The following is a 43,918-nucleotide window of genomic DNA, read 5'->3' as shown; positions in this document are numbered from 1 at the left end:
AGCCCGCGAGCAAGGCTCGCGGGCTCTCTTTCGTGTCTCAGGTTTGCTTACGCCGGTTTGACGGCCAGCTGCTCACCGAAGATGTAGAGCGTCGGGTGGATCTCGAAGCCCTGCACGCGTTTGTCATAGGCGGCGTAGACCGAGCGCCAGAGCGGCTGGGTGATCGGCCCATCCTCCAGCATGATCGTTTCGAGCTCGCCCAGGATCTCGCGGCGCTTGTCGACGTCGAGCGTGCCCTCGGCCTTGTTCAACAGCTCGTCGAACTGCTTGTTCGAATAGCGCGACTCGTTCCACGGCACGCCGGTGCGATAGGCGAGCGCCAGCACCATGAAGCCGAGCGGGCGGTGCGTCCATTCGGTGAAGCCGAAGGGCACCTCCGTCCACACTTCCCAGAACTTCGCCGACGGCAGGACATTGATCTTGGCGCGGATACCGCCGGCCTTCCACTGCTCCGCCATCGCCTCGACGGCCGCCTGTTCCCAGGACGGATCGGGCTTGCAGAAGATCTCGATGTCGATGCCGTCCGGATGGCCGGCTTCGGCGAGGAGCTTCTTCGCCTCATCGGGCTTGTAGCCGAGCGGCTCGATCTTCTTGTAGTCGGGATGCACCGAGCAGACGTGATGATGTTCCGCCGGCTCGCCGACACCCTTATGCGCGATCTGCAGGCACTTCGCCGGATCGGTGGCGAGCCGGATCGCCTTGCGCACTTTCGGGTCGTCGAAGGGCTTCTGCGTCATCTGCATGCGGGCGACCGCGGTCTGCGCCGTCACCACCTGGTGGATGTCGACATGCGGCATGCCCTTATAGAGGTCGAACTGCTCGATATTGCCCTGATAGATACCGTCGACCTGCTTGGAGGCGAGCGCGCCCGCCACCGCCGTCGGATTGTCGCCGAGGTCGATGAAGTGCAACTCGTCGAGATAGCCCGGCGCATCGGGGCGGCGCTTGAATACCGCCTTGCGCGAGATTTCCAGCTCCACCAGCTCGAAGGATTCGGTGCCGTTGGAGCCGACGGCGAAGGCGCCGTTCTCGGCCGGGTCGAGCATCAGGAAGGGATAGTGGAAAAGATGCTCCGGAACCGCGACCTGAGCCTGCGCGAGATTGAGGACGAGAGTCTTCGGGTCCTTGATCTCGATCGCATTGGCATCCCACAATTCGGTGGTCATCACCGCATTGCCCTTGTCGTCCTTCGTGCCGGTGTCGACGTCCTTCAGCATATAGCCTTTCATCAGGCCGACGACGGAAGAGCCGACTTTCGGATCGAGGCAGTGCTTGATGTTCCACGCCGCGTGTTCGGCGGTGAAGTCCTCGCCCTTATGCCACTTGGCATCCTTCTTGATGTGAAGTGTCCAGGTCTTGAGGTCCTCCGAGGCTTCCCACTTCTCGCACAGATGCGGGCGGGTCACGTTGTCGACGCCGGTGCGGGTGAGATAGCCGCAGACCTGGCGCACCACATTCGAGTCGTAGACCCAGGAGAATGTATGCGGGTTGTCGACCTTAGGGATACGCTGGGCGATCTTGAGGACGCCGCCTTTCGGCATGTCCTGCGCCATCGCCGGCGGCGCCAGCGGCTGGCCGGTGATCTTGCCGGCCCACATATAGGCCGCACCCGACGACATGCCGAGCAGGCTCGCATAGCGAACGAATTCGCGGCGGTCGATTTTCTTGTCGGAGAGCTGCTGCTTGAGCTTCGGAATCCAAATATGTTCTTTGTCTGACATTTGTCCTCTTCCTCCCTCCCATTGCGGGGGTTCTTTGCAAAAGATGAACTTGGCGTCCCGTTGGATCGGACGTCGATTATTTGAGCCGTTTGCGCCCGGGAGAAGCCTATCACTGCTATCCAAATTCGCAAATGGTGAATGGAATTTACGCCTTAGGCGGCAAGGCGGTTGCACATTTCCGTCTACTGAGCACCTGGCGGCGGCACGAAAGCGCAATATTCCTGTTCCAGGAGTTCGGCAAAGCGCAGCGCGGTCAAGTCGCCATATTGCCGGGTGATGATCTGGATGCCGGCCGGCAGGCCTTGCGGCGTCAGCCCCATCGGGGCGACGGTCGAGGGCAGGTAGAAGCCGCCCGAATATCCGGCCCAGAACAACTGGTCGGTCGTTGCGACCCGCCGCCCATTCACCCTAATCGTCCGCTCATGGCGTTCGCCCTGCTGGTCATGCGGGAAGGCGGCCGAGGCCGCCGCCGGACAGATGAGCACGTCCCAGTCGGTGAAGAACCGGTCCCAGAGCAGGCGCATCTGATGGCGCCGCTCATTGGCCATGAGCCAGGAGCGGTGCGGCAGCACATAGGCGCGGGTCATCTGGGCGAAATAGCTGGTGTCGGCGGTGGCGAAGCTATCGGCGAGCGCCCGGTTGGCGGCGAAATCCCGATCACTTTGCCGGCGGCTCGTCGCCGAGCGCAGGAGCTGGATATAGACGTCCATCGCCTCGCGGGTTGAAAAGTCGGGCCGCGCTGACATCGACAGGCGCTTCGCCCTTTTGGACAGGAATTGGGCCAGTTTTCCGACCAGATCCTGCACCGGCTGATCGACCTCACTCACCGGATCGCTCAGCATCACCGCCACGCGGAAGTCCCTGAAGGACTTTTGCGGTGCGCCCGGTAGTCTGAGCTGGAGGGCCTGCGCCTCGATACCATCGGGACCCGCCAGGAGCTTGAGCATGGCGGTGAGGTCGCGGGCGCTGCGCGCCATGGGGCCTGCCACGGAAATGTCGCTCGGCGTCACGATGCCGGGCAGGAACTGGCCGCGCATCGGCACGATGCCGTAGGTCGGCTTGTGGCCGTAGACGCCGCAATAATGCGCCGGGTTGCGGATCGAGGCGCCGATATCGGAGCCGATCTCGAGCGCGCTCATCCCGGTGGCGAGCGCCACCGCCGAACCGCCGGAGGACCCGCCCGGCGAGCGCGTCACGTCCCAGGGATTGTTCGTCGTGCCGTAAATGGCGTTGAAGCTCTGCCAGTCGGCGAGCATCAGGGGGACATTGGTCTTGCCGAAGATGACGGCGCCCTGATCGGTGAGGCGGGTGAGGGCGACCGCATCGGACTTGGCGATATTGCCGGCGAAGCGCGGATCGCCCCAGGTCGTCGGCGTGCCGGTCCAGTCGAAGCTCTCCTTGATCGTCATCGGCACCCCGTCGAAGGTGCCTTTGGGCGCGCCCGCCTTGAGGCGCCGGTCGGCGGCGGCCGCGGCCTTGCGCGCCCGCGTTATGTCGCTGACGATAACCGCATTGAGCGACTTATTGTGCTTCTCGACCTGGCTCCAGGCGAGATCGAGCAGTTCGCGGGCGCTGATCTTGCGGGCGCGCAGGAGGCGCGCCTGATCGAGAGCGGATCTGAGATGCAGGGGAAGGGGCATGTTTAGTGGGCGATATTACTTTCTTCGCTTTCGTGGCGGCCGACCTTGATCACCGGTTCCATGGCGCGCAGCACGTCGTCGGGCAGGTGACACATGATCATATGGCCGTTGCCCATGTCCTTGTTGGGCGGCATCTCCGTCTCGCAGATGGCGCCGATCTTGCGCGGGCAGCGGGTCTGGAACGGACAACCTGGTGGCGGGTTCATCGGCGAGGGCAGCTCACCCTTGAGCACGATGTGCCTCTTGGTGACCGATGTGTCGGCGATCGGTACGGCGGAAAGCAGCGCCTCGGTATAGGGGTGATAAGGCGGTGAGAACACCTCATCCGTGGTACCCTGTTCCATGATACGACCGAGATACATCACGACGATGCGGTCGGCGAGATAACGCACCACCGACAGATCGTGGCTGATGAAGACGAGGGTCGTGCGTTTCTTGCGCTGGATGTCGGTGAGGAGCCCGGTCACCGCCGCCTGCACGGAAACGTCAAGCGCGGAGACGGGCTCGTCGGCGATGACGACCGCCGCCTCGCCGCCGAAGGCGCGGGCGATGCCGATGCGCTGCTTCTGGCCGCCCGACAGCTGGCGCGGTTTACGATCGGCGAATTCGCGCGGCAGCTTGACGAGATCGAGCAGTTCATAGGTCTTGCGCTCGGCTTCGTCGCGGTTCTTGGCGACGCCGAATTTACGCAATACGCGCGCGATCTGGGATCCCACCGAATGGCTCGGATTGAGTGTCTCGAAGGGATTCTGGAAGACGATCTGCAGGCTCGATATCAGGCCCGCCGGGCGCTTGCGCACCGGCAGGTGGCCGACTTCCTGTCCATTCACCAGCACCTCGCCGCCGCTCGACTCCTCGAGACCCATCAGCACCTTGGCGAAGGTGCTCTTGCCGCAGCCGGATTCGCCGACAATGGCGACGGTCTCGCCCTCGCGTGCCTCGAAGTCGATCTTCTCATTGGCCTTGACGAAGCGCGATTTGGTGCCGGAGATCATCGCGGCGATCGAATTGTCGCGGATCTCGTAGTATTTCTTCATATTCCTGATCTGCAGCACCGGCGGCCCCGGTATGATCGGTTCGGCTTCGAGGCCCTTGGGCCGATAGCGCTTCCAGTCGATCTCGTTGTAGCGCACGCAGCGCGCCTGATGGCCGGGATCGTTTGCGATGTCGAGCATCGCAATCGGCTTGTCGCAACGCGCGGCCTCGAAAAAATCGCAGCGCGGCCCGAAAGTGCAGCCCTTCGGCCGGTCGCGAGGGAGCGGCAATTGTCCGCGGATGGGAACCAGCGGCCGCGAGAAGCGGTCGGCGCCCGGCAGCGGGATCGAGGAGAACAGCCCGCGCGTATAGGGATGGCGCATATGGTCGAAGACCTGCTTCACTTCGCCGACCTCGACCGCTTGGCCCGAATACATGACACAGATACGGTTGCAGGTTTCGAGGATGAGGCCGAGATTGTGCGAGATGTAGATCATCGACGTCCCGAAGCGCTTCGAGATGTCCTTGATGAGCTCGACCACGCCCGCTTCCACCGTCACGTCGAGCGCCGTGGTCGGCTCATCGAGCAACAGCAGCTTCGGATTGGAGAGCAGCGCCATGGCGATGACGACACGCTGCTGCTGGCCGCCTGAAAGCTGATGCGGATAGGAATTCATGATGCGGTTCGGATCCGGCAGGCGTACCGCGTCGAGCACCTCGACGGCGCGTTTATAGGCGGCGTCCTCGCTGATGCCCTCATGGACTATCAGCACCTCGGTGAGCTGGGTGCGGATCAGCAGCGACGGATTGAGCGACGCCATCGGCTCCTGATAGACCATCGAGATCTGCGAGCCGCGGATCTTGCGTAATTCCTCTTGCGACATGGTGCGCATGTCGCGGCCCATGAACTTGATCTCGCCGCCGGTGATGGCGCCGTTGCGGCCCATATACTGCATGATAGCGAGCGCCACCGTCGATTTGCCGCAGCCCGACTCGCCGACGATTCCAACCGCTTCTCCCGGCATCACGGTGAGGTTGAAGTCATAGACCGCAGGGATGGCGCCGGCGCGTGTGAAATAGGAGATCGAGACGTTCTTGCATTCAAGGACGGGTGTCTGCGCTGCATTCATCGCCATCTTCCCTCAGTCACGCAGTGAGATTTCGCGCAAGGCGTCGGCCAGGAGATTGAGGCCGAGCACCAGGGATGAGATGGCCATGGCCGGCCAGATCATCGCATTGCTCGCCATGGCGCCGAAACCGCGCACCTCGGCGATCATCTTGCCCCAGTCGGGCTCGGGCGGCGGCAGGCCGAGGCTCAGGAAGCCGAGCACCGCGATGGCGATGATGACATAACCGAGCCGCAGGCAGGCATCGACGATCAGGGGCCCGCGCGCATTGGGAAGGAGTTCGACCAGCATGATATAAAGAGGGCTTTCGCCGCGCACTTCGGCGGCGGCGATATAGTCGCGTGTCTTCAGGTCGAGCACCAGGCCGCGCACGATGCGGGCCACTTGCGGGGCGGTGCCGAAGGTGATGGCGACGATAATGATGACGCCCGATACCACGGTGCTGCCGACGCCCAGGCTGCCGATATATTGCCCCATGCTGGAGGTCGGTCCGAAATTGGTGAGAATGACGAGGAACAGCACCATCGGCGGGAAAGACAGGAACACATTGCCGATGAAGGAAATGACCTCGTCCCACCAGCCGCCGCGATAGCCCGCCATCACACCCAGCAGCATGCCGACCGCATAAGCGACGACGGTCGCGAGGACCGACCAGAACAGCACGAGCCGCGAGCCAAAGATGAGGCGCGAGAGGATATCGCGCCCCTTGTCGTCCGTGCCGAGCCAATAGGTAGTGCCGTCGGGCGCCAACGACAAAGCCGGCTTCAGGAGATCGGGCGCCGATTGCGCCAGAGGATCGCGCAGCGGAAAGAGGTCGGCACCGACTGCCATGACGAGCCAGAACAGCACCAGGACGGCGCCGAACATGCCGACATAGGATTCGCGCAGCAGCGTGATCGATTTCAGGATGCGCAGAAGGAGTGGCCGACGCTTGGGCATCTCGGTCGCTGGCACGGACGTCACGGTCATGGGCATCTGTCCTTATGCGAAACGAATGCGCGGATTGAGATAGGTGTAGCCCACATCCGAGATGAACTGCGACAGGACTGCCACGAACACCGCGACCATGGCGCAAGCAGAGACGACATATGTGTCGCCGAAGAGGGCGGCGTCGTACATCGCCTTGGCGAACCCGTCATAGGCGAAGAACACCTCGGTCACGACAATGCCGGACAGGAGATAGTTGAGCTGCAGGATCATGACCGTGAAGGGCGCGATCAGCGCATTGCGCAACGCATGCTTGACGACGACGCTCCGGGGCGGAAGACCCTTGAGGATTGCGGTCCGCACATATTGCGAGGTCATGACCTCGGCCATCGAGGCCCGCGTCATGCGGGTATAGTAACCGAAATTGAAGATCACCAGGACGGTGACCGGCAGCACGAGCTCTTTCACGCTGAAGCCGTTGGTGAAGGACGAGGAGCCCGGCAGCCAATCTAGCCAGAACACGAAGATGGCAACGAGGAAGGTGCCCGAGGCGAATTCCGGAAAGGACGTCGTGATGACCGAGATGACCGAGATGACGCGGTCGCGCAGTCCGCCTTCATTGACGCCGGCAAGCACGCCGAGGATCAGCGAGATGACCGCCGTGATGATGAAGACGCAGAGACCGAGGATCGCCGTATTGGCGAGGCGCGGGGCCAGGAACTCCAGCACCGGCCGATTATATTGCGCGGAGATTTTCCAGTCGCCGGTGAAGAAGCCATAGAGCCAGCTGATGTAGCGCACCACGAGCGGCCGGTTGTAGCCGTTCTCTTCGATCCAGTGGAGTTTGCCTTCCATTGTCGTGTACTGGCCGAGCACCCGTCCGGCGAGGGCCAGCTTGTCCCCTTCGAAGGCAAGGAACAGCAGTATCGAAATCACGATCATGATCAGGAGCATCGACGCGAGGCGTCGGCCAGCCAGTAACAGCATCCCTCACCTTGCCAATTTTTGTTTTTTGTTGGCGAGGATCATAAGAGCAATCAAACAAGCTAAGCAAGCATAAGCGACGCTCGACAGCCTAAAAACGAAAACGGCCCCGCGTGAACGGGGCCGTTTCGAAATCAGACTGCCGGAAGCTTAGATGGCTTCCTTCAGCTCCTTGGCAGCGCGGAAGGCAACCTTCTTCGAAGCCTTGATCTTGATGGCTTCGCCAGTGGCGGGGTTGCGGCCCATGCGCGCCGGACGCTTACGAACCTGCAGGATGCCGAGGCCGGTCACGCGGACCTTGTTACCCTTCTTGAGGTGCTTGACGACGAGGTCGACGAAAGCGCCGAGGAACTCCGTGGAGGCCTTCTTCGACATCTCGTGCTTCTCGGCAAGTTCCGCTGCCACTTTCGACAGAGGAATCGTCACCACTTTCACTTTATCATCAGCCATGTATCTGCTCCTTGCTTGCTGAATTCAGTGAATCGAGCCCTAGCGCATGCGTTGATTCGTGAAAACCCTTATTTTCATGGGTTTTTGCGCTGCACACGCTAAAAAACGCCCATTTGGCGGGTTGAATTCGCCCCCTCCTCCTGTGGAGACCGGTCAGGGACCGGTCCCGCGTTGTGGACCCCGGAGCGCAAAAAGCAGGGAAATCAGGCAAAAAAACAGCAAGATAGGGGATAGATCACGGTCACTTCAGGCCTAAATGGCCTGAAGTGACGAACGTGATCGACATTTTAGATGTGGCGCGTGACCGGGGCGGAAAACCGGTAGCCACTTTTCCGGGTCACGCGCTCCCTATCCTGCTGTAACAGTTTACTGCGATTTAATCCGGGGCTTACACCCAGGGACAATTGGAATTGCGGTCGCCGAAGGTCTTGCCCTGGGCGAAACGGGTGAAAGCGAAGGGCGACAGCTCAGGCACCGGGGTGCCCGATACCAGGTGGCGGGCGACGAGCTTGCCGACGCCGATCATCTTATAGCCGTGGTTCGAGTCGGCGATCATGTAGCCGTTCTCGGCGACCCAGTCGAAGATCGGCACCGAGTCCGGCGTGAAGGCGCCGATGCCGCCATTGCGGCGCTGTTTGAACTGGCTGCCATAGTTCTTGAACTGGTCGAACAGATAGGCGAGCGTCGCCATGTAGTAGTCCTTGAACCACGCATCGGCCTGATAGAGGTCGTTGGCGTGGCCATAGGGCTCGAGCACCGCCTTGGGGCCCATCTTGATCGGGATGGTGCCGCCCTGGACGCCGGGCGCGCCGGCGCGCTCAGCCGCATAACGCACATACATATAGAAGTGCTGATCCGGGAATTTGTGGCCGTTCTCGGTGATGACCGGCGTGTTCATCAGCTCGACATGGAGAACCGGGGGATCCTTGTCGTCGCCGGTGCGGTACTTGTGGCCGTCTTTGAGCAGCACTTCGCCTTCGAGCAGGCGCCAGTAGGTCCACATGTCGGCGTCCTTGACGACGCCGCCGTCGGGATAGCGCATGTCGAGCTTGTTGGGCAGCCCCAACCAATCCCAGTGCTTGGTGATCCAGGCGCCGGCGCAGATCACCACCGCATCGGCCTTGATCGTGCCTTCCGAGGTGAGGACGCCGGTGATGCGGCCGTTCTGCATGTCATAGCCTTCGACCGAGATGCCGGTGAAGGAGCGCACGCCCCACTGGTCGCATTTCTCCTTGAGGGCGCGCACCGCCGTGTGGGTGCCGGCATAACCCGACGGGATCTCGTGCAGCACGACATCGGCCTTGTCGACATTGAAGTCCGGCCAGATCTTCTTGAGGAAGCTCTTCGCCTCCTTGCCGACATACATGTCGGACTTGTAGCCGGCGGCGTTCTGGCTCTTATGCATCTTCTCGTAATCGGCCTGCTGGTTGCCTTCGCCGACCGAGACATAGCCCACTTGCTGGAAGCCGAAATTGACCGGGTCCGATTCCCACACATCGACCGAATGGCGCAGGATATTGTGGATCGGCGAAGTCATGTAGAGATTGCGTACGCAGCCGCAGGCGATGCCGGTGGCGCCGGCCCCGGGACCGGCCTTGTCGATGAGAATGACGTCCGAGCCTTTGCCCTTGCCGGAGCGCTCGAGCTCCATGGCGAGATGCCAGGCCGTCGACATGCCATGCATGCCCATGCCGACGACGACATAGGCGGCTGATTTCGGTAGATGCGCGGTGGTCATGGGCTGTTTTCTCCGTAGACTGATTGATTGTTCATTTGATGAGTGGGTGGGCGACCGGTTCCTTAGGTCTTAGGAAGTAGCGCCGGAAGATCTCGCCATAGCCGTTCATGCGATAGCCGTTGTTTTTGGCGACGAGCGCGTCGCGCTCGGCGCGGTAATAAGCGGGAAGCTCGTACCAGGGCAGCCGCGGCCGCGTGTGATGGGCGACATGCAGGTTGTTGTTGAGGAACAAAAGCGACCAGAAGGGCGAGGCCTCGACGATGATGGTGCGTTCGCCCTCGTTTTCCGCCGCCTGATGCTCGCAGAAGGAACGCACCAGCATGAGCGCGATGCCTGGATAGACGAAGAGCAGGACATATTGCCAGAAGGGAATGCCGCACACCCAGAGCGCATAGACGAGGGTGACGGCCGCCGCCGGGATATGGAGCAGCCAGGCATTGAGGATTTCTCGGTCCCCCTTGAGAAGGGCGACGAGTTCCGAGGACCAGAAACGGACCGCAGCGATGATCGGCCCCAGGATCATGCGGCCGGCGAGTGTGTTGTTGATCGTGTAGAGCTGCTTCATCGGCGCCGGCAGCCGCACCCAGTGATCGGGCAGCAGATAATAGGATTCGGGATCGAGCTGCGGGTCGGTCAGATGCTCATCATTGTGATGGGTGAGATGCAGCTTGCGGTAGCGCCGATAGGGGAACCAGAGGCTCGGGCTGATCGCCACCAGGAGCTCATTGACCAGGCGGTTGCGGGTCGGGTGGCCATGCAGCGCCTCATGCTGGAGCGAGCCGTGCAGCGCCACCAGATAGGCCGCGGCCGGCACCACCACCCACCAGGGTAGTGCATGGAAGAACCACATCAGGAGGGCGAGCAGGCCATACATGAGGGCGATCAGGGTGACCGTCGGCCACTCTATATTGAGCGGCTTGGCGGTCTCGATTTCGCGGGGCGGCAACATGTTTCAATTTTATAGGCGCATCGGCCTTTACCCACCATGCTATTATGCGCATAATCTGTTTATTCTGATACGCATCCACGTCAATTGGTGACGATTGTAAACAATGCTGAAGCGGGACACGTCGGACATCTTCCGCCAGCGGCTTTTGGCGCTGATCGAGCGATCAGGCCTGTCGCGGGCGCAATTCGCGGCGCGCGCCGGGCTCGACCGTTCGACGCTGTCGCAACTTCTTTCTGACGTCAACGTAAGATTGCCGCGAACCGAGACGATCGCCCGCATCGCGGCCCGCCACACCGTGTCGATCGACTGGCTTCTGGGTCTTTCCCAGCAGGATCAGGTGGCGGCCGACATTGTCTCGCAGATGGCGATCGAGCCTGATGCCGGCAGCCCCGCCGACGAGCGTCTGTTGGCCTGGCATGAGGAAGCCCGCGGCTTCAAGGTCCGCTACGTGCCGGCGACCTTGCCCGACCAGGTAAAGACCGAGGCGGTGATCGCCCATGAGACCGGGCGGCTCGAAGCGACTGCCGCCAAAGCCTGGGCCGGCATCGCCAGGGCCCGCATCATGCATGCCAAGCGCACCGAGCATGAGATCGAAGTCTGCTCGCCGCTGCAAGGGCTCGAAGGCTTTGCGCGTGGCGAGGGCATCTGGCGCGGCCTCGAGGCCGCCGAACGTCTGGCCCAGCTCGAGCAGGCAGCCGGCCTCGTCGAGGAGCTTTATCCCGCCTATCGCTGGTTCCTGTTCGACAATCGCGAACGCTTTTCGGTTCCCTATACGGTGTTCGGTCCGATGCGCGCCGCGCTTTATGTCGGCGACATGTATTTCGTCTTCACCTCGACCGAGCATATCCGCGAGCTGTCGCGGCACTTCGACAATCTCATCCGCCATGCCCGCATCCAGCCCAATGAAACCGGCAACTACATTCGCTCTTTGATGAAGGACGTCCAATGACGATATCGCTGCCCATGTATGACTGGCCCGAGGTCCGTGAGGCCACCGATGAATGGGGTGGCGGTATCCTCAGGCATATGGGCAAGGACGGCGCGCGGCTCGACCATGATCCCGATTATTTCGCCGGCTGGCGCAGAGGCGATCTGTTTTTCAGCCAGACCTGCGGCTACCCCTTTACCCATGAATTCCGCGGCCGTTTTGCTTATCTGGCGACTCCGCATTACAGCGCCGATGGCTGCGAGGGTGCCGATTATTGCAGCTTCGTCTTCGCGCGCGAGAACCGCCCGCTGGCCGAATTCAGAGGCAGCCGCGCGGCGGTGAACAATCCTGATTCCATGTCGGGCATGCTGGCATTGAAGCTCGTCTTCACGCCCTTTGCGAAAGACGGCGACTTTTTTTCCTCGGTTCTCGAAAGTGGCGGCCATGTCAAATCGATGATCGCGGTACGCGATGGCAAGGCCGACCTCTGCTCGATCGATTCCGTCTGTGTGGCGCTGGCGCGGCGCTATCGCCCCGATTATCTCGATGGCCTGATCGAGATCGCGCGTTCGCCGAAGGTACCGGGCCTTCCTTTTGTAACCGCGCCCGGCCGCGATCCTGCGCCCTTGCGCCTGGCGCTGGACAAGGCCTTCGCCGATCCGGTGCTTGCCCCCGCGCGCGAGGCTTTGTTGCTCACGGGCCATTCGGTGCTTGCCGATGGCGCCTATGACCGTATCCTGACCCTCGAGGACCAGATGGAACAAGCGGGAGGATTGCGGCTGCTATGATCGATCTCTACACCTGGAGCACGCCCAATGGGCGCAAGATCTCGATCGCATTGGAGGAGATGGGCCTCGCTTACACGACCCATCCGATCAATATCGGCAAGGACGAGCAGTTCGCGCCTGCCTTTCTCAAGATTTCGCCCAACAACAAGATCCCGGCCATCATCGACCGCGACAGCGGCCAGAGCGTTTTCGAATCCGGCGCCATTCTCATGTATCTCGGTGAGAAGACCGGCAAGCTCTATCCGGCGGAAGCCAAGGCACGGATCCGCATCCATGAATGGCTGATGTGGCAAATGTCGGCGGTCGGCCCCTTTCTCGGCCGCGCCCATTATTTCCTCCATTACAACGAAGGCAAAGCGCCCTTCGCCGATGCCTGGTTCGCCGCCGAAGCGAAGCGCCTCTATGGTGTCCTCGACCGGCTGCTCGACGGCCAGGACTTCATGTGCGGCGATTATTCGATCGTCGATATCGCGACCTTCCCGTGGATCGCCCGCTTCGCCTGGCAGAAGATCGACCTCAATGATTTTCCCAATGTGCGGCGCTGGTATCAGGCCATGGCCGCGCGTCCGGCGGTGATCAAAGGCTACAGGGTGCCGGATGCGTCGGCGGAGATTCCGGCTGGCTGATCAAGGTTTCGCCGGCATCAGCTCATCGGGCGCCGGTTTTGCCTTGATGAAGGCATCGAGCGCCTCGCAGCGTTCCGCCAGTTTCTCGAGATGCGGATAACGTCCGGCCGGAAAGGCTTCCGGCAGCCGCAGCTTCAGATAGCCGATGAGGCATGCCAGTGTGACATCGGCCTGCGTGAACTTGCGGCCGAAATACCAGGGCCCGTTCGCATGCGCGTCGAGATGGACGAGGGCGCCCGAAAGCTGCGCCATGCAGCGCACCGTCCATTCATGGGCGATGCCGGCGGCCAGGTGGAAATGCCGCTCATAAACGACGGCAAGCGTCTTATCGATGGCGCCGGTGGCGAGGGCGATGACCTGCAGCACTTTGCGGCGTTCCTCGCCGCTGCGCGGGGTCAGCGCCTTCTGCGGGCCGACCATCTCGTCGAGATAGTCGATGATGGCGCCGCTGTCATGCAGCGTCTCGTCGCCGTCGATGACGAGCGAGGGAATGCGCATCAAGGGGTTGATGTCGACCATGCCCGGATGGAAGACCGACAGGCGGTTGCGCTCGAAGCGCAAATGATAATGATGCAGCGTCACCGCCACGCGGCGCACATAGGGAGAGTCATACTGACCGACGAGGATCATGGGCATACCCCAATCTCAAACATCGCATGTTTTAAGGCTTTTCCGTCGGCGATCAATGCGGATCCGATTACGTTCCCAATCGCCGGGAAGTCCGATCCCGCCCGATGAGCGGCAGCAGCAGAGCCAGCTCCGGGCCGTGATCGAGCCCGGTCAGCGCCAGCCGCAACGGCATGAACAAGGCCTTGCCCTTGCGGCCGGTCTCGGCCTTGACGGCTTCGGTCCAGACTTTCCAGGTCTCACTTGTCCACGGGGCGGGCGGCAGCAGTCTGGCCGCCACATCGATGAAGGAGCGTTCTTCCGGTGCGATCTTGGGCGTGATGTCGCCGGCGACGATGGTCCACCAGTCTTTGATATCGGCAAAGACGGTGAGGTTGCCGCGCACCGCAAGCCAGAAGGCTTCATCACCGTGCTCGAGCCGTTCCTTCACCGCCGCATAGGGCGTCATATGGAGCAGCCTCGCATTGAGGCCGCGCAATTCATTGTCATCGAAGCGGGCCGGCGCCCGCGACAGCTTGGCGAGATCGAAACCTTCGATGAGTTCACGATAGTCGAGACAGGGATGGATCGAGTCCGAGGTGCCGAGGAGCGCCGCATGGCTCACCACCGCCATGGCCTCGAGGCCTCCCTCGCGCAAGGAGGCGATCGACAGCGAGCCTAAGCGTTTCGACAGGCCCTGGCCGTCGGCGCCCGTGAGCAGGCTGTGATGGGCGAAATGCGGGACCTTGCCGGCGAGCGCTTCGAAGATCTCGATCTGCACCGCGGTGTTGACGACATGGTCCTCGCCGCGGATCACATGGGTGATGCCGAAATCGATATCATCGACCACCGAAGGCAATGTGTAGAGATAGCTGCCGTCTTCGCGCACCAGCACCGGATCGGACAGATTGGTCGTGTCGATATGCTGGGGCCCGCGGATGAGATCGACCCATTCGACATTGCGGCCGTCGAGCTTGAAGCGCCAATGCGGCTTGCGCCCTTCGGCCTCGAGCGCCTGGCGCTCCTCAGGCGTGAGCTTCAGGGCGGCGCGGTCATAGACCGGCGGCTGATGCCGGGCGAGCTGGCGCTTGCGCCGCCTGTCGAGCTCGTCCGCTGTTTCATAGCAGGGATAGAGCCGGCCTGCGGCCCGGAGCTCGTCGGCCACGGCACGATAGCGGTCGAAGCGCTTCGACTGATATTCGACCCGGTCGGGCACGATGCCGAGCCAGCCGAGATCATGCGCGATGCCGGCGGCGAAGGCCGCCGTCGAGCGCTCGACATCGGTGTCGTCATAACGCAGCACGAACTGGCCGTCGGATTTACGCACGAACAGCCAGTTGAGGATGGCCGTGCGCGCATTGCCGATATGGATGCGGCCGGTGGGTGAGGGGGCAAAGCGTAAGATGGGAGCCATGTCAGCTTCTGTCCCTGAAACCGTTGACGATCGGATAACGCCGGTCACGACCAAAATTGCGCCGGGTGATCTTGACGCCGGGGGCTGCCTGGCGCCGTTTATATTCCGCTACATAAAGCATATGCTGGACGCGCCTTACCAGGGCTTCCGTATGGCCGCGCTTGACGATGTCGGCGACCGGCAGCTCCTCCTCGACGAGGCCTGAAAGAATGTCGTCGAGCGCGTCATAGGGCGGCAGCGTGTCCTGGTCGGTCTGGTTCTCGCGCAGTTCCGCGGTCGGCGCCTTGGTGATGATGCGCTCGGGGATGATCGTGCCGGCGGGACCCGCGAGTCCGGCAGGGCGGTTCGCGTTGCGCCAGCGCGCCAGCCGGTAGACTTGCGTCTTGTAGACATCCTTGATCGGGTTGAAGCCGCCATTCATGTCGCCATAAAGCGTCGCATAGCCGACCGACATTTCCGACTTGTTGCCGGTGGTCAGCACCATCGAGCCGAACTTGTTCGAGATCGCCATCAGGATCACTCCGCGGCTGCGCGACTGGATGTTCTCTTCCGTCGTGTCGATGTTCCGGCCGTCGAACAACGGCTTGAGTGCCGAAAGGAAGCCTTCCACCGGCTCCTTGATCGGCACCACATCGTAGCGCACGCCGAGCGCCTCGGCGCAGGCTTCCGCATCGACGAGGCTGTCGCGGCTCGTATAGGCATAGGGCAGCATCACGCAATGGACGCGATCGGCCCCCAACGCATCGACCGCCATGGCGGCGACGACGGCGGAATCGATGCCGCCCGACAGGCCCAGGACCACGCCGGGAAACCGATTCTTCTCGACGTAATCCTTGAGGCCGAGCACGCAGGCGAGCCAGGTCTCTTCTTCCTTTTCAGGCAGGCGGGCGATCTCGCCTTTGTTCATCCGCCAGCCTTGCGCGCCGCGGATCCATTCGGTGACGGCGAGCGCTTCTTCGAACATCGGCATCTGCAGAGCGAGCGTGCGATCGGCATTGAGGACGAAGGAGGCGCCGTCGAAAACGAGTTCGTCCTGGCCGCCGATCTGGTTGAGATAGGCGAGCGGCAGGCCCGTTTCGGTGACCCGCGCCACCACCAGATTGAGGCGGGTGTCGTCCTTGTTCTGCTCGAAGGGCGAGCCATTTGGGACGAGCAGGATCTCGGCGCCGGTCTCGGCCAGGGTCTCGCAGGATTCCTCCGTCCAGATATCCTCGCAGATCGGCACGCCAAGGCGCACGCCCTTGAAGCTGATCGGTCCGGGGGCGGGGCCGGCATCGAAGACCCGCTTCTCGTCGAAGACGCCGTAATTGGGCAGGTCATGCTTGAAGCGTAGCGTCTCGATCTTGCCCTGGTTGAGCAGCGCCACCGCATTGTGGAGCTTCTTGCCATCGCGCCAAGGCAGACCGATCAGGATGGCGGGTCCCTGGGCCGTGTCGCGGGCCAGGTCCTCGACCGCTTCACGGCAGGCGGTGACGAAGGAAGCGCGCAGGACCAGATCCTCGGGCGGATAGCCGGCGATATAGAGTTCCGGGTAAAGGACGAGATCGGCGCCGGCCTCACGGGCGGCGGCATGGGCTTGCCGCGCTTTGGCGAGATTGGCCGCGACCGCGCCGACGGTCGGGTTGAGCTGGGCGAGAGCGATGACAAGACGGTCGGTCATGTCCGCCTCTTAGCTTAAGGCTGCCTTTCCTTCAAATGATCTGGCTGCCCATCCGACTTATGCATAAACTACGGATATGACGAGAATTTGCGTGTTCGGCGCCGGCGCGATCGGCGGTCTCATCGGGGCCAGGCTCGCCAGGGCGGATGTGGCCGACGTCGCGCTGGTGGCGCGCGGCGCCCATCTGGAGGCGATGCAGGCCAAAGGCTTGAGCGTCACCCAGGCGGGCGAGACCTTTACGGTTCATCCGAAGGTTTCTGCCGATCCACGCGAACTGGGGCGCCAGGATTACGTGATCCTGACCCTCAAGGCCTATGCCCTGCCAGGGATCGTCGATGCGCTGGCGCCTCTGATCGGGCCGGATACCGTGTTGCTGTTCGGCCAGAATGGTCTGCCCTGGTGGTATTTCTACAAGCATGGCGGACGGTTCGACGGTCACATTCTTGAAAGCGTCGATCCGGGCGGGCTCTTGTGGAAGACGCTCGGACCGGAGCGGGCGTTGGGGGCGGTCATCTGGCAGGCGGCCGAGCTCGGCGCCCCCGGCCACATCGTCCACGGCTTTGGCGACCGTTTGACCATCGGTGAACCGTCGGGCGAGATCAGCGACCGCGCCCGGAAGTTGAGCGCGCTCCTGGAGCGGGCGGGCGTCAAGAGTCCGGTCCGGGCCGACCTGCGCAATGAGATCTGGCTCAAACTATGGGGCAATCTCAGCTTCAATCCCGTAAGCGTCCTGACCGGCGGCACGCTCGAGGCGCTTGCCCGTGATCCCGGCACACGGGCGGTGCTGGCGGCCATGATGGAAGAAGCCCGCGCCATTGGCGAGGCACTGGGCGTCGTCTTTTCCGTGAGCGTCGAGGAGCGCCTCGACATGGCGGCCAAGGTGGGCGCACACCGCAGCTCCATGTTGCAGGATGTCGATGCCGGCCGGCCCACCGAGCTCGACGCCTTGCTGGGGGCTGTCATCGAATTGGCGCAAATGACAGGCATCGCGACTCCGGCGCTGAAACTGGTATATGATCTTGCCCGGTTCCGCGTCTTAGCGGCGTAGCCCCGGGACCATCGGACAGGAGGCAAGGACGACATGAGACTCGACAATGAACGGCCCAGCGACAACATCGAGGATCGCCGCGGCCAGGGCGGCGGCTTCGGCTTTCCGCGCGGCGGTAAGGGCGGTGGATTCCAGGTGCCGATGGGCGGCGGCGGCCGAGGCTTCAGTCTGCAAACCATCATTCTGCTGGTTGCCGTCTATCTGATCGCCAAGTTCGTTTTCGGCATCGACCTCCTGCAGATGATCACCGGCGACGGCCAGCTGCAGCCGCCGGGCCAGCAGCAGAGTGAAACGCAAGCGCCGTCCGGTGGGCAGACCACCACCCAGACCCAGACCCAGCAGCAGCCTTCCGGCCAGGCCCAGGTCGATGTGACCGGCGATGCCGGCAAGGACTTCGTCGCCCGCGTGCTGGGCTCGACCGAGCGTGTCTGGACCCAGAAATTCCAGGAGATGGGCCGGCAATATCAAAAGCCGACTCTCGTTCTGTTCAACGGCTTCGTGCAATCGGCCTGCGGCATGGCGCAGTCGGCCATGGGGCCGTTCTATTGTCCGGGTGACAACAAGGTCTATATCGACCTCTCCTTCTATCAGGATATGAAGAACAAGCTCGGCGCGCCCGGCGATTTCGCCCAGGCCTATGTCATCGCGCATGAGGTCGGTCATCACATCCAGAACCTGCTCGGCATCGCCGCCAAGGTCACGCAGGCACGTCAGCAGGCTTCGGAAGCCGATGCCAATTCACTTTCCGTGCGCATGGAGCTGCAGGCCGATTGCTTCGCCGGCGTGTGGGCGAAGTCGGCCAATGACACCAACAATATTCTCGAGCAGGGCGATATCGAGGAAGGCCTCAATGCCGCGGCCGCCATCGGCGATGACCGCTTGCAGCGCCGCTCGCAGGGTTATGTGGTCCCGGAATCCTTCACCCACGGCTCGTCGGAGCAGCGCGTGCGCTGGTTCAAGCGCGGTCTCGAGACCGGCGATATGAAGTCCTGCGACACATTCGGCACGGATCAGCTCTAGAGCATCGGCCCGAAAAGCGAGCGCGGTTTTCGGGCAAGCCGATGCGCAAAACAAAAAGTTAGAGCGTCGGGGCGATGCCAACGGAAAGCCCGGCGCTCTAAGCCGATCTTGATCTGTTTTTAAATTGAAACGGGCGCCGGTGGGCGCCCGTTTCGCATTCTGGTGGGATCTATGCCGAGCCTTTGCTCATCGCATTCTTGATGAGGCCGGCGATGATGGTCAGGATGGCGCCGCCACCGGCGCCGCCGATCACGCTTTGGATGATGGTGCTCGACGTGGCCGTGGCGGCGGCCGCATCCATGCCCATGTATCTCTGAAGTATTTGACCGAGGACGAGGCCACCGACCGCGCCGACAACGGAATTGCCGACAGTGCCGAGACTGGCATTCTTGACGGCGGCGCCCGCCCCGTTGCCGCCCAATGCGCCAAGGATCAACTGAATGATGAAATCCATGACTTAACCCCTCTGATGGTTGCCCAGAGCTGCATTTTCGCAGCTGTTGGGAGTCTATACCTCTGCCGGATAGGGTAAAGAGCGATTTAGGCCCTGTGCATAGCGGTGGTTCGGGCTCAGTAGGCGTTCTGGGTCTGGAGCAGGGCCACCGGGGTGCGGGCGAGGATATAGAGATCGAAGCCGAGCGACCATTGATCGATGTAATCGAGGTCGTAAAGAACGCGTTGCTCGATCTTTTCCTTGGTGTCGGTCTCGCCGCGCCAACCATTGATCTGCGCCCAGCCGGTGATGCCGGGCCTCACCCGGTGGCGGGCGAAATAGCCGTCGACGACCTGTTCATAGAGGGCCTCCTGCGCCTTGGCCTGGGTGGCGTGCGGGCGTGGCCCGACAAGCGAGAGGTCGCCCTTCAATACATTGAAAAGCTGAGGTAATTCGTCGAGCGACGTCTTGCGGATGAAGCGCCCGACAGGCGTCACGCGGGGGTCGCCCTTGCTCACCAGCCGGGCAGCGTCGGCATCGCTGCGCTCGACATACATGGAGCGGAATTTAAAGACCTCGATGAGCTCGTTGTTGAAGCCGTAGCGGCGCTGCTTGAAGAGGATCGGGCCCTTGCTGTCGAGACGCACGGCGAGCGCCGTCAGAGCCAGGACGGGCGAAAAGACGATGATGAAGAGGAGCGCCAGACAGCGGTCCATCGCCGATTTGAGGAAGGACGACCAGCCGGTCAGCGGCCGGTCGAAAACCGCGAGCAGGGGCAGATTTCCGAGATGCGTATAAGCACGCGGGCTCAGTTTGAGCTTCGAGGCCTGTCCACTGATTCGGATGTCGACGGGCAATTCCCACAGCCGTTTCAGAATCTGCAGGAGCCGCGCTTCGGCAGACAGCGGTATCGCGACGATGATAAGATCGACCCGGTGCTCGCGCGCGAAGGAGGCGAGCTCGCTGATCTTGCCGAGCTTCTTGTGGGCGCGGATCGCTTCCGGGCTACGGTCGTCGAAACGGTCGTCGAACAGGCCGACAATGTCGATGTCGAGGCCGGGCGACCCCTCGAGCGTCGCAATGGCTTCCTCGGCCGCGGCGCCACCGCCGACAATGGCGATGCGTTTGCGGAAGCGGCCGGCGCGATCGAGAGGCCGTGCCCATAGAGCGACGAGGCCACGTGTCAGGATAAGATAGGCTGCCATGAGCACGAGCCAGACGACGAGCCATTCGGGAGGCAGGTCGATGAGGCCGAGCCAGGCCAGCAGATAGTTGACGAGGACGCTCAGAAGGCAGGCGGCGAAAGAGAAAACGATGGATCTGAGGCCGCGGCGCAATGAAGTGATCTCATAGAGACCCAGGATGCGCATCGCGAACATCGAGAGCAGAGCCAGTTCCAGTGTGAAGAAGCCGATGAGTGAGTCATTGTCCGGCACCGACGGCAAGCGCGCCATGCCCAGCGTGATGACCAGTCCCGCAAAGCAGAGGACGAGGAAATCCAGTCCCTTGAGCAGGCGCTGCAGCACCTCGACATCGATATAGGATTTGCGCCCCTCGGCCATGCCAGGATCTCCCGCTCCAGAGACCCGCTCCTTCAAATTCAATTCAAAATCCGAAGGAGTAGGTCTTCCCACTCCGCCTCGCGAGCCCATACCATGGGGGAGAATAAGCAGAGGTAAAGGCGCTACGCGTCGGCGGCCTGCCGATGCGGCTGAAGCCCGATAAAAGAAACCCCGCAGCGATGCGGGGTTAAAAGGGATCGGGGTGCTGTCAAGAGACGGGGAGAATATAAGGGGCGGAAGAAGCCGTCCCATCTCGACCGAAACAGTATCATTTCATGTCGTCTCATTCACGTTAATCAGCGGTTAGCCTTGATGAGTTGTTAAGGCATTACATGCGATTTTAGCTAAGAGAGTCATGCCCTTCCGGGCAATTGAAGCCTGAGCGGAATGGCTCTAGAGCATGATTGGGGAAGCGGATGCCGCTTTTCCGGAAAGATCATGCGCAAACAAAAAGATAAGCGCGGCGGCGAGATTTCGCCGGCACGCTGGTACAGGTGCCGCAGTCTTGCCATCTGTGCATGCAGTGAATGAAGAGAAGGGCTGAGGAGGAAGAACCGTGTCCGGATCTGTTTTGTCGCGTCGGAACTTCATCGCGGGCGCCTTGGTGGCCGGCTCGGCATTGCCAACGGGCCTCATGGCGACGGCGGCCTGGGCCGATCAGGATCTCGACGATCCGTACCCGCTGCCGCCTTTTGACGAGAAGAAGCTGCCGAAGGACTTCCGCCGCGCCATCGTTCCCTACCCGACGCGGCATTGGCCGGGCACCATCATCATCAATACCGGCTCGCGCCAGCTCTTCCTGATTATGGAGGGCCAACAGGCCCTGCGCTTCGGCTGCGCAGTGGGCCGCGACGGCTTCCGCTGGGCCGGGCTCGCCGATGTCGGACGCAAGGTGATGTGGCCACGCTGGACGCCGCCCAAGGACATGATCGAGCGCAGCCCCGAAAAGGCGAAATGGAAGGACGGCATGCCGGGTGGCCCGGAAAATCCGCTTGGCGCCCGAGCACTTTATCTGTTCCAGAACGGCGGTGACACGCTGTACCGCATTCATGGCACCAACGAGCCGATGTCGATCGGCAAGAACGCATCCTCAGGCTGTATCCGCATGCTCAACCAGAATGTCATCGAGCTCTATCGCCGCGCCCCCGTCGGGGCGCGAGTCGTCGTCATGGCGGAGGGAATATGATGCGCTTGTCCCGTCCGTCGGCCTGGGTCGGCATTGCCCTGGCCGCCCTTTTGCTTGGCGCCTGCAGCTCGAGCTCGACGCGCATCGACGATTCGACCGGCCCGGATGTCACGGCGCCACCGCCCACCGTGCCCACCGGGCCGATGAAGGCGGGCGAGATCATGCGTGTGCTGTCGGGCAACAGCTTCCGCTATACGCGCACCGGCAGTCGCACCGGCACCACGACCTTCAATAGCGACGGCACCTTCAGCTATCAGGAAAGTGGCAAAGGCGAGGGCACCGGCATCTGGCAGGCGAGCGATGGCTCGCTCTGTGAAGCCTTCAATCCGACGAGCTTCCTGCCGCGCGGTACGCGCACCGAATGCTCGCCCTTCTCCCAGACGGCGCAAGGCGGCTACAAGGCGGGCGGCACGGTCTTCGAGCCGATGTAGGGCTTGCCATATTCGGGCACCGCCCTGTCAGTTTTTCCATGCTTGACGATAGACAAAGCGCGAGGACGCTCGACGCTGCATTTCAGCGATTCTGAGCAGGGAGCGCTTCCGCTGGATTCGACTTAAGGCGCTGAGAACCCAGCGCCGGCTTCGCGCCTCGACACAGGCGGACAGCTGAATCACGCATAGGCATCAATGAAAAAAGGCCCCCATCGCGATATGCAATGGGAGCCCTTTTGCAGGGGATCGACTGGCGTCTGAAGCGGGAGCGACGGACGCCAGATCAACCCTCAATTCGTTAGGGGAAACGCAGCCAGGTGCCGAAGAAGATTTCGAGGCTGTCCGCGTCATCCTGATCGACGAACTGAATTTCGTTGTCAATGCCGACCGGATCCGGATCGGTGTCAACAACCGCGAGCTTCGAGATATCGTTGCGATCGATGTACGTGGCGCCGATGCCCAGGGTGACCTGGCTGACCGGATCCCAGTACACGCCGCCGCCGAAGCCGAGGGCGTTACCCGCATTGTCATAGTCTTCGTAGCCGACGCCCAGTTCCAACCGGGTGTCTTCCGAGAGGTTGGCCAGCAAGCCGACCGACGCGCCCCAGAAATCTTCATCAGCCGTAGCCGGGCCGATGTTGTTGGCGTACTGGCTGGTGCCCTGACCAACGACCGCGCCGGCCGTCAGCTGGAACATTTCGCCGAGACCAACGGTGGCGCCGCCACCGATCGCCCAGTCGTCATCATCGCCGAAGTCATCGGTCTGGTAGAGGCCGACGATCTGAGCGGTGAAGGCATCAGACGAATACATCAGGTAGGCTTCGACAGCCGGGATATCGGCGGTGTCGGCGCTGCCGGAAATCGCAGCGACATCACCCTTGTCGAACTTGCCGTTGCCATTGACGTCGAGGCCGAGCGAACCACCGAAGGAGTCCGGATCCTCAACCGCGATCGCGAAGGACAGCGGGCCGGACGAATAGGTCAGGCGCATCTGCTCGTTGTTGATGTTCGACGGGCCGAAGGACGACACCGGGCCAGAAGCCGCGAGCCAGTCCCAACCGACCTGCAGAGCAGCGGTGTTGTCGTTGTAGCCGGCCATCAGCTCCCATTCCGGAGCGAACTTCCACCAGCCATAAGCTTTGTTCATCTTGGTGGCTTCGGAATAATCCGAGAAGTTGCCGCCGCCATCAGCCTGGAGACGGAAATAACCACCGACTTCACCGACAGCCGTGTCGGCTTTGCCCTTGATGAAGATACGGCCACGGACCTTGACGTCGAGATTGTCGTCGAAGTCGTCAGTGTTGACATCCGTATAGACCAGAGCGGTACGGATTTCGCCGGACACCGACACTTCAGCAGCCGGAGCCGCGTCAGCCGTCGGAACGACCGAGAGCGTGAAGCCCGATTCTTCACGAACGCGATCGGCAGTACGCTCAGGGAGCACACCTTCATAGGTGCCCTGACCGTCACGGATCGAAAGGAGGCTGTAGCCCGACGGCATCGAAGCCTGCGGCTGAGCCTCAAGCTGCGATACGCGCGACTGCAGCTGCTCGATCTGCGCCTTCAAGGCCGACAGATCGTCAGCGCGAGCAGCGGTGGCTGTAACGGCAACCGCCGCACCGCCCAGAAGCGCCCACTTCATCATTTTCATTTATGTCTCTCCCACTTCTTGGAGTGTTTAAAGCGGCCCCCCGATCCCCTACAAAACCGGTGCTGGAAGGCTGCACGAATGAATCGTGCATGGGCGTACCTTCTTCCCAGCGGGTTCCAGCGTCAAGTAACCTGGGCAGCACCGTGTCAGAATCCTGGCGAGTGTTGCCGGTTTGCCACATTAACTGAGGGCCAATTCTCAAGGAAAAAGCACGATACGCTACTTTAGGATGTGAATATGCAATTTAAACGTGTTGAATGGGCGGTATAAGGAATCGCTAACCCTGACTTGCCCGGCGGATAGGGCTCTCGGCAGAAGCCTGGCAAGCCCACTTGGCGATCAGATCCATATCTCGTCCACGCGACCGTCAGATCCATATATTAAAGCCGGCGGCACTCGCCGCCCATCACCAAAATTGTGTTCATCTCATTGTTTTCACTTGATAAAGTTAGGTGGAACAAACAGTCGCCAGCTCGTCGGGGCGGAGAGCTTCATTCCGCCTCGAGTCGCGTACGCTCGATCAGCGTCGTAGCGGCGACGTCCCAGGCGCCAAATTGCGCAATCATCTTTTCCTTCGTTATTGGGCCGCTCCGGAAAGGGGCAAAGTAGTTCGACGAGATATGCCAGGTATTGCTGGTGCAATTGAGCTCCAGAACATAGAGCTGGCCCGTCCGGTGGTCGCGAATGATGTCGATGCCCTTGAGGGGCACATCCGGAAAGGCTTCATGGCACCGCTTGGCGAGTGCCAGGACATCTTCGTCGGCGACGAGTTCAAAGCCGCGCTTGGCTGGGTCATGGGAATTGGTGGCGAGCGCCCCCGAGGTCAGTGAGTCGCCGACCGCGGCCAGATCCGGCAGGGAATCGGTCGAGAGGTTCAGAAGGCAATACAGCGCCCGACCGAACAGCGTGTTGACCCGGTAATGACGGGCGCTGGGGCCGGTTACGATGAATTGCTGGACCATCAGCGGCGCGAGCCGGCCCGGATGTCCCTCCGGGTAGTCTTCCGGTCCCCTGAGTCCGACCTTGCCGGCCGGGACGATCGTGAAGCCGACACCGCCGGACGAGCGTGAGCTCGTCGGCTTTATAATTACATGAGATCCCCAGACCGCCGGGTCCAGGGCCAGGCCGGGACTGAGTATAGCGGTGCGCGGAACGGGTATGCCGAGCGCCGCCAACCGCGCCAGCTGCTCATCCTTGCTGATGGCGCGTCCCTGGTAGAGGCGGCCGCGGCGCGGGGCGAAGGCTCCCAAGGCGGTCGGCGAAACGATTAGGGTCGGCCGCCGGCTGGCGAATTCCTCGAGCCGCGGGTCGCGCTGTGCCGTATTGGCGATCATGACCGTGATATTCGGTGCCGTCGCGGATATCCGGTCGCGAATCGCCATGAAGTCTTCCGGCGCCTGCCAGCCCGGTTTGTGCACCAGGACAAGATTGCGGGGCATCTGGATGGTTTTGGCGGCGAGCGGCAGAAAAGCGACCTGTAGAAAAATGACGCAGCGACGCCTCAGGTTAGGGCTTCGGACGCGAGGCGGCAACCTTCTCGCTCACGCGCGATACGGCTCAATAATTCTCAATAGTTGAGGATTCGGGGGAAGCCTGCTGTCTCTTACTATGATGAGTGCAGGATGGTGGGCGATACTGGACTCGAACCAGTGACCCCTGCGATGTGAACACAGTGCTCTACCAACTGAGCTAATCGCCCGTACCAAGGTGCCGCGATATAGGGTCGCCGCTTCGGGAAAGTCAAGAATTGAACGGTCCGGTCTATCCGATTCAGCCCTCCAGCAGTGCCATGATGGGCTCATAAGCCTCGTCGAAGTGGTCGATCAGGCTGTTGGGACTGAATTCCGCGATCGGGCGGGGCGTGTAGCCGAAGGTGACGCCAACGATCGGGACGCCGGCGGCGCGCGCCGTCAGCACATCCGTCTCGCTGTCGCCGATGAGGAGCGAGGGCGCCCCCTGGCGGTCCATCCGCCGCAAGGCCTCGCGATAGGGGGCCGGGTCCGGCTTGGCGATGCCGATCGTGTCAGCCCCGATGATGGCGTCGAAATAGGCGGTCATGCCCAGCGTCTCGATGAGCTTCACCGACAGGCCTTCCTGCTTGTTGGTGCACACGCCGAGGCTGATTCCCTCAGCCTTCAGGCGGTCGAGCAGCGCCAGGCAGCCCGGGAAGGGCACACTGCCGACGGCAATATTATCGCGGTAATAGGCAACGAATTTCTCATAGAGAGGCTCGATCGCGGGGGCGTCATATTCCTCGCCGGTCGCCTTGAGGCCGCGCTGGATGAGTTTCCGCGCCCCGTGGCCGACAAAGGCCCTGACTTCATCCAGCGTCACCACGCGGCGCCCGCATTCGGACATGACATGATTGGTGGCGCGCCACAGATCGGGAGCGGTGTCGACGAGGGTCCCGTCGAGATCGAAAATTACGGCTTTGCGGGTCATGGCGGGCCTTATCGGCAATGGAACTCAGATTGGCAAGCGGCAGCGGCCGCGCGGCTGCCATGAGGGGTAGGTTTTGCGGTTTGATGTGCCTCTGTGCTAAGACGCCGCCGCGAAGGCGCCAAGGCCTTAGGCTCGCGCCCCCTATATTCACCTATAGAGCCCTCATCCCCAAGGGATCGACGGTTCCAACGGACAAGGAGACGGGATCATGGATATCCGCAAGACCCAGGCGCTCAGGGACATCCTGAAGGACAAATCGCTGCTCAAGGAAAAATGCTACATCGACGGCAAGTGGGTGTCGGGCACGGAAACGATCGACGTCACCAACCCGGTCAATGAAGACGTCATCGCGGCGGTGCCGAATCTCGGCCAGGCCGAAGCCAAGGCCGCCATCGAGGCCGCCGGCAAGGCCCAGAAGGCCTGGGGCGCCAAGCCCGCCAAGGAGCGCGCGGCGATTCTGCGCAAGTGGTTCAACCTGATGATGGAGAATCAGGAAGATCTCGCCCAGATCATGACGGCCGAGCAGGGCAAGCCGCTCGCCGAATCGCGCGGCGAGATCGCTTATGGCGCCTCCTTCGTCGAGTTCTTCGCCGAGGAAGCCAAGCGCATCTATGGCGAGACCATTCCCTCGCCCTGGCCACATGCCCGCATCGTCACCATCCGCCAGCCGATCGGCGTCGTTGCCGCCATCACGCCGTGGAACTTCCCCAATGCGATGATCACCCGCAAAGCGGGCCCGGCTCTGGCGGCCGGCTGCACCTTCGTCTGCAAGCCGGCGAGCGAAACGCCGCTCTCGGCTCTGGCGCTGTGTGAGCTCGCCGAGCGCGCCGGCATTCCGGCCGGCGTCTTCAATATTCTCACCGGCAAGGCCCGCCCGATCGGCGCCGAGCTCACCTCCAACCCGCTGGTCCGCATCCTGACCTTCACCGGCTCGACCGAAATCGGCAAGCTGCTGATGCAGCAGTGCGCCACGACGGTGAAGAAGGTCGGCCTCGAGCTCGGCGGCAACGCGCCCTTCATCGTCTTCGACGATGCCGATCTCGATGCCGCGGTGCAGGGCGCCATGGCGTCCAAATATCGCAATGCCGGCCAGACCTGCGTCTGCGCCAACCGCATCCTGGTGCAGGACAAGGTCTATGACGCCTTCGCCGCGAAATTCGCCGAAGCCGTGAACAAGCTCAAGGTCGGCAATGGCGTCGAGCAGGGCATCACCACCGGTCCGCTGATCAACGAGGCGGCGGTGAAGAAGGTGCGCGAGCATATCGATGACGCGGTCAGCAAGGGCGCCAAGATCGTGGTCGGCGGCAAGGAGCTCGGCGGCAATTTCTTCGAGCCGACGATCCTGCGCGACGTCACCACCAAGATGGCGGTGGCGCGTGAAGAAACCTTCGGCCCGGTGGCGCCGCTGTTCCGCTTCTCGACCGAGGAAGAGGCGATCCGCATGGCCAACGACACCGAATTCGGCCTCGCCTGCTATTTCTATTCGCGCGATATCGGCCGCATCTGGCGTGTCGCCGAAGGCCTCGAATATGGCATGGTCGGCATCAATGAAGGCATCATCTCGACCGAGGTGGCGCCTTTCGGCGGTGTCAAGGAATCGGGCATCGGCCGCGAAGGCTCGCGCCACGGCGTCGAGGAATTCACCGAGATCAAGTACATGCTGATGGGTGGTCTCGGCTCGTAAACGGAACAGGCCCTCTCCTCCATCGGAGGAGAGGGCAAACAAACGCCCCCCCAAAAACGCCGAGGCTTCATGACATCTGATGATCGCAAGAAGGCCGCGGCGCTGGCCGCCGTTGCTTATATCTCTTCGGGCATGAAGCTCGGCCTGGGCACCGGCTCGACCGCCAAGCATTTCGTCGATGCGGTGGGCGAGAAGGTCAAGCAAGGCTGGGATCTCGTCTGCGTGCCGACCTCGGAAGCGACACGCAAGCAGGCCGAAAGCCTCGGCATCAGGCTTACGACGCTCGACGAGACGCCGGTGCTCGACGTCACCGTCGATGGCGCCGACGAACTCGACAGCGAGTTGCGTCTCATCAAAGGCGGTGGCGGGGCCTTGTTGCGCGAAAAGATCGTCGCATCGTCGTCGCGCCAGATGATCGTCATCGCCGATGACAGCAAGAAGGTGGCTACACTGGGCAAGTATCCCTTGCCGGTCGAGGTCGTGCCTTTCGGCCTCAAGGCGACCGGCATCAAGATCGACCAGGCGCTCGCCTGGTCGGGCAATAAGGGCCCGCTCATTGTGCGCATGCGCGATGGCAAGCCTTTCGTCACCGACAATGGCAATGTCATCCTCGATTGCGCTTTGGGCCACATCCATAATCCGGAGAAGCTCGCCGCGGCGCTGTCCTCCATTCCGGGCGTCGTCGAACATGGCCTCTTTATCGGCATGGCGAGCATCGCCATCATCGCCACCGAAAACGGCGTCGAGACCCTGAAGAAATGACCCAATACGATTACGATCTCTTCGTCATCGGCGCCGGCTCGGGCGGTGTCCGCGCCGCGCGCATCGCCGCCCAGCACGGCGCCAAAGTCGCTGTCGCCGAGGAATATCGCGTCGGCGGCACCTGCGTGATCCGCGGCTGCGTGCCGAAGAAGCTCTTCGTCTATGCGAGCCAGTACGCGGAAGCCTTCGAAGATGCGACCGGCTTCGGCTGGACCACCGAGAAAGTCTCCTTCGACTGGCAGACGCTTGTCGCCAACAAGGACAAGGAGATCGACCGGCTCAACAAGGCCTATATTCGCAATCTCGAAAACGCCGGCGCCGAGCTGATCATGGGGCGCGCCGTCCTTGAAGACCGCCACACGGTGGCGCTCTCCGACGGCCGCAAGGTCACCGCCAAATATATCCTCATCGCCACCGGCGCCACGCCTTTCGTGCCGTCGCATCTGCCGGGCCGCGAGCTCGCCATCACCTCGAACGAGGCCTTCCATCTCGAGCAGCTGCCGCGCCGCATCTGTATCGTCGGCGGCGGCTATATCGCGGTCGAATTCGCCGGCATCTTCAATAATCTCGGCGTCGAGACGGTGCTCATCTATCGCGGTGAGAAGATCCTGCGTGGCTTCGACGAGGATCTGCGCGATCATCTCGCCGCCGAGATGAAGAAGAAGGGCATCGAGTTCCGCCTGCGCTGTGACGTCGAGAAGATCGAGAAATCGGGCGACGGCGTGCGTATCACCTGTAGTGACGGCGCCGTCTTCGGCGCCGGCCAGATCATGTACGCGACGGGACGTATTCCCAATGTCTTAGGGCTCGATCTCGAGAAGGCCGGTGTCGAGCTGACGCCGCATTACGCCGTGAAGGTCGACGAATATTCGCGCAGCACGGTCGACAATATCTATGCGGTTGGCGATGTCACCAACCGGCTCAATCTGACGCCGGTCGCTATCCGCGAGGGTCATGCCTTCGCCGACACCGTGTTCGGCGGCCGCAACATCGCCGTCGATCACAGCAATGTGCCGACCGCCGTCTTCTCGCAGCCCGAGATCGGTACTGTCGGCTTGACTGAGACGCAGGCGCGCGAACTCCATCCCGAGATCGACATCTACAAGACGACATTCCGCCCGATGCGCCACACCATGACGGGGCGCGACGAGCGCATGCTGATGAAGCTCGTCGTCGACGCCGCCAGCGACAAGGTGCTGGGCTGTCACATTATCGGCCCCGATGCCGGCGAGATGGCGCAGCTTCTCGCCATCGCCGTGAGGAAGGGGGCCACCAAGGCCGATTTCGACGCCACCATGGCGCTCCATCCGACCGCCGCTGAAGAGCTGGTGACCATGCGCCAGAAATGGACCGGGTAGGGACACGTCAAAGCCCCGGAGCACGGATGCTCCGGGGCTCTTGTGCGGTTTGATTTTTACTGCGCGGCTTTTTCGATGATCTGGGCCACGGCTTCCGGCTTCGAGACATAGATGGCGTGGCTACCGGCGGTTTCGACGACGGTGGCGCCGGCGCGCTCGGCCATCATGCGCTGGGCCGGCGGCGGGATCATGTGGTCGTCGCTGGCGACGAGATAGTAGCTGGGCTTGCTCTTCCAGGCGGGAACGGTGACGGCGCCGGTCAGCGCGGCAACGCCCCACGGAACCTGCGAGTCGGCCATGAAAGCGGCGGTGCCGGCATCGACATCGGCGGCAAAGGTGGCGGCGAACTTCGCCTTGTCGAGCATCAGGAAGCCGTCGACAGGCGGCAGGATCGGCGGCACCGGGGCGCCGGCGGGCGGATTGGCGATCAGGCTCGAGACCGACTCGCCCTTGTCGGGCGCAAAGGCGGCGATATAGACGACCGCCTTCACCTTCTCATTCGTCCCGGCCTCGCTGACGACCACGCCGCCATAGGAATGGCCGACGAGGATGACCGGGCCGTCCTGCTGGTCGATGGCGCGCTTGGTCACGGCCACATCGTCGGCGAGTGAGGTCGTGGGGTTCTGGACGATGGTGACGTTGTAGCCGTCCTTCTTCAGAATGTTGTAGACGCCCTGCCAGCCGGAGCCGTCGACGAAGCCGCCATGCACGAGGATGACATTCTTGGCGGCGGGGGCGGCCTGAACCGGGCTCAAAGTGGTGGCGGCAAGAGCAAGGCTGGCGGCGGCGATCAGGGACTTGGTCATTTGAGTTTCCTTTCGTTATTTTTGCGATAATCATTATCGCGATAATTATTTGATAGGCTAGCTTGAGTGCCTTGTAAAGAGGAATCTTTATCGCGATATATATTTTTGTGGTAATGATCTGGCCAGACACCTGGAGATCAAGGAAATGACCGCCCCATCGCCTTTGCCGCTGGACAGCCAGCTCTGTTTTTCCATCTATTCGACGGCCATCGCCGTGAACCGCCTCTATAAACCGATGCTCGACGCGCTGGGCGTGACCTACACCCAATATCTCGTCCTGAGCGCGCTCTGGGAGCAGGGTGGGCTGACGATCACCGCGATCGCCGACCGGCTGGCGCTCGAGCCCAGCACCATCACGCCGGCGGTCAAGCGGCTCGAGGCGGCGGGTTTCGTCCAACGCCAGCGCAGCACCACCGATGAGCGGCAAGTCGAAGTACATCTGACGTCAAAGGGCAACGAGCTTCGTGAAAAGACCGGCTGCCTGACCGATGCGCTGCTGCGGCATTCCGGCTTCACGGTGCCGGAGTTGATCGCGCTGAACGAAAAGATGCAGGAGCTGCGCCAGGGCCTGCGCAACGCCGTCGAGCAAATGCCCGCTGATTAAGCAGATCAATCTGCGACCCGGCGACACATGCCGTGGCGCGATCATCCGACTATGCTCCGCCGCTTCCGCTTTTTGCGGAGTGGAGGACAGTAATGACTCTCGAGCCGCATCCCTTGCGCGGCGCCGTTCTGAGCGAGGTGCATGCGCGGCCTTTCGCGGCCATCGCGCCGCCTTTGCGCATCCTGCATTTCGCGTTCATGACCGACGCCGATCTCGCCGCCCGTGATCGCCTGGCCTTCGGTGAGTTTGTCGCCGCGCGGGGCCACCGCGGTCCCGACGCCGCCTCGAAACATTACCGCATCACCTTTCCGGATTCGGCCCTGCGCTGGGAGCAGCATGCCGAATTCACCACCTACACTTGGGAATTCGCCAATCACGACCGTTCGCCCTTCGGCCGTCCGACCAGCGAATTGCAGAAGCTGATGCAGCAGTTGCCGCAGCCAGGTCCCTTGCTGGTGGCCGCCGATCTTCATCTCCTCTCTGAAGCGGACGGCGGCGACTGGCAGAAAGTGTTCGACCCGACGAGCCTCGTCGCCTTCGAGACCGAAGCCGGTGACGCGCGCGCCGCCACCGATTTTCTCGCCGCGAGCGACGGCTTCGTGCGGCTTCTGGTCCTCGACCGCGGCATGTCGACCTTGCGCGCCGGCATCTTCGTGCAGCAGCTCCTCGAGCTCGAGACCTATCGCACCTTCTGCCTGCTCGGTCTTCCGGAAGCGCAACGGCTCCAGCCGGTGGTGCGCCGCATCGAGCAGACGCTCGGCGAGATCACCGCCGAGATGACGAAGAGCGAAGGTCTCGCCGCCAACAAGGCCTTGCTGCAGCGCCTGATGGCGGTGGCGGGCGAGCTCGAGGCGGGCGCCAGCCAGTCGCGCTTCCGCTTCGGCGCCACTAGGGCCTATGCCGAGATCGTGCGCGCCCGGCTCGCTTCCTTGCGCGAGACGCCGATCGGCGATCATCAGACCATCAGCGGCTTCATGGACCGCCGCCTGATGCCGGCCTTGCGCACCTGCTTCAGCATGCAGGACCGCCAGACCGATCTCTCCGCCAAGCTCATGCATGCCGCCAATCTGCTGCGCACCCGCGTCGATATCGATGTCGAGGAGCAGAATGGCGATCTGCTCAAGGCGATGAGCGAGCGCACCCGTCTCCAACTGCGCCTGCAGCAGACGGTCGAGGGGCTCTCGATTGCCGCCATCAGTTATTATGTGGCGAGCCTCCTGGGTTATGTGCTCGAGGTCCTGCCCGAGGATGCGGTGCCCTTCGGTGCCAAATATCTCAAGGCTGGTGTGATCGTGGCGACGGTCGCCGTCATCACCTTGATCGTACTGAGCATCCGGCGCCGTCACTCGGAACATGCGCCCGCTGGCGCCATGGAATAAACTGCCGCCGGGCGCTGTAACTGGGATTAAAGGTCGGAGATGAATTTCCGCACGGATCTCACAGCCGAATTGCCTTACCTGCGCCGTTTTGCCCGGGCTCTGACCGGCGATCCGGCGCTGGCGGACGATCTTGTCCAGGATTGCGTCGAGCGGGCGCTGGTGAAGAGCCATCTCTATGACCCGACAAGGCCGCTGAGGGCCTGGCTTTACACCGTGCTGCGCAACATCCATGTCAGTGGTCTGAGGCGTGAGCGGCGGGCCGGGATCGTTAAGACGGTGGACGACCTCTCCGATCCCGAGGTGATGCTGAAGCCCACCCAGGAGGGCGAGACATTACTTCTGCAGGTGGCGAGCGCGCTCGACCGCCTGCCCGATCAGCAGCGCGAGGTGATGATCCTCGTGGCGCTGGAGGATATGAGCTATCGCGATGTCGCCGAGATCACCGGCGTGCCGGTGGGAACCGTGATGTCGCGTCTGTCGCGGGCGCGCGGCGCCTTGCGTGAATTGATAGGCGAGGGGGCGAAACCCTCCTTGAGACGAGTGAAATGACGGAGCCCAACCACAACGAAGACTGGTCCTTGCACGCCTACGCCGATGGCGAGATCGCAGGGTCAGAGGGACGTGCGCTTGACGAGCGCCTCGCCGAGGACCCCGAGGCGCGCGCCAAGGTAGAAGCCTGGCGGCGCCAGAAGGCGTGGCTGAAGGAGGCCTTCGATCCGGTGCTCGACGAGCCCGTGCCGGCCCAGATCAAGGCGGCGCTCCGCCATCGCCGGGGCTTCACGCTGTCGCCCTGGGCCATTGCCGCGGCCCTCGCTCTCCTGATCATCGGCGCCGGCGCCGGCTGGTTCGCCAATCTGCAGATGAGCGCGCCGCAAGCCAAGCAGTTCGCCGATCTGGCCATCGAGGCGCATGAGATCTACACGCATGAAAACCGCCATGCCGTCGAGGTCGCCGCCAGCGACGGCGACCATCTGACCACCTGGCTGTCGAAGCGCATCGGCCAGAAGCTCGTCGTCCCCGATCTCACCGCCCGCGGCTACACCTTCATGGGCGGTCGCCTTCTGGCGGCCGGCGCCCAACCGGCGGCCCAGCTCATGTATGAGGACCAGGCCAAGCGCCGCATCACCATCTTTGTCGCCGCCAACCAGACCAACAAGGAGACCGCCTTCCTGGTCACCCAGAAGGACAATGTGACGGCCTGCTACTGGCTCGATGGCCCCTTGGGCTTCGTCATCGCCGGTGAGACGGGTCGCGAGGATATCGTCTCGCTCGCCCATCTGGTCTATCAGTCGTTTGAGATGTGACGCGCTCAGATATCCTCATGCTGAGGTGGCCGCGAAGCGGCCCTCGAAGCATCCTTCAGATAGAGCGCGCCTGCTGCACGATACCCTTCGAGGCTCGCTGCGCTCGCACCTCAGGGTGAGGGGATCCGTGCGATCGAAAAATCCGGCACCGTGTCGGGCTTGAGCATCACGGCATTCTGGCGGTTTTGAGTGAGCTTCTTCACCTGCGTCGAGAGCCACAGATTGAGCTCGGCGGTCGAGATGCTGCCGTCTTTCTCGTAGTCCGCTCCGCCCATGACTCCGGCAAGCAGCGCTTCGGTGAAGGCGCCATTGCTCCAGTCGGAACGCTCGAGCGACAATTCATTGCCGCCTGATGAGGCGAACATGATGACACCGGAGTCGGCGCGCGCCATACGGTTGATCACCGCCGTCACATCGGCCGCCGCGACATCGCCCTTGAGGCTGTCGGCGGAATGGCACGCATCGATGAAGAAGAGCGCCTTGCCGGCGAGCGCCGATATGGTTTCACGGATCTCGGATTCGCCGATCGATGTGCCGCGCAGATCCTCGGGATCGCCGCCGACGGGCAGGAAATAGAAACGCTGTTTGGCGTCGGTGATGCCGTGGCCCGCCATGAAAAGCAGGCCGACATCCTCAGGCCCCACCTTTTCCTCAAGCCAGCCCAGGGCGCCGCGAATATTCTCGGCGCTGGCGTCCTTGTCGGTGAGCAGCTTCACATCGACCGCCTCATAGAGGCGGCCGGCCTGCGCCTTGGCGTTTTCGGAAAAGTCGCGCGCGTCATCATCGGCGAAGCTGAGCTTGAGGCCGGCCTTGTCATAATCGCTGATGCCGACGAACACCGCATAGAGCTTGCGCTTGATCTGATCCTCGGAGGGAGGCCCGGCCCATTTGAGCGCGATGCGCGCCGGCACACTCACCTGGTCGCCCTGCTTGGCGATGAGGGAGACCTCCACATCACGGGCCGGGATCGTCACATCGAGGCTCAGGCTTTCGTCTTCATTGACGACGGCGGCGCCGCGCTGGCCTTGCGGACGGCCGTCGATCAGGACTTCGATCGCCTCGGGCGGCTGGCCGTCCGGCGTGCGCACGCGATAGGAGAGCGTCACCACGGTGTCGGTCACCGACGTGCGGTCGCCCGGGCTCGCGATCTCGATCACGGGGGGCAGCGCGGCGGCGATGTCGTCCTTGCGCGCCGGCCGCTTCGCCTTGGCATTGGCGGCCTTGATCGCCGGTTCTTCGTCATAAGTATTGAGCACCTCGCGCACGATATCCGGCCGGTAGAAGCGCTCATGGAACTGGCTCGCCGGGAAGAAGTCCGGCGCTTCCTCGACGCCGCGATTGACTTGCCAGCCGATCAGATCCTCACCACCCGGCGAAGCGGCGTAATAGCCGGACGGCGTCCAGGCGATCCATCTCTTGTCGAGGGCGTTGACGAAGAGCGCTAAAAATTCCTTGCCATCGGCCAGACGATACCAGCGGATGGTGCCGTCGGTCTGGGCGGCGATCAGCAACTGGTCCTTGGCCGTGATGTTGACGCCCCAAGGGATGGAGGAGACCGCGACCCGCCAGAGCGGTGTGCTCTTCTTCGTATAACGCCTGAGCGCGAAGTCGGTGCCGAGCACCAAGGTCTCGCCATCCTCTTCGACGGCGAGCGCGCGGCTCGTTTCATTGTGATCGAGTTGCAGCGGCGCGCCGCTCAAGGTCGGATCATCCCGGCTGTTCCAGTCCTCGACCGGGAGCTTGTCGATATTGGCGGGTTTGAGATCGCCGGGTGGTGGTTCGGGCGATTCGGCGAAGCGCAGCGTCGCCATGTCGAAGAGCCAAGGATCCTGTCCTTCTATGCCAAGGCCGAAACGCACCCTTGTGCCGTCCTCGCTCACCGTGAAGGCGTCGCCGAGCTCGCCACGCAGATCGGCGGCGATGCTGGTCTTGCGCAGGACGACGTCGCCTTTCGCGTCGTAGACAGTGAAGCCGGAATTGGCGTCGGCGATGACGGCGCCACCGTCCGGCATGGCTTTCAGATCCATTACCGTATTGCCGGCGGCATCGACAGCGAGGCGCTCGCCGCGGCCTTCATCGCCCCAGGCGAACATCTGCATCCGTTCTTCCGTGCCGCCGCGTGTGTAGTAGTCGCCGGCGGCGAAGATCATCTGACCATCCGCCGACCAGGCGACCGCCGCGAGATCGCCGATATCGAGCCCGCTGGTGTCGGCCCGGTAGAGAAGCTGGAGGCTCTTGGCGTCGAGGATGTCGACCGCCATGGTGCCGACATAACCGACCACCAGCTTCGTTCCATCGGGCGAGAAGGCGACGCCTTCGGTCCGGTCATTGCTCGGCGCCACGATGCGTCCCAGAAGCTCGAACTGGGTCGAATAAAGCCTGAGGCCGCCATCATGCGAGGTGACGGCCATCTCGCCGGTCGGGCTGAAGGCGATGCCGTTCACCTGGTCGCCATAATCGCCATCGGCCATGATTTGCCGCCACTCGGCCACGTCCCACACGGCGATGCCGGATTTGTCGCCGAGGCCGACCGCGAGGCGTTTGCCGTCGGGTGAGAAGGTCAGCTCATCGACGACCTGCGGATGTGGTCCGAGGCGGCCCTCCAGGCGACCGGTTTCACGGTTGAAGATATGGACATAGTAATCAAGCGTGGTTGCATCGGCATCGTCCCAGCCGCCGACCGCCACCAGTCTGCCATCCGGGCTCAGGGCCACCGCGAAAACCTTGCCGACATCGCCCGGCGCCGAAGGCATGCGCAAAGTACGCAGCAGGCGCCCGTCGGGGAGGGACCAGATCCGGACCGTCTTGTCCTCGGAGCCGGTGACCAGGATCTTGCCGTCGGCGCTGACATCGAGGCGCCGGATGGACGCCGTGTGCATGCCGCCATCGATGCGCAATTGCGGCTCTTTCGGCAATTCGTCAGCCGAAGCGATTGCTGATCCGATGAGAAGAAAAGCCAGAAGCCGGACAAACCAATTCATCATCATCACCCTGGGGCAGGACGAGGCAAATACAGGGATTTGCAGGGATTTACAGGGAATTTTCGAGAAATCTGAAGCCGGCCCAGCAAGATCAAGGGGTTAGACGATCAGAAGGCGGCGGAGCAGGGAAATAAGGGTGAACTCTGCCATTGGTATTTCCCAACAATCTCATGCCTCGGCGCAGGCTTGCAATGCCGGCAACGCCGCCCTTTCCCCTGGCGCCTTTCGCTGTTACAAGCGCGCCCGACCAATCACCCTCAAAAGCCTGATTTACCGACATGAACGACAAGCCTGAAAACCCGGCGCGCGACTACCGCGAGACCCTGTTTCTGCCCAAGACCGCCTTCCCGATGAAGGCTGGCCTGCCGCAGAAGGAGCCGGAGATTCTCAAGCGCTGGCAGGGCATGGACCTGTTCACCAGGCTGCGCGAGGAGGCCAAGGACAGAGAGCTGTTCATCCTTCATGACGGCCCTCCCTATGCCAATGGCAACATCCATATCGGCACCGCCCTCAACAAGATCCTCAAAGACCTGGTCGTCCGCTCGCAGCAGATGTCGGGCAAGAATGCCAATTACGTTCCCGGCTGGGACTGCCATGGCCTGCCCATCGAATGGAAGATCGAGGAGCAGTACCGCGCCAAGGGCCGCAACAAGGATGCGGTGCCGATCAACGAGTTCCGTAAAGAGTGCCGGGCTTTCGCCGAGCACTGGATGGGGATCCAGTCGGAGGAGTTCCAGCGGCTGGGCGTGATCGGCAACTGGAAGGATCCCTATACGACGATGAGCTTCGCCGCCGAGGCGCAGATCGCCCGCGAGCTGCTGAAGTTCTCGACGAGCGGACAACTATACCGGGGCTCGAAGCCGGTCATGTGGTCGGTGGTCGAGAAGACCGCGCTCGCCGAGGCCGAGGTCGAGTATCAGGATTACACCAGCGACACGATCCATGTGAAATTCCCGGTCACCTTCATGGCCGACGGCACCGCGCCCAAGGGCGACCTTGCCAAAGCTAGTGTGGTGATCTGGACGACCACGCCCTGGACCATCCCCGGCAACCGCGCCATCAGCTATTCGCCGAAGATCGCCTATGGTCTTTATGAGGTCACCAAGGCCGCTGCCGACAATTGGGCGAAGGTCGGCGATCGTCTGATCCTCGCCGACAATCTGGCGGCGGAGACTTTCAAGGCGAGCCGCGTCGAGGAATTCAGCCGTTTGAGCGATGTCGATATCGCGACCATCGCCACCTGCGCGCATCCGCTCAGCAGTCTCGGTTACGAGTTCCGGGTGGCGCTGCTCCCGGGCGATCATGTCACCGACGATGCCGGCACGGGCTTCGTTCATACGGCGCCGAGCCACGGCGCCGACGACTTCGAAGTGTGGGAAGCCAATATCGGCAAACTCAAGTCGATGGGCATCAAGACCGATATTCCCTTCACCGTCGATGGCGACGGCACCTTCACCAATGAGGCGCCGGGCTTCACCGGCAAGCGCGTCTTGACCGACAAGGGCGAGAAGGGTGACGCCAATGAAGCGGTCATCCAGGCGCTCATCGCCGCGGGCGCGCTCATCGCGCGCGGCCGCCTCAAGCATCAATATCCGCATAGCTGGCGCTCCAAGAAGCCGATCATCTTCCGCAACACGCCGCAATGGTTCATCTCCATGGGCGACGGCGAGACGGACGGCTTACGCGCCAAGGCGCTGAAAGCGATCGACGACACGCATTTCGTGCCGCCCGCCGGCCAGAACCGCCTGCGCGGCATGATCGAGGCGCGGCCCGACTGGGTGATTTCGCGCCAGCGCGCCTGGGGCGTGCCGATCTGCGTCTTCGTCAACAAGGCGACCGGCCTCGTGCTCAACGATCCGGAAGTGAATGAGCGCATCGCCACGGCCTTCGAGACCGAGGGCGCCGATGCCTGGTTCGCCGAGGGCGCGCATGAGCGCTTCCTGAAGGACCGCGTCACCGACACCCATGACTGGGAGAAGGTGAACGACATTCTCGACGTCTGGTTCGATTCGGGCTCGACCCATGCCTTCGTGCTGGAGAAGCGCCCCGATCTGCGCTGGCCCGCCGATGTTTACCTCGAAGGCTCCGACCAGCATCGCGGCTGGTTCCACTCCTCGCTGCTCGAATCCTGTGGCACCAGGGGCAGGGCGCCCTACAAGACTGTCATCACCCATGGCTTCACCATGGCCGAGGACGGCCGCAAGATGTCGAAGTCGCTCGGCAACCAGGTCTTCCCGCAGGATGTGATCAAGCAGTCGGGCGCCGACATTCTGCGCTTGTGGGTATCCTCCACCGACTATGTCGATGATCAGCGCATCGGCCCGGAAATCCTCAAGAGCAATGTCGAGGCCTATCGCAAGCTGCGCAACACCTTGCGTTATCTCCTCGGCGCGCTCGATGGCTGGGACGAGGCCGAGCGCCTCGATCAGAAGGACATGCCGGAGCTCGAGCGTTATGTGCTCCATATGCTGGCCGACATCCATGCCAGCGTGCTGGCAGGCTATCGCGCTTATGACTTCAAGCAGGTCGTCGCCACGCTGCTCAATTTCATGAATGTCGATCTCTCGGCCCTCTATCTCGATATCCGCAAGGATACACTTTATTGTGATGCGCCGTCCTCGCTGCGCCGGCGCGCCTGCCGTACCGTGATCGACGAGCTCTTCCACTGCCTCTCGACCTGGCTCGCCCCCATCCTCTGCTTCACCGCCGAGGAAGTCTGGCTGTCGCGTTTCCCAGGCGAAATGAGCTCCGTCCATCTGATGCAGTTCGCCAAGCCGCCGGCCGAATGGGTCGATGCCGATCTCGCCGCCAAGTGGCAGAAAATCCGTGACGTGCGCCGCGTCATCACCGGCGCGCTCGAAATCGAGCGCCAGGTGAAGAAGACGATCGGCTCTTCGCTCGAGGCGGCGCCGGAGATTCATGTGTCCGATGCCGATGCGCTCAAAGTGCTGAAGGGTCTCGACATCGCCGAGATGGCGATCACTTCCGACGCGACGCTGGTCGAAGGCGATGGACCCGCCGATGCCTTCCGTCTCGATGACGTGAAGGGCGTCGCCGTCGTCTTCAAGCCGGCCCAGGGCCGCAAATGCGCGCGTTCCTGGAAGATCACGCCGGAAGTGGGCAGCGACAAGGAGTTCCCCGATATCACGCCGCGCGACGCCGATGCGGTGCGCGAGTGGGAGAAGCGCCACAGCAAGAAGCTCTTCGCGTGAGGCTCTGGGGGGCGCTATCGGTCCTGGGGCTGGTCTTCGCCGCTCTGTCTTTCGGCGTCGACCAGACCTTCAAATGGTGGATGCTGCATGTCTTCGACATCGAGGCCCGCCAGCCGGTGGTGCTGCTGCCGGTCTTCGACCTGGTGCTCGCCTGGAACCAGGGCGTTTCCTATGGCTGGCTGTCGGGCGGCGCCTCGCAAGGCCTCTTGATCACCATGGCGCTCGCCATCAGCGCCGGCATGTGGATCTGGCTCGCCAAAGTGTCGCGCCCCGTCACCGCGGCGGGAATCGGCTTCATCCTCGGCGGGGCTCTGGCCAATGCCTTCGACCGGGCGGTTTATGGCGCGGTGGCCGACTTTTTCTCGTTCCATGTCGGGAACTTCAACTGGTACATTTTTAACCTGGCCGATGTAGCCATCGTTGCCGGGGTAGGGCTCTTGGTTTATGAATCCTTTACCGAGGGTCGAGGTAGTTAGTACCTGAGCGATTCCTTGTCGCCAAAGTCGAGCAACTTTGGCGGGAAGCGCTTTAGCGGCCACGGAAATGCCCGATTGCCGGGGCAATTTCACGGCAACAGCCCCACAGCCGGGTTTCTTTCTGAAGGGATACGCGACATCATGAAAACGGCCTTTGGCCTCGCCCTCAGCCTTACGGCGGCGCTTGCTGTCGCCGGCTGCTCCGAGACCAAGATGCAGGATTTGCTGGGCGCAGGAAAATCCGCGACTCCCGATGAAACCCAGGTGCGCACCAACCGTAATCTGGCTATGCCGCCCGATCTCAATCTGCGCCCGCCCACCGGTGAAGTGGCCGAGGATGGCCAGCTCAATACGGTGGCCGCGGCCCCGGCCGAGCCCGCCATGGACCAGGCGCAGCCCACGCCGGAACCGGCGCCGGCCCCGGTGAAGACCGCTTCCGCCAATCCGCCGCCGGCGCAAGGCGCCGAGCCCCAGCAGGATGTCTATGAGAAATACGGCATCTCGAAAACGGGACCGGACGGCAAGCCCAAGTCGGAGAACCAGCTCTTCAAGGAGCTGCATGCCGCGCAGCTTGCCGAGAAGCGCAAGGCCAATCCGAATTACGGCACGATCTGGAACATGGGCAACGTGTTCAAGGACGAATAGCGCATGATCCGGAAAAGTGGACACCGGTTTTCCGAAGATATCATGCGCCAACAAAAATGAAAAAGTGTGATGGCGACTCTTCCCAATGTCATCACGCCATCCCGACATACCATCCAAGGGTGACCTCATGAGATTCAAGCGCCGCGGACTCCTCGCCGCTTTCGCTGGCCTGTGCCTGTTCGCGACCGTCGCCGGGCCGCTTCCCGCCTCGGCGCAGCAGCCATTGGCCGAGACCTTCACCCTCAACAACGGCATGCAGGTGGTGGTGATCCCCGATCACCGCGCCCCCGTCGTCACCCACATGGTCTGGTACCGTGTCGGCTCGGCGGATGAGCCGCAGGGCAAGGCCGGTATCGCGCATTTCCTCGAGCATCTGATGTTCAAGGGCACCAATAAATATCCGCCCGGCGCCTTCAACCGCATCATCCGCGAGAATGGCGGCGAGGATAACGCCTTCACGTCGAAGGACTACACCGCCTATTTCCAGCGCATCGCCAAGGACCGCTTGGGCCTGGTGATGGATCTCGAAGCCGACCGCATGCAGAATCTCGTTCTCAAGGACGAGAATGTGCTGCCCGAGCTCAAGGTGGTCGAGGAGGAGCGCCGCGAGCGCACCGACAATGACCCTTCGAGCCTGCTCGGCGAACAGCTCGACGCCATCCTTTATCTCGCCCATCCCTATCGCAAGCCGGTGATCGGCTGGATGTCCGAGGTCAACAAGCTCACCCGCGAAGATGCGATCACTTTCTACAAGGCGCATTACACGCCCGCCAATGCGATCCTGGTCGTCGCCGGCGACGTGACGAAGGATGAAGTGCAGAAGCTCGCCGAGGAGCATTACGGCAAGCTCGCCAACACCTTCGACGTGACGTCCAGGGTACGCACCGATGAGCCTGAGCCGATCGCCCCGCGTCGCGTCACCCTGACGGATGCCCGCGCTGCTTCGCCTCTCGTCCAGCGCCAATATCTGAGCGTCTCTTATGCCACGGCGGCGAAAGGCGAGGCGGAAGCGCTCGACGTGCTGGCCGAGGCGATGGGCGGCGGCGCCACCAGCCGCCTCTACAAGAAGCTAGTGGTCGAGAAGCGCATCGCGTCCTACGCCGCGGCCTGGTATTCGGGCGATGGTCTCGATTCCGGAACCTTCGGCGTCTATGGCTCGCCCGTTCCGGGCGGCAAGGTCGATGTGGTCGAGGCCGAGATCGACGCCGTCCTCGATGACATCAAGGCGAACGGCATCACCGACGAGGAGCTGAAGCGCGCCAAGACGAAGCTCATCGCCAACACCATCTATGCCCGCGACAACCAGGGCAATATGGCACGCAGCTTCGGCACGGCGCTCACCACCGGCACCACCGTGCAGGACGTGCTCGACTGGCCCTCGCGCATCGAAGCGGTGACGCTCGATCAGGTGAAGGCGGCAGCAGCCAAGACGCTCGATATCAAGCGCTCGGCGACCGGTGTGCTGCTGCCGGCGGCCGGCGCCGCGGCGGGTGGCGGCGCGCCCGCAACACCCTCGATCTCGAATTCCCCCGAACAATAATCCATGAGGCTCGTGATGCGCCCGTTCCATCCGTTGCTCGCGGCAGTTGCCGTTCTCGCGATCTATGTCCTTCCCGCCCAGGCGATCGAGATCAAGGAAGTGAAGAGCAAGGGCGGGATCACCGCCTGGCTCGTGGAGGACCACACCAATCCGCTCATCGCCATGCAGTTCTCGTTCCTGGGTGGGGCGACGAACGACCCTAAGGGCAAGGAAGGCACCGCCAACTTCATTACCGCGATGATGGATGAAGGCGCCGGCGATCTCGATTCGGCGGCTTTCCAGACCCAGCGCGACGATCTGGCGATGAAGATGTCGTTCGATTCGAGCTTCGACCAGTTCCAGGGCTCGTTCCAGACGCTCAGCGCCAAGCGCGATGAATCCTTCGCGCTGCTCAGGCTCGCGCTGGCGAAACCCCGCTTCGACAAGGATCCGATGGATCGGGTGCGCGACCAGCTTCTGGTCAGCGCGCGCCAGAATGAGGAGGAGCCGGAGAATATTTCCTCGCGCGCCTGGATGCAGAAGGCATTTGGCGATCATCCCTATGCACGGGAATCAGAAGGCACCGTCGCGTCCCTGGCGACGATCACCCAGGACGATCTGCGCGCCATGCACAAGCAGCTTTTCTCGCGCAAGGGCCTGAAGGTGGCGGTCGTCGGCGACATCGACGCCGACACTCTGGCCAAGCTCCTGGACGAAACCTTCGGCGACCTTCCCGATACCGAGCCGCCGAAGCCGGCGACGATGATCCATGTCGTGGACAAAGCGTCGACCCAGGTCATCGACCGCGATATTCCGCAGAGCATCATCACCTTCGGCCATGACGGCATATTGCGCGCCGATCCGAATTTCATCCCGGCCTAT

General features: G+C 62.5%; 37 protein-coding genes and 1 tRNA gene (1 of these 38 running past the window's edge). 19 read left to right on the top strand and 19 right to left on the bottom strand.

The annotated features are described in order from the left end of the window. Window positions 1–47 precede the first annotated feature (47 nt). From JHL16_RS24275 to JHL16_RS24240, 8 genes are all read right to left on the bottom strand, one after another. Complete coding sequence (locus JHL16_RS24275; protein WP_200187486.1) at window positions 48–1,721, bottom strand: ABC transporter substrate-binding protein; 1,674 nt, start codon at window positions 1,719–1,721, stop codon at window positions 48–50. A gap of 182 nt (window positions 1,722–1,903) precedes the next feature. Beyond that, the gene (locus tag JHL16_RS24270) at window positions 1,904–3,361 is read right to left on the bottom strand and encodes an amidase (protein ID WP_200187485.1); all 1,458 of its coding nucleotides are present in this window, start codon (window positions 3,359–3,361) and stop codon (window positions 1,904–1,906) included. A gap of 2 nt (window positions 3,362–3,363) precedes the next feature. Next, on the bottom strand, window positions 3,364–5,466 hold the full coding sequence (locus JHL16_RS24265; RefSeq protein WP_478142424.1) for a dipeptide ABC transporter ATP-binding protein: 2,103 nt from the start codon (window positions 5,464–5,466) through the stop codon (window positions 3,364–3,366). 12 nt (window positions 5,467–5,478) lie between these two features. After that, window positions 5,479–6,432 (bottom strand): ABC transporter permease, encoded by a 954-nt coding sequence (locus tag JHL16_RS24260; protein WP_246771152.1) that lies wholly within the window; start codon window positions 6,430–6,432, stop codon window positions 5,479–5,481. Window positions 6,433–6,444: 12 nt separating this feature from the next. Then, a complete protein-coding gene (locus JHL16_RS24255) occupies window positions 6,445–7,377 on the bottom strand; it encodes an ABC transporter permease (RefSeq protein ID WP_200187482.1) in 933 nt (310 codons plus the stop codon). Window positions 7,378–7,524: 147 nt separating this feature from the next. Continuing rightward, window positions 7,525–7,824: an HU family DNA-binding protein gene (locus JHL16_RS24250; protein ID WP_137855750.1), complete on the bottom strand. Its 300-nt coding sequence runs from the start codon at window positions 7,822–7,824 to the stop codon at window positions 7,525–7,527. Window positions 7,825–8,212: 388 nt separating this feature from the next. Continuing rightward, window positions 8,213–9,562: an NAD(P)/FAD-dependent oxidoreductase gene (locus JHL16_RS24245; protein WP_200187481.1), complete on the bottom strand. Its 1,350-nt coding sequence runs from the start codon at window positions 9,560–9,562 to the stop codon at window positions 8,213–8,215. A 31-nt stretch (window positions 9,563–9,593) separates the two neighbouring features. Next, window positions 9,594–10,511: a fatty acid desaturase gene (locus JHL16_RS24240; RefSeq protein WP_200187480.1), complete on the bottom strand. Its 918-nt coding sequence runs from the start codon at window positions 10,509–10,511 to the stop codon at window positions 9,594–9,596. A 103-nt stretch (window positions 10,512–10,614) separates the two neighbouring features. Here JHL16_RS24240 and JHL16_RS24235 point away from each other — a divergent pair, with 103 nt between their 5' ends. The 3 genes from JHL16_RS24235 to JHL16_RS24225 are packed head-to-tail and all read left to right on the top strand — an operon-like array spanning window position 10,615 to window position 12,853. Continuing rightward, a complete protein-coding gene (locus JHL16_RS24235) occupies window positions 10,615–11,460 on the top strand; it encodes a helix-turn-helix domain-containing protein (RefSeq protein WP_200187479.1) in 846 nt (281 codons plus the stop codon). After that, window positions 11,457–12,227, top strand: coding sequence for a phosphate/phosphite/phosphonate ABC transporter substrate-binding protein (locus tag JHL16_RS24230; protein ID WP_200187478.1), 771 nt, complete (start codon window positions 11,457–11,459; stop codon window positions 12,225–12,227). The genes JHL16_RS24235 and JHL16_RS24230 overlap by 4 nt, the downstream gene beginning before the upstream one ends. Then, complete coding sequence (locus JHL16_RS24225; RefSeq protein WP_200187477.1) at window positions 12,224–12,853, top strand: glutathione S-transferase family protein; 630 nt, start codon at window positions 12,224–12,226, stop codon at window positions 12,851–12,853. The genes JHL16_RS24230 and JHL16_RS24225 overlap by 4 nt, the downstream gene beginning before the upstream one ends. On the opposite strand, the gene JHL16_RS24220 is transcribed toward JHL16_RS24225, so the two are convergent. From JHL16_RS24220 to JHL16_RS24210, 3 genes are all read right to left on the bottom strand, one after another. Next, window positions 12,854–13,489 carry a glutathione S-transferase family protein gene (locus tag JHL16_RS24220; protein ID WP_210346089.1) on the bottom strand — a complete coding sequence of 212 codons (636 nt, stop codon included), beginning with the start codon at window positions 13,487–13,489 and terminating at the stop codon, window positions 12,854–12,856. 61 nt (window positions 13,490–13,550) lie between these two features. After that, window positions 13,551–14,873, bottom strand: coding sequence for a glutamate--tRNA ligase (gene gltX / locus JHL16_RS24215; protein WP_200187475.1), 1,323 nt, complete (start codon window positions 14,871–14,873; stop codon window positions 13,551–13,553). 1 nt (window position 14,874) lies between these two features. Beyond that, window positions 14,875–16,533, bottom strand: coding sequence for an NAD+ synthase (locus JHL16_RS24210; protein ID WP_200187474.1), 1,659 nt, complete (start codon window positions 16,531–16,533; stop codon window positions 14,875–14,877). Between the two features lie 76 nt (window positions 16,534–16,609). On the opposite strand from JHL16_RS24210, the gene JHL16_RS24205 reads away from it, so the two are divergent. Both JHL16_RS24205 and ypfJ read left to right on the top strand, forming a co-directional pair. After that, the gene (locus JHL16_RS24205; protein ID WP_200187473.1) at window positions 16,610–17,581 is read left to right on the top strand and encodes a 2-dehydropantoate 2-reductase; all 972 of its coding nucleotides are present in this window, start codon (window positions 16,610–16,612) and stop codon (window positions 17,579–17,581) included. Window positions 17,582–17,614: 33 nt separating this feature from the next. Further along, window positions 17,615–18,601, top strand: coding sequence for a KPN_02809 family neutral zinc metallopeptidase (gene ypfJ / locus JHL16_RS24200; protein ID WP_200187472.1), 987 nt, complete (start codon window positions 17,615–17,617; stop codon window positions 18,599–18,601). 169 nt (window positions 18,602–18,770) lie between these two features. Here ypfJ and JHL16_RS24195 read toward each other — a convergent pair whose 3' ends face one another. Continuing rightward, entirely contained in the window at window positions 18,771–19,055 is a 285-nt protein-coding gene (locus JHL16_RS24195; RefSeq protein ID WP_200187471.1) for a hypothetical protein, read from the bottom strand. 116 nt (window positions 19,056–19,171) lie between these two features. Further along, window positions 19,172–20,596 (bottom strand): undecaprenyl-phosphate glucose phosphotransferase, encoded by a 1,425-nt coding sequence (locus tag JHL16_RS24190; protein ID WP_246771151.1) that lies wholly within the window; start codon window positions 20,594–20,596, stop codon window positions 19,172–19,174. Between the two features lie 556 nt (window positions 20,597–21,152). Here JHL16_RS24190 and JHL16_RS24185 point away from each other — a divergent pair. After that, on the top strand, window positions 21,153–21,782 hold the full coding sequence (locus tag JHL16_RS24185; RefSeq protein ID WP_348647274.1) for a L,D-transpeptidase: 630 nt from the start codon (window positions 21,153–21,155) through the stop codon (window positions 21,780–21,782). Beyond that, window positions 21,779–22,213 (top strand): hypothetical protein, encoded by a 435-nt coding sequence (locus JHL16_RS24180; RefSeq protein WP_200187469.1) that lies wholly within the window; start codon window positions 21,779–21,781, stop codon window positions 22,211–22,213. Before JHL16_RS24185 ends, JHL16_RS24180 begins: the two co-directional genes overlap by 4 nt. 298 nt (window positions 22,214–22,511) lie before the next feature. Here the strand turns inward: JHL16_RS24180 and JHL16_RS24175 are convergent, their stop codons facing one another. From JHL16_RS24175 to gph, 4 genes are all read right to left on the bottom strand, one after another. Further along, window positions 22,512–23,864, bottom strand: coding sequence for a porin family protein (locus tag JHL16_RS24175; RefSeq protein ID WP_200187468.1), 1,353 nt, complete (start codon window positions 23,862–23,864; stop codon window positions 22,512–22,514). Window positions 23,865–24,355: 491 nt separating this feature from the next. Further along, window positions 24,356–25,246 (bottom strand): ATP-grasp domain-containing protein, encoded by an 891-nt coding sequence (locus JHL16_RS24170; RefSeq protein ID WP_200187467.1) that lies wholly within the window; start codon window positions 25,244–25,246, stop codon window positions 24,356–24,358. A gap of 241 nt (window positions 25,247–25,487) precedes the next feature. Then, window positions 25,488–25,563: transfer RNA gene (locus JHL16_RS24165), tRNA-Val, on the bottom strand. A 71-nt stretch (window positions 25,564–25,634) separates the two neighbouring features. Next, window positions 25,635–26,306, bottom strand: coding sequence for a phosphoglycolate phosphatase (gph, locus tag JHL16_RS24160; protein ID WP_200187466.1), 672 nt, complete (start codon window positions 26,304–26,306; stop codon window positions 25,635–25,637). Window positions 26,307–26,514: 208 nt separating this feature from the next. Between gph and JHL16_RS24155 the strand changes: the two genes are divergently transcribed. The 3 genes from JHL16_RS24155 (at window position 26,515) to gor (ending at window position 30,110) form a co-directional block, all read left to right on the top strand. Next, on the top strand, window positions 26,515–27,990 hold the full coding sequence (locus JHL16_RS24155) for an NAD-dependent succinate-semialdehyde dehydrogenase (protein WP_200187465.1): 1,476 nt from the start codon (window positions 26,515–26,517) through the stop codon (window positions 27,988–27,990). 69 nt (window positions 27,991–28,059) lie between these two features. Then, the gene (gene rpiA, locus JHL16_RS24150) at window positions 28,060–28,752 is read left to right on the top strand and encodes a ribose-5-phosphate isomerase RpiA (RefSeq protein ID WP_200187464.1); all 693 of its coding nucleotides are present in this window, start codon (window positions 28,060–28,062) and stop codon (window positions 28,750–28,752) included. Beyond that, on the top strand, window positions 28,749–30,110 hold the full coding sequence (gene gor / locus JHL16_RS24145) for a glutathione-disulfide reductase (RefSeq protein ID WP_200187463.1): 1,362 nt from the start codon (window positions 28,749–28,751) through the stop codon (window positions 30,108–30,110). Before rpiA ends, gor begins: the two co-directional genes overlap by 4 nt. 56 nt (window positions 30,111–30,166) lie before the next feature. Here the strand turns inward: gor and JHL16_RS24140 are convergent, their stop codons facing one another. Beyond that, complete coding sequence (locus JHL16_RS24140; protein ID WP_200187462.1) at window positions 30,167–30,916, bottom strand: alpha/beta fold hydrolase; 750 nt, start codon at window positions 30,914–30,916, stop codon at window positions 30,167–30,169. A gap of 145 nt (window positions 30,917–31,061) precedes the next feature. Between JHL16_RS24140 and JHL16_RS24135 the strand changes: the two genes are divergently transcribed. The 4 genes from JHL16_RS24135 to JHL16_RS24120 all read left to right on the top strand — a co-directional run bounded on the left by JHL16_RS24135 (window position 31,062) and on the right by JHL16_RS24120 (window position 34,203). Beyond that, window positions 31,062–31,520, top strand: a complete 459-nt coding sequence (locus JHL16_RS24135) for a MarR family winged helix-turn-helix transcriptional regulator (RefSeq protein ID WP_200187461.1) — start codon at window positions 31,062–31,064, stop codon at window positions 31,518–31,520. A gap of 92 nt (window positions 31,521–31,612) precedes the next feature. After that, window positions 31,613–32,899 carry a DUF3422 family protein gene (locus tag JHL16_RS24130; protein WP_200187460.1) on the top strand — a complete coding sequence of 429 codons (1,287 nt, stop codon included), beginning with the start codon at window positions 31,613–31,615 and terminating at the stop codon, window positions 32,897–32,899. Window positions 32,900–32,938: 39 nt separating this feature from the next. Further along, window positions 32,939–33,448 (top strand): sigma-70 family RNA polymerase sigma factor, encoded by a 510-nt coding sequence (locus tag JHL16_RS24125; protein ID WP_200187459.1) that lies wholly within the window; start codon window positions 32,939–32,941, stop codon window positions 33,446–33,448. Then, window positions 33,445–34,203: an anti-sigma factor family protein gene (locus JHL16_RS24120; protein WP_200187458.1), complete on the top strand. Its 759-nt coding sequence runs from the start codon at window positions 33,445–33,447 to the stop codon at window positions 34,201–34,203. The genes JHL16_RS24125 and JHL16_RS24120 overlap by 4 nt, the downstream gene beginning before the upstream one ends. Window positions 34,204–34,313: 110 nt before the next feature. Here JHL16_RS24120 and JHL16_RS24115 read toward each other — a convergent pair whose 3' ends face one another. Continuing rightward, window positions 34,314–37,184 (bottom strand): caspase family protein, encoded by a 2,871-nt coding sequence (locus tag JHL16_RS24115; protein WP_200187457.1) that lies wholly within the window; start codon window positions 37,182–37,184, stop codon window positions 34,314–34,316. 278 nt (window positions 37,185–37,462) lie between these two features. On the opposite strand from JHL16_RS24115, the gene ileS reads away from it, so the two are divergent. The 5 genes from ileS to JHL16_RS24090 form a co-directional block, all read left to right on the top strand. Further along, on the top strand, window positions 37,463–40,396 hold the full coding sequence (gene ileS, locus JHL16_RS24110; RefSeq protein WP_200187456.1) for an isoleucine--tRNA ligase: 2,934 nt from the start codon (window positions 37,463–37,465) through the stop codon (window positions 40,394–40,396). Further along, window positions 40,393–40,872: a signal peptidase II gene (gene lspA, locus JHL16_RS24105; protein WP_200187455.1), complete on the top strand. Its 480-nt coding sequence runs from the start codon at window positions 40,393–40,395 to the stop codon at window positions 40,870–40,872. The genes ileS and lspA overlap by 4 nt, the downstream gene beginning before the upstream one ends. A gap of 141 nt (window positions 40,873–41,013) precedes the next feature. After that, window positions 41,014–41,517: a hypothetical protein gene (locus JHL16_RS24100; RefSeq protein ID WP_200187454.1), complete on the top strand. Its 504-nt coding sequence runs from the start codon at window positions 41,014–41,016 to the stop codon at window positions 41,515–41,517. 127 nt (window positions 41,518–41,644) lie between these two features. Further along, window positions 41,645–43,057, top strand: a complete 1,413-nt coding sequence (locus JHL16_RS24095) for a M16 family metallopeptidase (protein ID WP_200187453.1) — start codon at window positions 41,645–41,647, stop codon at window positions 43,055–43,057. Between the two features lie 15 nt (window positions 43,058–43,072). Then, window positions 43,073–43,918: the 5' portion of a M16 family metallopeptidase gene (locus JHL16_RS24090; protein ID WP_200187452.1), read on the top strand. Its footprint extends 480 nt past the window's final position; the window shows 846 of its 1,326 coding nt (coding positions 1–846); the start codon lies at window positions 43,073–43,075; the stop codon falls past the right edge of the window.

The organism is Taklimakanibacter albus (genome assembly GCF_016595235.1).
In the GTDB taxonomy this organism is placed as follows: Bacteria; Pseudomonadota; Alphaproteobacteria; order Rhizobiales; family Aestuariivirgaceae; genus Taklimakanibacter; species Taklimakanibacter albus.
Note: the sequence above shows the minus strand (reverse complement) of the source record. Positions and strands in the feature narration are given on the sequence as shown.

Bases quoted from the DNA above. Each gene is read 5' to 3' on its own strand.
- JHL16_RS24125 (WP_200187459.1), top strand. From the start codon at position 32,939: ATGAATTTCCGCACGGATCTCACAGCCGAATTGCCTTACCTGCGCCGT.
- JHL16_RS24265 (WP_478142424.1), bottom strand. From the start codon at position 5,466: ATGAATGCAGCGCAGACACCCGTCCTTGAATGCAAGAACGTCTCGATC.
- gph (WP_200187466.1), bottom strand. From the start codon at position 26,306: ATGACCCGCAAAGCCGTAATTTTCGATCTCGACGGGACCCTCGTCGAC.
- JHL16_RS24135 (WP_200187461.1), top strand. From the start codon at position 31,062: ATGACCGCCCCATCGCCTTTGCCGCTGGACAGCCAGCTCTGTTTTTCC.
- ileS (WP_200187456.1), top strand. From the start codon at position 37,463: ATGAACGACAAGCCTGAAAACCCGGCGCGCGACTACCGCGAGACCCTG.
- JHL16_RS24115 (WP_200187457.1), bottom strand. From the start codon at position 37,184: ATGAATTGGTTTGTCCGGCTTCTGGCTTTTCTTCTCATCGGATCAGCA.
- JHL16_RS24220 (WP_210346089.1), bottom strand. From the start codon at position 13,489: ATGCCCATGATCCTCGTCGGTCAGTATGACTCTCCCTATGTGCGCCGC.
- JHL16_RS24130 (WP_200187460.1), top strand. From the start codon at position 31,613: ATGACTCTCGAGCCGCATCCCTTGCGCGGCGCCGTTCTGAGCGAGGTG.
- JHL16_RS24260 (WP_246771152.1), bottom strand. From the start codon at position 6,432: ATGACCGTGACGTCCGTGCCAGCGACCGAGATGCCCAAGCGTCGGCCA.
- JHL16_RS24240 (WP_200187480.1), bottom strand. From the start codon at position 10,511: ATGTTGCCGCCCCGCGAAATCGAGACCGCCAAGCCGCTCAATATAGAG.
- JHL16_RS24175 (WP_200187468.1), bottom strand. From the start codon at position 23,864: ATGAAAATGATGAAGTGGGCGCTTCTGGGCGGTGCGGCGGTTGCCGTT.
- JHL16_RS24250 (WP_137855750.1), bottom strand. From the start codon at position 7,824: ATGGCTGATGATAAAGTGAAAGTGGTGACGATTCCTCTGTCGAAAGTG.
- JHL16_RS24155 (WP_200187465.1), top strand. From the start codon at position 26,515: ATGGATATCCGCAAGACCCAGGCGCTCAGGGACATCCTGAAGGACAAA.
- JHL16_RS24255 (WP_200187482.1), bottom strand. From the start codon at position 7,377: ATGCTGTTACTGGCTGGCCGACGCCTCGCGTCGATGCTCCTGATCATG.
- JHL16_RS24190 (WP_246771151.1), bottom strand. From the start codon at position 20,596: ATGGCCGAGGGGCGCAAATCCTATATCGATGTCGAGGTGCTGCAGCGC.
- ypfJ (WP_200187472.1), top strand. From the start codon at position 17,615: ATGAGACTCGACAATGAACGGCCCAGCGACAACATCGAGGATCGCCGC.
- JHL16_RS24140 (WP_200187462.1), bottom strand. From the start codon at position 30,916: ATGACCAAGTCCCTGATCGCCGCCGCCAGCCTTGCTCTTGCCGCCACC.
- JHL16_RS24100 (WP_200187454.1), top strand. From the start codon at position 41,014: ATGAAAACGGCCTTTGGCCTCGCCCTCAGCCTTACGGCGGCGCTTGCT.
- JHL16_RS24245 (WP_200187481.1), bottom strand. From the start codon at position 9,562: ATGACCACCGCGCATCTACCGAAATCAGCCGCCTATGTCGTCGTCGGC.
- JHL16_RS24235 (WP_200187479.1), top strand. From the start codon at position 10,615: ATGCTGAAGCGGGACACGTCGGACATCTTCCGCCAGCGGCTTTTGGCG.
- JHL16_RS24195 (WP_200187471.1), bottom strand. From the start codon at position 19,055: ATGGATTTCATCATTCAGTTGATCCTTGGCGCATTGGGCGGCAACGGG.
- JHL16_RS24270 (WP_200187485.1), bottom strand. From the start codon at position 3,361: ATGCCCCTTCCCCTGCATCTCAGATCCGCTCTCGATCAGGCGCGCCTC.
- JHL16_RS24210 (WP_200187474.1), bottom strand. From the start codon at position 16,533: ATGACCGACCGTCTTGTCATCGCTCTCGCCCAGCTCAACCCGACCGTC.
- JHL16_RS24230 (WP_200187478.1), top strand. From the start codon at position 11,457: ATGACGATATCGCTGCCCATGTATGACTGGCCCGAGGTCCGTGAGGCC.
- JHL16_RS24120 (WP_200187458.1), top strand. From the start codon at position 33,445: ATGACGGAGCCCAACCACAACGAAGACTGGTCCTTGCACGCCTACGCC.
- JHL16_RS24225 (WP_200187477.1), top strand. From the start codon at position 12,224: ATGATCGATCTCTACACCTGGAGCACGCCCAATGGGCGCAAGATCTCG.
- JHL16_RS24095 (WP_200187453.1), top strand. From the start codon at position 41,645: ATGAGATTCAAGCGCCGCGGACTCCTCGCCGCTTTCGCTGGCCTGTGC.
- gltX (WP_200187475.1), bottom strand. From the start codon at position 14,873: ATGGCTCCCATCTTACGCTTTGCCCCCTCACCCACCGGCCGCATCCAT.
- JHL16_RS24180 (WP_200187469.1), top strand. From the start codon at position 21,779: ATGATGCGCTTGTCCCGTCCGTCGGCCTGGGTCGGCATTGCCCTGGCC.
- gor (WP_200187463.1), top strand. From the start codon at position 28,749: ATGACCCAATACGATTACGATCTCTTCGTCATCGGCGCCGGCTCGGGC.
- JHL16_RS24205 (WP_200187473.1), top strand. From the start codon at position 16,610: ATGACGAGAATTTGCGTGTTCGGCGCCGGCGCGATCGGCGGTCTCATC.
- JHL16_RS24275 (WP_200187486.1), bottom strand. From the start codon at position 1,721: ATGTCAGACAAAGAACATATTTGGATTCCGAAGCTCAAGCAGCAGCTC.
- rpiA (WP_200187464.1), top strand. From the start codon at position 28,060: ATGACATCTGATGATCGCAAGAAGGCCGCGGCGCTGGCCGCCGTTGCT.
- JHL16_RS24170 (WP_200187467.1), bottom strand. From the start codon at position 25,246: ATGGCGATTCGCGACCGGATATCCGCGACGGCACCGAATATCACGGTC.